This window comes from Acidimicrobiales bacterium (genome assembly GCA_036270875.1).
Classification (GTDB): Bacteria; Actinomycetota; Acidimicrobiia; order Acidimicrobiales; family AC-9; genus AC-9.
In genome coordinates this window covers 1-44,003 of sequence record DATBBR010000096.1, presented here as the reverse complement: position 1 = coordinate 44,003, position 44,003 = coordinate 1, and the positions used below count along the sequence as shown (strand labels likewise).

The following is a 44,003-nucleotide window of genomic DNA, read 5'->3' as shown; positions in this document are numbered from 1 at the left end:
GGAGTATTCAGTACTCCGTGTCTGGCGGTTCGCCGGGAGGACCCGCGCCCGCGGCGCCGGAGGCTGGGCCCGCCGCACAACCGCAGGCGGCGGCGCCGCGCGTGGTGGCGGCGAGCGGGCCGACGCCGACTATCTATCCGGCGGCGGTGCCGTACCTGACCGACAACGGTGGTGGTGGCTTCTGCATCACCGTGCAGGACCGATCGACGAGCAACTCGGATGTCGCGACCGGCATCAACAACGCCTACGAGCACCGCTGGCAGACCCTCGTCGGCAACTACCTCCTCTGTCCTGGTGCGCCCCCGGCGGCGAACACCCCAGGCCCAGCGGCGGCGCCGGCGCTGCCGCCGGCGGCGGTGGCCGGATCCTTCTGGGCCCTGCACGGCACCGACCTGCTCGGGCGTCCGGCGCCGAGCATCGCCCCCGGTTATGCCCTCGCCGGCAAGCTCGGCTACCTCGAGACGCACGCCCCCACCACCCGCCAGTTCTCGAACCCGACCCCCCTGGGCGCGCTCACCATCGCCGCCCGCGGGACGTTCCTCGTCGACTGGGGAGACGGCAGCGGCGCGCAGGGCCCGTACGACACCGCCGGCGCGCCCTGGCCCGACGGGCAGATCACGCATGCCTGGGACAACGTGGGTCGCTATGACGTGACGGTCGTCGAGGTGTGGACCGCCACCTGGTCGCTGGCCGGTGCCCACGGCGACCTCGCCGCCCTGCGCACCCAGGGCACCATCCGCCACTTCGAGGTACGCCAGCTCGAGTCGGTCCGCAACCGCTGACGCGGCTGCGACTCCGGGCTCAGCCCAGGGGTGAAACGGAGTTGCGCCACGCCCTGGCCATCCGGCTGATCGTCCCACCGATCCCGAAGGCCGTTCCCAGGATCACCAGACCCGACAGCATGGTGAGGAGGAAGGTGAGCCAGCCCTGCGACGGCGTGTTGGACGACGCCGGACGGTACTGCAGCGGCGTGGAGCCTCCGCCGCCCGACGCACCCTGACCCGATTGGGGGCTCCCTCCAGGAGCGCCCGGCGCGGTCGGGCTACTGGTCCCAGCCGAGGTGAGACCGGGCGAGCCGGCAGCGGCCAAACCACCGGTGTCGGCGCTCGGCGACGCGCCTCCGACTCCCGCGGACGTGTCGGTCCCCGTGGACGCCGGCGCACCTGGTGCGCCGCTGTCCACTGTCCCGCCACCCGGAGCGACGGTGCTTCCCGAGGAGATCACCGAGCCGAGATCACCTCCGCCGAGGGGCTGGCTCGCACCAACGCTCACGTCGGCGGTCCCGAGGATGAAGGTCTGACCGACGTTGAGCGTCCCCAGCGGACCCGGCAGCGGGTTGCCGATTGTCAACGTCGGGCCGGAGCAGGTGCTCTCGATCTTGTGGTCACCAGGGGAGATCGTCGGTTTGGGAGCGGCCGTCATGGAGATCTTCTGACCAGTGACCTGGCCGAGCTGGGCCAGGAGCGGATCAACCTTCGACAGGTCGACCTGGCCGCCAGGACCGGCTGCCACCGTCTGGCCCAGCGCCGTGATGCTGCCGATCGTGCAGGTGGCGGTGCCGCCGACGACGCCCTGGGAATTGGCCTTGGCGCTGGCGAGGGCCTTGAACCCCGAGACCGCCAACGTCTGGCCTCCTGGCAGGGCAATGGCCACGTCGTGGCCCGCCGCCGAGGCATCCTCGACCACCGAGGCGTCCTGGATCGACTGGTTGCTGGCGCCGGTGAAGACACCGCTCGGGCTGCCTCCGCCACCCGGACCTGTGGCCGTGACGAACGAGCTCCCCTTGGGAGCCGTCGGGTCGATGACCGACACGGCCTGGTCCGGCGACGCCGCCGTGCACGGCGCCGCGACCTTGCTGGTGGGGCTGACGCACTTCTGGATGGTCTGCTGGTTCTGCGGGACGGGATACGAGGCGAAGGCGTAGCCCGGGAAATTGTTCGGATCGGACAGGGGCGTCGGGTCGGTTGCAGCGGCGAAGAGCACCGCTCCGCCCAGGAACCCGGGATCGAAGATCTCGGAGTACTCCGCCGCGTTGACGGGCAGATCGGGCTGACCCTTGTTGAAGAAGCCGTGTACCCAGGCGTACGAGTCGTCCAACTGGAGCGTGGCCTGTGTGGTCGGCACGAGGGCCTGGGCGGAGAACGAGCTGGCGAAGATGGTCGGGTTGGTGTTCGTGGCCGGGGCGGAGGTATCGGCGGCTACCCGGCTCGCCCCTCCGATCCCGAACGGTGTCGTCAGGCCGGCGGCAGCGGTGGCCACCACCAGTCGGCTTACGGCCGACCGAGCCCGGCTGCGCCGTCCGCGGCTCGCCTTCCCCCGGCTCCCCATCACCATCCTCTTCCTCACGCCGCGGCCCCAGCGCCCCCCGGTCGCCCGCCCGCCGCCGGCGTGCTCGACGGGCCCATCTCGCTACGAGTTGGGCAGCATAGACCCTTCTGCCCGGAAGGTACTAGTACCTCCCGGCTCGAACTGGTTGGGTGGTCTACAGTGACCGCCGTCACGCCGACGGCGACCCGGCTGGAGGGTCGCTGTCAAGCCAGATAGGAGCACCTGCGCTGGAGGTCTGGGGAGAAGCCCGGGGAGCCGAAGGGGGCGTTCGCACGTGTACTACGTGAACTTCCTGTTCATCGGCATCGTGGTGGGCAGCATCTACGCCCTCTACGGCCTCGGGCTCACCGTCGTCTACAAGGCCACACGCGTTCCCAACTTCGCCCAGGGGGCCATCGGCACCACGGTGGCCTTCGTCTTCTACAAGGTCTGGGGAGGTAGCGGCGTCCGTCTCGCCGTTCGGGAGCACAGCGGCTTCTACTTCCAGATCCCCTTCCTCGGCGGCCACAGCTGGGCGCACTTCTCCTTCCAGCCTCCGGCCCTGCCCGCGTGGGCGGCCTTCGTGGTGGCAATGGCAGTGGCTGGAGGACTGGGCCTCATCGTCGCTCGCATCATGCGGCCCTTCTCCCGGGCCACGACGGTCTCACTCATGATCGTCTCGTTCGGCATCCTCGCCGTCCTGGAGGGGCTCGACTACAACACCTTCAGCGGCTACTCGACCAACGTGCACCCACTGATCCCGCTGGACAAGAGCACGACCCACATCGTGCACGGGTTCAACTTCAACAACGAGCAGCTGATGATCATCGCGGTGACGCTCGTCCTGACCGTCGCCGTCGCCGCCTTCTTCCGGCGCACCCATCTGGGCGTCGCCATCCGGGCGGTGGCCGACGACCGGCAGGTGAGCCAGCTGCTCGGGATCAACGCCGACACCGTGAGCAGGGTGTCTTGGATACTCGGCTCGATCCTGGCCGGGATCGCCGGGATCCTGATCACCCCCCTGGTCGGCCTCGACCTCGGGGTGCTCACGAACCTCATCGTGTTCGGCTTCATCGCCAGCCTGTTCGGAGGGTTTCGCAGCCTCGTCGGCACGCTTGCCGGCGGGCTGGTCCTCGGAATCGTCGAACAGCTGGTGATCGCATCCCCACTGGGCAAGCTGTCGAGCCTGCCGCCGTTGCAGGACGTCGTCGCCTTCCTTGTGCTCGTCGTCCTTCTCATGCTGCGGCCCAGATGGATCTTCTCGGGGATCCGCGTCGACGAAGAGTCGGGGGTCGGGGGTGCCGGCGTGGCCTTCGGCGGCCGGGCTCCGGCCGAGGACCGGCTGCGAGCCTGGCTCCGAAAGGGGCCGGCGCTGTGGCTGATCCTGCAGGACTGGAAGACGGCTCGCTGGGTGCTCGGCATCGGCGGGATGGCCGCCGTGATGATCATCCCCATCTTCACGAGCGGCTACTGGTCCACCGTTCTCGCCAGCGGGATCATCTTCGCCCTGGTCGGGCTCTCGCTCGTGATCCTCACCGGCTGGGCCGGCCAGGTGTCGCTGGCCCAGTACGCCTTCGTCGGCGTCGGGGCCTATACCGCCGCCATCCTCCAGGGCACCGCCCATCTGCCCTTCTGGCTGGTGGTGCCGCTGACGATCGTCATCTCGGTGCCGTTCTCGCTGCTCATCGGCATCCCCTCGCTGCGCCTCAGGGGGTTCTTCCTGGCCCTCGTGACGTTGGCGTTCGCCGTGGCCCTCGACACCGACCTGTTCCTCTCGAACGCTCTGGAGAACCACAACAGCATCCTGGGATCGACGGCCGGAAGCACCGCCCACCGCCCCTTCTCCTTCACCTCCGAGGTGTTCTACATGGGCCTGGCCGTCGCCTTGGCCTGCTTCTTCGTCGCGTACAACCTGCGCCGCAGCCGCACGGCCCGCGCCTTTCTCGCCATCCGCGACTCCGAGCCCACGGCGATCGCCTTCGGCATCAACCCCACGGCATACAAGCTGCTCGCCTTCTGTATCGGCGGCGGTGTCGCGGCCGCAGCTGGCGCAGTGTTCGCCTACCTGTACGTGAACATGGACCCCACCGAGTTCCTGTTCATCACCGGGGTCACCTTCATCGGCTACGGGATCCTGACCGGCATCGCCGAGCTCTTCGGGGCGGTGTTGGTCGGGTTCCTGTTCGCCGTGCTGCCCCAGATCACGGCGACACCAATCAACGGCGTCAACCAGACTGTCCTGATCCTCCAGGGCGTCCTGCTCGTGCTGACGGTCTACAGCTACCCGAGCGGGCTGGCTGGGTTCATGAAGCGGCTGTTCCGGCCCGACGACGAGACGGCCCAGATCCTCGCCGCTGGCGAGTTCTCGCCGGCACCGACCGCTGAAGCGGCGGCGCAGAGCGGCAACGGCGGCGACAAGTCCGGGCCAGCAGCGGTACCGGCCATGGCCGGAGCGGTTGCGGGCGCCCCCGCGCCAACCTCGGCTGCTGCCGCCACGGCCACGCTCCCGCAGCGAGCCCCGACCAGTCGGGCCCCCCGCCAGGAACAGGCCCAGGAGGAAGCCGCCTGGTCCAGGGTGGCCAATGCAGGAGCTCGGACGACCCCCGCGGAGCCGACTGGTCCGTCACCGCGCCAGCGAGACCCGGCGACCGCGAGGAAGCGCCCCCTCCGACCCCGGCCGGCGAGGGAGCCGGCCGAGCGGGCGTCACGACCGCTGCGCGCTTCCAGGCGACCGCCGCCGCCCGACGAGGACCAGCTGAGATGAGCCGGCTGCCGTCGCTTCCCAAGCTTTCGGCCCTCGCGGGTCTCCGATCGACCCGGTGGCGCCGCCCACCGATCCGTGACTATCCGGCCGCCGACCACCTCGACGAGGGCGTCGAGCTCGCCACTGCCGACGAGCTCGACCCGACGCTGGCCACCGGCGAGATCCCCCAGCCGCACGACGCCGCACCCGCGGTGCTGGCGGTCGATGAGGTGACCCTGCGCTTCGGTGGGCTCGTCGCCCTCGACAACATCTCGCTGAGCGTGCACGAGGGCGAGATCGTCGGCCTCATCGGTCCCAACGGCGCGGGCAAGACGACGCTGTTCGAGTGCATCTCGGGCTTCTACCGTCCCGACCGGGGTCACGTCTACTACCGCGTGCCGGACGGCGCCCCAGGCGTCGAGCCACGTCAGGTGCTCGACCTCCTCGGCGAGCCCTCGCACCGCCGTGCGTGGCTGGGCATCGGCCGGACCTTCCAGAGCTGTCGCATGTTCCAGAACCTGAGCGTGTTCGACGCGCTCCGCATCGCCCAGCACCGGTGGATGACCACGGGTCCCGTGGCAGCCGGGCTGGGCACCAAGCGTTCAGCTGCGGACGAGGACCGAGTGATCGACGCCACCACCGAGCTCTGCCGGATGATGGGCTTGCGTCCCTACCAGAACAAGTTCTGCGCCGAGCTCAGCTACGGGACCCTGCGGCTGGTCGAGCTGGCGGCGATCATGGCCCTCAAGCCCAAGTTCCTCCTCCTCGACGAGCCCAGCTCAGGCATCAGCCAGAAGGAGACCGAGCAGCTCCTTCCCCTCCTGCGCGACGTGCGGGCGGCGACGGGGGCGACGATTCTCATCATCGAGCACGACATGCCGTTGATCATGCAGCTGTCGGACCGGATCTACGCCATGGCGGCCGGCGCTGTCATCGCATCGGGGGAACCCGACGAGGTCCAGGCCGACCCCGCTGTCATCGAGAGCTATCTGGGCACGTCGCGCTACGGGACCGTGGTGGGCAGCAATGCCTGATCGAGCGCTCGTCGAGGAACCGTTCGCCGAGGACGAGCTCAGCGAGGACGCAGGCTGGGACCCCGGTCCGCCCCCGTTGCTCGAGCTGCGGGGCGTCGACGCCGGCTATGGGGCGGTTCAGGTGCTGCGCGGCGTCGACCTTGCCGTTCGGCCCGGCGAGATCATCGCGCTGCTCGGCACCAACGGAGCGGGCAAATCGACGATCCTCAAGGTGGTCTCGGGGCTGATGCACCCGTGGGCGGGCGCGGTCACCTTCGAGGGCGAGGACATCTCGCGCTGGGCCCCCGAGCAGACGGTCCGGAGGGGCATCACCCAGGTGCCGGGCGGTCGAGGCCTGCTGCCCAACCTCACCGTGCTCGAGAACCTGGAGATGGGTGCCCACACGATCCGGCGAGACCGGGCGAGAGTGAAGCGCAACATCGCCCGGGTGTGCGACGTCTTCCCGCGGCTAGGCGAGCGCAGAAAGCAGCTCGCGGGGACGCTGTCAGGGGGCGAAGGGCAGATGCTGGCCCTGGGTCGGGCGTTCGTGCTCGAGCCCAAGCTGATGATGATCGACGAGCTTTCCCTGGGGCTTGCTCCAACCATCGTCCAGGGCCTCGTCGACGTTCTCCACCAGCTCAACGAGGAGGGGGTCGCCTTCATCCTCGTCGAGCAGCACGCCAACCTGGCCCTGTCGGTGACCGACCACGCCTACTTCCTCGAGAAGGGCCAGATTCGCTTCGACGGCCCCAGCCAGGAGCTGCTGGAGCGGGACGACCTGCTCCGGTCGGTGTTCCTCGCCGGGGCAACGGTGGGGGCGTGATCGTTCGTGGAAGCACATCGTCGCCGGAGCGAGAAGCCGACGCGGGATCCAAGCGTCGCCGGCCGTTCGCCATGCAGGGGTGGTGTGACCGTGCCCGCAGTACGACGGGCGCGGCCGGATACGGAGGTGTGATGTGACGTCGCCGACGACGCCGACCAAGAGGACAAGCGACCTGAGCGAGGGCCTCAGGCTGATCATGCGGGGCGGCGGACCCAAGCTGATAGCAGCCGGGGTGTCGCTGGCGCTCATCGTGGGGCTCGCCTTCGTCTCGACGGTCGAAGCCAACAACCGCGCCCACCGTCAGAGCAGCCTGTCGGCCAACGGCTCCTCCGGCGGCTCCGGTGACAACGGCGGCGTCGGAGGAGGAAGCGGATCCGGGGGAGGTGCGAGCGGTGCCAACGGGACCAACGCCGGCGCCAACGGGGCTGCAGGCGGGAGTGGCGGCAGCGGCGGAGGCGGCAGCGGGGCCAAGTCCGGCGGCGGGTTCACCGGTGCCAACACGACCGGAGGCAACTGCCCGGGCAACAATCCCGACATCGGGGTCACGTGCAACCAGATCCTGGTGGGCGGCATCACTGTCCTCTCGGGGCCTCTCGGCATCTACGGCGAGCAGGGCCTCCAGGCCGCCCAGGCCTGGCTCAGCTACTACAACGCGGTGTACGCCCCTGCGCACCACCTGCGTCAGGAGAAGCTCATCTACTACGACGACCACGGCGCTGACCCCAGCCAGGACGCCATCCTGACCCAGAAGCTCATCGAGCAGGACCACGTCTTCTCGATCGGGGGCATGCCCGCGCCTCAGGGGGCCAACCCGTATCTGGTCCAGCACGGCGTTCCGCTCATCGGCGATCTGGGCCTCAACCCGATCAGCTACCAGAGCCCGATGATCTGGCCGACGGCGCCGACGCCCAACACCCAGGTGGGGGCGAACCTGGAGGCCAAGGTCGTCCACACTCTCTACCCGAACGTCAAGCACGTCGGGGCGATCATCTCGCCGCTGCCGGGCCAGGACCCGGGGCCGATCGAGCAGTACGAGGACAACGCGTACCGGCCATACGGCGTGAGCGTGACCTACCAGGTCATGACCACGTCTGAGAGCGACTGCAACAGCCACATGCTCCAGATCAGGAACGCCAACGCAGACTTCCTCCAGCTTCCCCTGCCGTCGACCAACTTCCTGCTCTGCGTGCAGGCGGCCCAGAGCCAGAACTACTACCCGGGTAGCGGGCTCGGCGGCAGCCTGCGGGGCTGGTCTGGCGGCAGCGGAATCCAGGTAGAGATGCAGCAGTGTGGGAGCTTGTGCGCCACCGCCGGTGGCGGGATCGTCACCGGCACCATATTCCTCAACCCCTCCTCGTTCTCCAATCACGATCCCAACTCCGGGATGGATCTGTACAACTCCCTCATGTCCAAGTACGCATCGAATGTGGACAAGACGTCGATCATCTCGATGAACTACTTCGCGTCCGCGGAGATAGGGTCGCTCTTGCTGGCCCAGGCGGCGGCGACACCGCCCTATCTGACCCGACCACATATCATCCAGCTGGCCAACCAGTTCAAGTTCGACACCGGTATGGGCTTGAAGGTCGACTGGGCGGGCCCCCCCAACAGCCCCAACGCCCACATCGGCACCAGCTGCGGCTACGTGTCACGGGCGGTGCAGTCCGGCGGTGGCGCCACCTGGAAGACCGACCCCACCTACTACTGCGGGTAGTGAGGGGCGCGACGTGATCATCACCAGCCTCGTCCTCCTCGTCGCCGCCGTCGGGCTTCTCGTCATCGGTGCCGTCCAAGGCAACCCGACGATGCTCGGGGTGTCGCTCGGCGCCGGCGCCGCCGGTGCGCTCTGTCTCTTCGCCGGCAACGCCTCCGCCCGGCGCGCTGCCGTGGCTCGCGGCGTTCCCATCGAGGCCGTGCTCGCCAGTCGCGTCCACCGGAACCCAGCCGGCCAGACCCCCACGGCCGCCGAGCCCACACCGGACAACCAGCCGACAGCGCCGGCCGAGGGATCACGGCCACCGCCCCCGATCGACGGGTACGACGACATGTCAGGCAGGGAGGTGACGAGGCTGATCACCTCGGGCGCGCTCCCCGACGACGCCTTGTCCGAGATGCTGTTGTACGAGGCGTCTCACCGGAGGCGCCGGGCGGTGCTCACGGCTCTCCTCGACGTGGTCCGACCCGAGCAAGCACCCGCGGCGACATGGAGCCGGCCCCGCCGGGCCGAGGACCGGGTAGAGCCGACCTAGTTCCCCCGCCCCTCCCACAGAGCGAGGAACTGCCACCCCCGGTCCGGAAAGCCGGCGGCGTCGGCCACGCGCGCCGAGGCCGCGTTGTCGAAGGTGTGCAGGTACGTGGGCACCGCTCCGTCGTCGAGGACCCGCCGGGCCGCCTGCGCCACCAGGCGTCGGGCGACCCCCCGGCCCCGCAGCGCCTCCTCGGTCACCACGGCGAGCTCGTGGCCCCACCGGTCGTGCTGTTTGCGACCGACACCGGCGCCGTAGCGCCCGTCGTCGTCCCAGGCGATCAGGACGTCGCCGTTGAAAGGGTGCAGCCATGGCGGCACGCGGGGATCGCTCGTCGACACCCACTCCCCCGCGTCCTCAAGCTCGACGGGCCGCACGGTCCACCGAAAGCACCCCCGCCCCAATCGTCCGCGCCCCTGACCCACCGCCCGGGCGAGCTCGTCGCCCAGCCCACCCTGTCCCTCGGCGGTCACCGACAGCAGTCGCTCGCGGGTCAGGCCCAGCGCCTCCACCCCCGGCTCGGTACCGGGGGGCACGGACAGCACCACCCCCTCCGGGCTGGCGACGCCGGCGAAGGGTCGCGTCCGACCGTCCCAGCCGGGACCGACGCGCAGCGGCGACCCGACCACGACCACCTCACCGGGAGCCGCGGGCCAGAGCCCGAGCCAGTGGCGGAGGTGGGTGTGGAGCCGATGCGCGCCGTCGCCCAGATAGCGGGGGTTGGCGACCTCCAGCTTGGCCTCGACCGTCTCCCGCACCACGGCGGTCACCTCGTCAAGGCGATCGTCCAGGGCGCCCGTGCGGATCGCGGCCGCCAGCTCGGCGTCGCTCGACACGCCCAACCGACCGAGCGCGGCGGCGTGGGCCCGAGCCTGGTCGGGACCGAGCACCAGCTCACGCTCGACCATGGCGAGCACGTTGATCGCCACCCTGGTGTGGAACCGCACCCGCCCGTCGGTGGCGGGGAGCACGTCACGCTCCAGGAACTCCCGGACGGCCTCGGTCAGCCCCGCCGCGCTCGGGTCGTCGTGCGGGTTCACCGCGGTGACGACATCAGGCCAACACCGGCGCGGGGCCCGGTGCCACCAGGGCCAGCAGGTCCCACTCCACCTCGCAGACCCGGCGGCCGATGGCGGCCAGCTCGACCGAGCGCACGACGCCCGAGGTGTGCGTGGCCGCCTGCATGATGCACATGATCCCCCACTTGAGGGTGCCCAGCGTCTCCCACCACCGCAGCGCGGCCCGGTCGACGGGCCGACCGCTCGTCCGCTCGTAGGCGCCGAGGAGCTGCTCGTAGGTGCCGAACCCGCCGACGGGAAGAGGCTCCCCGAAGCGCCAGGACTTCACGCACAGCCAGCCCAGGTCCTCCATCGGATCGCCCACGTGGGCGAGCTCCCAGTCGAGGACGGCGCGGATGCCGTCCGGCCCCACGATGAGGTTGCCGTTGCGAAAGTCGCCGTGCACCACGACCGTGCGCCCCTCGTCGACCCGGTGGGCGTCCAGCCACCGGAAGCCCATCTCGAACGCCGGGTGGGGCTCGCCCAGCTCGCCGAGGATCGTCCGGAAGGCCTCGACCTGGTCCGGATGCTCGAGGCCCGGCACATCGCTCGGCGGGACGCGATGGATCGCGGCCAGGGCCTCGCCGCACTGGGCGGCCAGCATCGGCCGGACGGCGGCGTAGGCGTCGTCGCGCAGGATGCGACGGGGAATCGTCTCGCCCTCGACACGCTCCATCACGATGAACGACGAGCCCAGCACGGCGGGGTCGTCGCTGGTCGCCACGATCCCCGGGACCGGGACGCCGGCTACGGCTGCAGCGGAAAGTAGGCGAGCCTCGCGTCCCATCCCGCTCCCGGGAGCGCCGGGCGGGTCCCGGCGAAGCACCAGACCGGAGGTGGTCCCGTCAGCGCGCCGGGCGTCGAACGACCACGTCTCCCGCGACGCTCCTCCCGACAGCCGCCGCAGCCCCTCCACCTCGACCTCGGGCTCACCGAGAGCTCCCGCCACGACGCCGCCCAGCGCCTCGCTGAGGTCGTCGTGGGCCACGGCCGGCACGGTAGCCGGGATAACGTGCGCGCACCGCTGACACGAGGAGGCCAGGTGCCGAGTCCCGAGCAGGTCCGTGCCGTCGTCGACGACTACCTCGCATCGTTCCCCAAGAAGGACCGAGCCGCCTTCCTCGCCTGCTTCGCCGACGACGCCAAGCAGATCGACCCGGTCCCCTCGCCTCCCAACGTCGGCAAGGCGGCCATCGGTCAGTTCTGGGACAACGTCGCCGGCATGGCCGATTCCATGGAGCCCAAGCTCGATCGGGTGCACGTGTGCGGCGACCAGGCGGCCGTCGTGTTCAGCATGTACGCCCGATCGGGTGAGGGCGGAAGCATCGTCGACATCGTGGACATCTTCGAGGTGAACGACGACGGCAAGATCGCGTCACTGCACGCCTACTGGGACCCGACGCAGATGCGGCCGATCAGCTGACCCCGTCACGTGAGCCGTGACCGCACTGCAGCGCTCACGGCCCCCGCCGACAGCTCGTCCACCGTGACGTAGCGCGCCGCCATCGTCTCAGCCAGCGACCGGGCCAGTCCCAGGCGCACCGGTCCCTCCTCGGCGTCGACGACCACCGAGGCGACACCCCGCCGCCGAACACCCGCCGCCGCATCCTGCGCTGCGGCTACCGGGTCCGAGCCGGCTGGCCCGGCGGTGGCCCGACCGTCCGAGACGACGACCACGAGCGGCCGGTAGGCCCCCGAGCGAGCCCGTTCGGCCACCTGCAGGCCGACCCCGATGCCCGCCGCCAGCGGCGTGCGACCGCCCGTCGGCAACGAGGCCAGGCGGGCCCGCGCCACCTCCACGCTTCCCGTGGGCTGCAGCACGACCTCGGCGGACTCGCCCCGGAACGTCACCAGCGCCACCCGGTCCCGTCGCTGGTAGGCATCGAGGAGGAGGCTGAGCACCGCCCCCTTCGCCGCCTCCATCCGGCGGCCGACCCCCATCGAGCCCGAGGCGTCGACCACCAGCACGACGAGGTTGGCCGTCCGCTGCTCGCGGACAGCCTCCCGCAGGTCCTCGGGCTCCACCAGGACGGCCGGCTCGCCGAGCTCTCCGCGCCCGCCTCCCGGGCCGGCGTCGCCCTCGGAGCCACCCGTGCGCCGGCTGGCGGCGGCCGCGGCCGTGGCCCCGAGGGCCACCGAACGCACCGCGCCGTCCTGGCCCTCCGGGCGCCGGTCTCCCACCAGGCGACCCCTTGGCCCCTCCGAGGGACGACGGCGGCCGCTGGCCTGCCCCGCCGATCGGAACGGCTCGGCGCCGCCGAGCCCCGGGACGGGCCCGGCATCTCCGACCGGGGCGACCCGCTCCTTGTCCGCTCCCGGATCCCCTTCCTCCAGGCGCTCCAGGGCCTCCTCCAGATCGCCGCCGTCGATGCCACCATCGCCCAGCGGGGACCGGCGGCGGTGGGCGAGGGCCAGCGGAGCTACCCGGCGGACGTCCTGGGCGTCGGCCGTCGATCGTCCCTCCCATCGGGCCAGGGCGGCAGCGGCGCGGCAGATGACGAGATCAGCGCGGAGGCCTTCTGCGCCCACGGTGGCGCACAGCTCGCTGACCGACCGCGCCAGCTCGGGTGCCAGGGGCCGGAAGGACGCCGGGCGGGAGAGGGTGGCGAGCTGGCGGCGGAGCGCGTCCTCGTTCCGCTCCCACTCGGCCGCCACCCCGGCTGGATCGGCGTCGAAGGCGATGCGGCGCTCGACGGCCAGGGCCCGTTCGGCCGCATCGGCGCTCGTGCGCACGTCGACGGCCAACCCGAAGCGGTCGAGGAGCTGCGGGCGCAGCTCACCCTCCTCGGGGTTCATCGAGCCGATGAGCACGAAGCGGCTCGGGTGCTCGTGGGAGATCCCTTCCCGCTCCACCCGGTTGACACCGCTGGCGGCGACGTCGAGCAGCAGGTCGACCAGGTGGTCGGGCAGCAGGTTCACCTCGTCCACGTACAGCACGCCGCCGTCGCACGCGCTGAGCAGACCGGGGTGGAAGTGCCGCTCGCCGCTGCTCAGCGCGGCCCGCAGGTCGATGGTGCCGACGAGGCGGTCCTCGGTGGCGCCGATGGGCAGCTCGACGAACGGTCCCGACCCCGGCAGGAGGGCGGCGAGGGCGCGGGCGAGCGTGGTCTTGGCGCTGCCCTTGTGTCCCCGCATGAGCACGCCACCGATGGCGGGGTCCACGGCGTTGAGCAGCAGGGCGACCTTGGCCTCGTCCTGGCCGACCACCGCGGTGAAGGGGAACCTCGCCGTCACCGTGCCTCCTCCCAGCCCTCGGCCTCGAGCAGGGCCGCCCGCAGCGTGTCCAGCGCCGGGTGCGAGGCGTCCCACAAGTCGCGCTCGTCGGCTTCGAGCAGACGCTCGGCGATCGAGCGCAGGGCCCACGGGTTCGACTCCTCGAAGAACTTGCGCACCTCCGGGTCGCCCACGTAGGACTCGGTGACCCGCTCGTACATCCAGTCCTCCACCACCCCGGCCGTGGCGTCGTAGCCGAAGAGATAGTCCACTGTGGCCGCCATCTCGAACGCCCCTTTGTAGCCGTGGCGGCGCATGGCCTCGATCCACTTCGGGTTCACCACCCTGGTGCGGACGACGCGCGCCGCCTCTTCGCTCAGCGGACGCACGCGGGGCCGTGCCGGGTCGGCCGTGTCGCCGAACCAGGCCTTGGGTTGTCTGCCGGTGAGCGCCCGGATCGTCGCCACCATGCCGCCGTGGTCCTGCAGGTAATCGTCCGAGTCGAAGATGTCGTGCTCCCGGTTGTCCTGGTTCTTGGCCGCCACCTCGATGCCGGCGAACCGTCGCCGCATGGCCTCGGGCGCAGCCACTCCCGACCCACCCCGGCCGTAGGAGTAGCCGCCCCACGCCAGGTACACAGCGGCCAGATCCTCGTCGCTGCGCCAGTCACGGGACTCGAGCAGGCTGAGGATGCCCGAGCCGTAGGCGCCGGGCTTGGGCCCGAACACCCGAGGGTCGTCTCCGCCGTGGGCAGCCACGAAGTTCTGGCCGGGGGGCTCGTCCAGCGCCGCAACCAGGTCGACGGCCTCGCCGAGCAACCCGAGCACGTGCGGAAAGGCGTCCCGAAAGAACCCCGAGACCCGCAGGGTCACGTCGACCCGCGGCCGGCCCAGCTCGTCGAGCGGGATGACCTCAAGTCCCGCCACCCGGCCCGTCTCCTCGGCCCACACCGGCCGCACGCCCATCAGGGCCAGCGCCTCGGCGACGTCGTCGCCCGAGGTGCGCATGGCGGCCGTGCCCCACACGACGAGGCCGACCGACTCCGGGTACCGCCCCTCCTCGGCCAGGTGGGCTTCGAGCAGCCGCTCGGCGAGCGTCGAGCCCACCTGCCATGCCATTGGGGACGGTACGGCGCGCGGGTCCAACGAGTAGAAGTTGCGCCCCGTCGGCAGGGCGTGGGCCATCCCTCGGGACGGCGCCCCGCTCGGGCCGGCGGGCACGAAGCGGCCGTCGAGGGCGGCGAGCACCGACGAGATCTCGTCGCTCGTCCGGTCGAGCGCCGGCACCAGCCGCTGGCCGACCCAGGTCAGGGTGGCGTCCGCGACGCCACCCGCGTCCCACTCCCGTGACTGGAGCTCGGCGAGTCGGCGCCGGCACTCGGCCTCGACGCGGTCGACATCGGCCCGCCGCGCTGCCGCCAGGTCGAGGCCGAGCTCGCCCGCCACCGTGCCCCGCAGGGACGGCACCGGGCCCTGGTCGAGCCGGGTGAGGGCCAGCACCAGGTCGAGCTCGGCCTGTCCTTCAGGAGGCCGGCCGAGGGTATGGAGACCACCCCGGATCTGGGCGTCCTTGAGCTCGCACAGGTAGCCGTCGACGTGCAGGATGGCATCGTCGAAGGCGGGGTCCTCGAACCCGTCGTCGCCTCCTGGCGCCTCGGCCATCCCGAGGTCGCGATGGATCTCGGCCCGCACCAGCAGGTCCCACACCTGCCGGCGGATGGCGGGAAGCTTGGCCGGGTCGAGGGCGGCCACCTGGGCGTGGGTGTCCAGGAGCCCCTCCAGCCGGGCCAGGTCGTCGTAGGTGTCCGCTCGGGTGAGCGGGGGCACCAGGTGGTCGACGATCACGGCGTGGGCCCGCCGCTTGGCCTGGGTGCCCTCGCCCGGGTCGTTCATCACGAAGGGGTAGATCACCGGCACGTCGCCGAGCACGGCGTCGGGCCAGCAGCGGGCCGACAGGCCGACGCTCTTGCCCGGCAGCCACTCGAGCGTCCCGTGCTTGCCCACGTGCACGATGGCGTCAGCTCCCCATTCGGCATCGAGCCACCGGTAGAAGGCGAGGTAGTGGTGGGTCGGGGCGAGGTCGGGTGAGTGGTACACGGCGACCGGGTTCTCGCCGAAGCCCCGCGGCGGTTGCACGGTGACGAGCACGCCTCCGAGGTCGAGGCCGGCGAAGACCAGCTCCTCCCGGTCGATGAAGAACTCCCCGGGCGGCGGCCCCCACGCCTCGGTGAGGCCGATCCTGGCCTGCGCCGGCAGCTGCTCGAAATGGTGCTCGTACTCGGCCACACTCCACGACCCGGCACCGTTGTCGCGCCCCACCGGATCGGGCCCGTCGCCCGCATACGGCAGGGCGTCGGCCAGCTCGGCCATGAGCGCATCGCCGTCGGGCGGTATGCGGTCGACCCGGTAGCCAGCGCCGGCGAGGGCATGCAGCAGCTCGATCACCGACGCCGGCGTGTCGAGTCCCACGGCGTTGCCGAGGCGGCTGCGCTTGGTCGGATAGGCGGAGAGCACGAGGGCGACCCGGCGCTCGGGAGGCGGTCTGCGCCGCAGGGACGCCAGTCGGACGGCCAACCCGGCCACCCGCTCGACCCGGTCGGCGACCGTGCGGTACGCGGTCACCGGAGAGCCCAGATCGTCGCCGTCGTCGACGGTCTCCTTGAAGGAGAAGGCAGGGCCGACGATCCTGCCGTCGAGCTCGGGAACGGCGACGGCCATGGCGACGTCGAGCGGTGTCAACCCGCCGGCGCTGTCGGCCCAGGTCTCGCTGGCCGATGTCGCCGCGACCGCCTGGAGCACGGGAACGTCGAGGGCGGCCAGGACGGAGGCATCCCAACCGTCACCGTCGTCACGCGCCGAGCCGGCCGCCAGCACGGTGGTGATGACCGCGTCCACGCCCCGACGGGCCAGCAGCTCGAGCGCGGGAACGGCGCTGCCGGCGCCGTCGGGCCGCAGGGAGTAGCAGTAGACGGGAAGGGCGTTGGCACCTTTTGCCTCGATGTCGGCGCACAGGTCGGTGACGAACTGGGTGTTGCCTGACAACAGGTGAGCCCGGTAGAAGACGACGCCGACAGTAGGGCGGGCGGCGTCGAGCTCCGGCCGGCCGAGCACACCGCACGACGGAACCTCGACCGGGGGGCCGAAGCCGAACGCATGCCCGAGGATCGTGTCGGTCACGAACCGGAGGAGCTGCTCGACGTTGGCCAGACCACCCTGGACCAGGTAGTCGAAGGCCTGGGCGGCCAGGCCGCTGGGCACGCTGGTCGACGCGGCCAGCTCGGCGTCCGGCGTCGCCTCGCCGCCGAAGGCGAGCAGCGGGACGCGGGCGGCCCGGCAGCGTCGGGCCAGCTCGTCGAACGGCGCCTCCCACGCCCGGCGCCCGCCCAGCAGCCGGACCACCACCACCTGCACGCCGTCGAGCGACGGCGCCTCCGTGAGGCTGGCCGGGTTGGCGGCCCGGACGGCCGGGAAACCGGGGGGCAGGCCCTCGGCCACGGCGCGCAGGGCCAGGATCTCGGTGTCGGCGTTGGTGAGGACGAGGATCACGGCCGTCCTCCCGCGATAAGCGCCTCGACGGCGCCCATGTCGACGTTGCTCTCCACCAGGTCGGCCAGGCGCTCCAGCTGGACCTGGCGGGCGCCGGCGAACGAGACCCCTGCGGCCACGAACCGTCGTCCCCGCCGGGTCGCCACGGCGGCAAGGAACGCAGCCCGAAAGCCGTCGTCTTCCATCAGCCCGTGCAGGTTGGTGCCGAGGACGCTCCCGTCGGCGTTGGCCGCCCCTTCGTCCTCCGACCCGTACACGTCGTCGAGCTCGATCCACGGACGAGCCCCGTTGCCGACCCGGCTCCGGCCGTGGTGGATCTCATAGCCGGAGATTCGCTGGCCCCACGCCCGCCCCCGGCGCTGGCGCGTGACCTTGTCCTCGCCGAAGGTGGTCGAGGTGTCCAGCCAACCCAAGCCCTCTACGCGACCTCGCCCCGATTCGACATGGTCCACGATCTCCCGGCCCAGCATCTGGTAGCCGCCGCACACCCCGAGGAGGATGGCGCCGCCGGCGACGGCCGCGGCCAGGGCCCGGTCGAGGCCCCGCCCACGCAGCCACTCGAGGTCGGCCACGGTCGACTTCGAACCGGGGAGCACCACGAGGTCGGGCTGGCCGATGACCGCGGACGAGTCGATCAGTCGCACACCCACACCGGGCTCGATGGCGAGGGCGTCGAGGTCGGTGAAGTTGGCCAGCCGGGGCAGCCGGATGGCGGCCACGTCGAGCCCGTCGGCAACGGCGGAGCCGGCCGCCGCCGGACGAGGGCCGGACAGGGCGAGTGAGTCCTCGGCGTCGAGGGCGATGTCGTGCACGTACGGAAGGACGCCGATGACGGGGACGCCGCAGCGCCGCTCGAGCTCGGCGGGCCCATCGCCGAGGAGGGCTGGATCGCCGCGAAGCTTGTTGATGACGAAGCCGCCGACGAGGTCACGGTGAGCCGCGGGCAGCAGGGCGACCGTCCCGTACAGCGCCGCGAAGACACCGCCGCGGTCGATGTCGCCCACGACGATCGCCCGCATCCCGGCTTCGGCGGCGACCCGCAGGTTCACGATGTCGCGGTCGAGCAGGTTGATCTCGGCCGGGTTGCCCGCGCCCTCGCAGATGACGATGTCGTATCGGCTCCGCAGGCTGTCGAGGGCGTCGAGCACCACGCCGAGCAGCTGCGGCTTGTGGTCGTGGTAGGCGGCGGCGTCCATGTGCGCCACGGGCCGACCCATGACGACCACCTGGCTGGTGCGCTCACCGGTGGGCTTCAGCAGGATCGGGTTCATGGCGACGTCCGGCTCGACCCCGGCGGCCAGCGCCTGTACCCCCTGGGCGCGACCGATCTCGTGCCCACCGGCGGTGACGAACGAGTTGAGGGCCATGTTCTGGGCCTTGAAGGGTGCGACCTTCAACCCCCGGCGGGCCAGCAGCCGGCACAGCCCGCTCACCACGTGGCTCTTGCCCGCGTCGCTAGTCGTGCCGCAGACCATCAGGGCGCCGCTCACGGGGTCGTCCTCTCGAGGGCAGTGCGCAGTCGGTCGAGGCCGCCGGCGTCGGGCACGGCGATGCGGACGTGGTCGGGCAACCCGAAGCTGGCGCAGTCGCGCACGACCACGCCCTGCTGCGCCAGTCGCTGCCGCAGCCCGGCGGCGCCGCCGACAAGCACGTAGTTGGCCGCCGAGGGGGCGGGCCGCAGGCCGTGTGGCTGGAGCACAGCCACGAGCTCGCGTCGCAGGTCGGTGATCGACGATGCCCAGGCAGGGAGGTCGACCGGCGCCAGGAGGGCCGGGAGCGCCTCGGCCGCCAGCCCGTTGACCGACCACGCCGGCTGTCGGCGCGCCAGCCGCTCGACCAGGTCGCCGTCCGGGGCCAGGAGATAGCCCAGCCGCAGCCCCGGGCAGGCCAGCACCTTGGTGAGCGATCCGACGACGATCGCGCCCCGATCGGCGTCACCGCGGGTCCAGCGGCCCGTGGCCAGCGGGTAGAACGCCTCGTCCCACACGGCGGCGCCGTCATCCGGCGCGGCCAGGACACCCGTCGGGTTGTTTGGGTTGGACCGAAATCTCGGCCCGCCCCCGTCGAGGATCTCCAGGTGACGCCGGTAGAGGCTGAAGTCGGGCTCTTCCACCCATCCCCGGCGCACCTCGGCCGCCACCAGGGCGATGGCCTCGGACCCTCCGTTGGTCAGCAGCACCCGTCGCCGGTCGACCCCCAGGACGTCGGCCAGCGCCGCCGTGGCCGGCCGAGGATCGGGGTAGTGACGCGTGGCGTGCAGGTGGCGGGCGAGCACCGGCACCGGGTCAGGGGCGACGGGGTTCATGCTTGCGGAGAGGTCCAGGATCGTCGCAGGGTCGAGCCCCAGGGCCGCGGCCACTCGCCCCCCGTCGCCGCCGTGCTCCTCGGCGGGAGGCACCACGCTCGCCAGCTCGGTCGCTCTCACAGGCGCCACCGGCGCCACCGGGCGACCGTGGCGGTGCCAAAGAGCAGCACCGCCAAGGCGGCGCCGACGTCCGAGGAGAGCCGCACCGCGGCGGCCACGTCGTCCACCTCGGGCGGGCGTCCAGTCCCCAGGGGCGGGCGGACCTCGACGCGATCGCCGTAGCGGTTCTCCCCGCCGAGCCTGAGCCCGAGGGCGGCGGCGAAGGCCGCTTCGGCCACCCCGGCGTTGGGCGACGGATGCCCGGGAGCGTCGTGGTGCACCGCACGCCACACGGCGCCAGCGGCGCTCGGACGCACGGCGACGACCGCGGCGGCGGTGACGCGTGCTGGCACCCACGCGGCGAGGTCGTCCAGGCGCGCGCCGGCCCAGCCGTAGCGGCAGTAGCGGGGACTGCGCTGCCCGACCATGGCGTCGACGGTGTTCACGGCCCGGTAGCCGAGGACGCCCGGAGCGCCCGCAGCCACCGCCCAGAGCATCGGGGCGACGACGGCGTCGACGGTGTTCTCGGCCACTGACTCGACGACGGCCCGGACGATCTCCTTCTCGTCGAGTGCCGTCGGGTCGCGGCCCACGAGCGAGCGCAGCAGCTCGCGAGCGGCGTCGACATCGCCGGCGCCCAGCGCGGCAGCGACGTCGGTCGCGGCCTCTCCGAGGCGGCGCCCGGCGACGGCAACGTAGGTGGCGGCCAGCGTCGACGGCAGCCCCGCGCCGAGGCCGGCTCGCACCGCGGCGCCGGCGAGCACGCCCAGTCCCGTCCCTCCGCCGGCGTGGAGCGTGCCGGCGAGGCGGCTGTCTCGCCACGCCCAGCGTTCGAAGGTGGCCATGGCCGAACCAAACGCCGCCACGGGGTGGGGCCGAACGCCCGGCTCACCCAGGAGCCTGTCCGCGAGCCAGCCTCCCGCGGCGCCGATCGCCCTGCCGTTCAGCATCGGGCGCTCACCATCGGGCGCTCACCATCGGGCGGCCGCCACCAAGAGCCCGACCGTCTCCCCGACCAGACCCGTCGCCCCGAGCACGTCGCCGGTGAAGCCGCCGAGCCGCCGCCACGCCAGGAGAAGGACGCCGCCTGCAGCCAGCGTCGCCGAGGCCAGGGATGCGGCTCCCGCTACGGGGTGCCACGCCAGCAGCAGGGCGCACGAGCCGGCCAGCCCCATCGCACCCACCATCGCCGGCCGGCCGGGCCCCTCGAGGAAGGCCGATGCCAGGCCCCCCTCGGGTCGTGCGTACGGCAGGGCGCGCGCGCCCACCGCCATCCACGTCCGCGACGCGCACCAGAGCCCGCCCAGCAACAGCCAGGACGGGCGCAACCCGGCCAGCGCCGCGAAGCGCACCAGCAGCACCGCTCCGACCACCCCGACCCCGAACGCCCCGACACCCGGATCGGCCATGACCGCCAGCCGCCGCTCACGCGGCAGGTGCCCCAGGAGGCCGTCGGCGGAGTCGGCCAGCCCGTCGAGGTGGAGCAGGCCGGTGAGCGCCAGGTCCGCGGCCACCACCACCGCCGCCGCGACCGGCGCGCTCCATGCCCGCGCCGCCGCCCACCAGACCCCGCCCAGGGCCAGTCCCAGCGCGGCCCCGACCAACGGGAACCACAGCAGCGCGCTGCCAGTGGGCCGGCTGGCCCCTCCGAGGGGGGTGAGGAACGAGAGAGCCCGTCGCATCGGCCTCAGACCTTCACACCCGCTCGAGCGGTAGGACCCGTCCGGCCACCACCAGAAGGACCTCGTCGGCAGCCGCGGCCACCAGCTGGTTGAGCGCGCCGAGCTCGTCACGAAACTGGCGTCCCATCTCGCTGCTCGGATGCACCCCGAGGCCGACCTCGTCAGTGACCACGACCGTGTCGCCGGGGCGTGCCGCGATGTCAGAGCAGAGCCGGTCGCCGTCCACTGCGAACGACGCCGCACCCGCCAGCCAGGCACCCAGCGAGTCGACCAGGGCCGTGCCCGAGAGGCGACGCAGCACGGCCCCGAGGTCCTCGCCCTGGCCGACCTCGACGGTGGACCACCCCGCCGGCCGGCGGGCCCGGTGCGCGGCGACGCGCTCGGCCATCTCGGCGTCTGCGGCCACCGTCGTGGCCACGTAGGTGACCGACGACGACAGGCCGGCCGCCAGCGTCTCGCCCACCCGCGACTTGCCCGACCGTGCTCCCCCGAGCACGAGAGTGATCACCCTTCTCGCTCCCACACCCCGCGACGCACGCCAGCGTGGACGGCGCGCGCCAGGCGCGACCCCCACGTGGAGCGCGGTCCGCCGAAGGCGAACGGCCGCCCCTCCGCGGGGCAGAGCACGCAGACGGCGTCAGTAGCCGTGCCCGTGGCGTCGATGCCCATGTCGGAGAGGGCCTGCACCTTGGCCTCGGTCGCGGTGGAGACCGCGTTGACGAGGGCCGAGTCGGTCAGCCGCTCGGGCACGCTGACCACGATGTTGATCGTGCCCACGAGCGGTTGGCGGGCACCGTCAGGAGCCGCGGCCAGCACCGGATGGGTGAGGCCGACGGTCGCCACCACGCCCACACCGCCGTCGGTGGCGACGCCATATTGACGCACGTCGGCGGCGGTGAGCATCCCGACGCCCCGGCCGGGCAGACCGAGCGACACCCCGAGCTTGCCCAGGTGGTGGTCGGGATCGCGCCGCGCATAGGACGGGGGCACCTGGGCGTTCACGACCCACCGTCTGATCCCGAGCCCGCCGCCGTGCGGCGCCGAGGCGATGGCGCGCAACGGTGAGGGCGACCGCCACACGAGCACTGGGAGGTCTCGCCCGCTCTCCCGGCGAGACCGGATCTGCAGCTGCACGACGTCCACGCGTCCCTCCGCAACCCTGCCGATAATGGGTCCGGGCAGGCAGGTCTCCTGGCTCCCGGATCGACGCTCCCCTCGGCCTTCCCGCCCTACGGGCCGTGGCCTGGTGGTGAGGATCGCTCCCCGGTCACAGTTGCGGGACAGCCCCGGACTCCCACCGGGTTCCCTGCGCTGCGGCGCCGACACTACCGTGCCGGGCATGGCACGCGCCGATTCCATCGTCCTGGTGAACACGGGACACGGCAAGGGGAAGTCGTCAGCCGCCTTCGGCGTGATGGGGCGGGCCTGGGCGCGAGGCTGGCGCGTCGGCGTCGTGCAGTTCGTGAAGGGCGGGAAGTGGAAGGTCGGTGAGCGCAAGCTCGCCGACCACCTGGGCGTGGAATGGCACACCCTCGGCGACGGCTTCACGTGGGAGTCCACCGACCTCGACGAGACAGCCGCCAAGGGCCGCCACGCCTGGGAGGTGGCCAGGGCGAAGCTGTGCTCGGGCGACTACGACCTGCTCATCCTCGACGAGGTGACGTACGCCGTCAGCTACGGCTGGGTGACCGTGGACGACGTGGTGTCGGGCATCCGCGATCGGGCCCCGCGCACGAACGTCGTGGTCACCGGCCGGGACGCCGCTCCCGAGCTGGTCGAGCTGGCCGACACCGTGACGGAGATGCGCAAGGTCAAGCACGCCTACGACCGGGGCATCACGGCCAAGAAGGGCATCGAGTACTGACGTGGCCTACCTCGGCCCCCGACTGGTGGTGGCCGGCACCCACTCAGGGGTGGGGAAGACGACCGTGGCCACCGGGCTCATGTCGGCCGTGGCGAGCCGGGGCATGGCCGTCGCCAGCGCCAAGGTCGGGCCCGACTTCATCGACCCCGGCTACCACGCCCTGGCGACGGGACGGCCCGCCCGCAACCTCGACGCCTGGATCTGCGGCGCGTCGGCGGTGGCGCCGCTGGCCGCCCGGGCCGCCGAGTCGGCCGAGGTGCTTGTCGTCGAGGGAGTGATGGGCCTCTTCGACGGGGCAGCGTTGGCGAAAGAGGACACGCCGGGCCCGGCGTCCCGGCCCGCGGCCAGCACGGCCGAGGCGGCCGCCCTCCTCGACGCCCCTGTCGTCCTGGTCGTGGACGCCTCCGCCATGAGCACGTCGGTCGCTGCCCTGGTCCACGGCTATGCCTCCTTCGACCGAGGTGTCCAGGTCGCCGGGGTCGTGCTCAACCGGGTGGGCAGCCCGGGCCACGAGGTCCTGCTGCGCGAGGCCCTCGAGCCCCTCGGCCTGCCCGTGTACGGCGCCCTTCCCCGCGACGACGCCCTGCAGTGGCGGGAGCGCCACCTCGGCCTGGTCCCCGTCGTCGAACACCGCCGCCAGGTCGGTGCGTCACTGGCGGCCCTGGCGGCTGCGATCGAGCGCCACTGCGACGTGCCCGGGCTGGTGGCCCTGGCCCGGTCCGCGCCTACCCGCCGAGTTGGTCGACTCGACTCCGCTCGGCCGTCGGGAGCGGCGCGCGTCGCCGTGGCCGGCGGCCCCGCCTTCAGCTTCTGCTACCCCGACAACCTCGAACGGCTCGAGGAGGCGGGCGCCGAGGTGGTGCCGTTCGACCCCGCGGGCGACGAGGCGCTGCCGGATCGTGTCCACGCCATGTACGCCGGGGGCGGGTTCCCCGAGGTCTTCCTGGAAGCGCTGGCCGCGAACACTCCCCTGCTCGCCGACGTGCGGCGCCGGGTCACGAGCGGCTTGGTCACCTGGGCCGAGTGCGGCGGGCTGCTGTGGCTGTCCCGCTCGCTCGACGGTCGGCCGCTCTCGGGTGTCGTGCCCGCCATCGGCCACATGACCGACGGCCTCACCCTCGGCTATCGCCGGGCCCGCGCCCGGGTGGCCTCGCCACTGGCGGAACCGGGCGCGGAGCTACGCGGGCACGAGTTCCACTATTCCGTACTGGATCCGGCGGGCGACGCGCTCGACCTCGAAGGGCGCTTCGGCGCCGGTACGGCAGGGTTTGCCACGCCCAGCCTCCTCGCGTCCTACCTCCACCTCCACCTCGGCGCCGACCCGGGTCCCGCCGAGCGGCTGGTCGCCACTGCGAGCCGACAGGACGGCCGCGACGCAGCTACGGCCCCGTCGCGGGCTGCTCGGCTCGGGCCGACTCGGCCCGCTTGAGCGCCTGGCGCCGCAGACGCGCCTTCTTGCGCCGGACGCGGTCGTTGTGCCAGCGAACCCTCGGTCGCGCTCCTCTGCCCATCTCCCCACCCTAGATCGCAACCAGTAGGATCGTCGCCCGTCGCCAAGCGCGGGAAGCCGGTGGGAGACCGGCGCGAGCGAGATCCACTGTGACCGGGGAGCGACCCCCAAGACCGGGGCGAGCCGGGATCCGGAAGCCAGACACCGGCCGCGACGAGGATCAGCGTGCACGCGGAGGCGAACCATGGCCACGGCCGCATCCGAGCCCCGCGGCCGCCTGGTCGGGGTCGGCGTCGGGCCGGGCGACCCGGAGCTGGTCACCCGACAGGCGCTCCGGGTCCTCGGCGAGTCGGACCGGGTCGTGGCGCCGTCGAGCGCGGTCGACGCCGTCGGGCGGGCCGAGGCCATCGTCCGTCAGGCCGACCCCGAGGTCCGCATGGAGCGACTGGTCTTCGACATGACTGCCGATGGCGCCCACGGTGGGCGGGCGGCACGCGAGGCCTCTCATCTGGCGGCCGCGCACGCGCTCCTCCCGTGGCTCGACGATGGCGAGCAGGTCGCCTTCGTCACCCTCGGCGACCCCAACATCTACAGCACGTTCTCATCGCTGACCGCCGCCGTGCGCTGCCTTCGACCGGCGGTCGACATTGGCACCGTGCCCGGGATCATGGCCTTCCAGGCCCTGGCCGCCGAGGCCGGCGCCGTGCTGCTCGACGACACCGAGTCGCTCTCGCTCGTGACCGCGCTCGACGGGCCCGAGGCGCTCGACGCTGCCATCGACGACCCGACCCGGGCGGTGGTCGTCTACAAGGGCGGGCGCCACGTCCCTGAGATCGCGGCCAGCCTCTCGCGCGCCGGTCGGCTCGACGGCGCTGTCATCGGCGAGCTGCTGGGTCTTCCCGGCGAGCGCATCGGGCCGCTGGCCCACCTCGCCACCGGTCCGGCCACCTACCTGGCCACCGTCATCGTCCCGCCGCGCGCCCGTCGAGGGAGCGGGGCCGGCCCGAGAGGCCGACCCACGGAACAGGAGCAGCCGTGATCAGCTTCGTGGGCGCCGGCCCGGGCGCCGCCGACCTCATCACCTTGCGGGGTGCCCAGCGGCTCGGCCGGGCCGACGTGGTCGTGTGGGCGTCCTCGCTGGTGCCCGAGGCCCTCCTCACCCACACCCGGCCCGACGCCGTCGTCCACGACTCGGCCGCCATGACGCTCGAGGACGTCTTCCGCGTGTACGCCGACCACCCCGACGCAGCGATCGTGCGACTCCACTCCGGCGACCCTGCGCTGTATGGCGCCATCCAGGAGCAGATGGCGTGGTGCATCGACAACGGGCGCGAGTTCGAGATCGTGCCGGGGGTGAGCTCTCTCGGCGCGGCCGCTGCTGCCGCCGGACGGGAGCTGACGGTGCCCGCCCTGGCCCAGAGCGTGGTCATGACCAGGCTGGCCGGGCGGACGGCGGCTTCGATGCCGGCGCGCGAATCGGTGGCCGCCTTCGCGGCGCACGGCGCCACGATGGCGGTCTTCTTGTCCGGCGCCCGGCCGCGCCAGCTCCAGGACGAGCTGCTGGCCGAGGGCAGCGGCTACCACGCCGACACGCCGGCCGTCATCGTGATCCGCGCGTCGTGGCCGGACGAAGCGGTGGTGCGCACGACGGTCGGCCGCCTGGCGGAGGATCTGCTGACGACGGGAGCCCGGACCACGGTGCTGGTCCTGGTGGGACCGGCGCTCTCCGGCGCCGCCGGGGGCGAGGCGGCCCGGAGCCACCTCTACTCGCCGGCGTTCTCGCACCAGTTCCGACGCCGTTCCCTGCGGGGATCGACGGCGTGGCGCACGTCCGGCCCGACAGCCCGGCCAGGACGGGCCGCCCGCAAGGGGGCGCGGTGAGATCGGCGGAGCCGGCCGCCGTCTCGCCGACCGGTCAGCGCGGCCTGCGCACGGGCTGGACGACGGGTACCTGCGCGTCGGCCGCGGCCAAGGCGGCGGTCCTCGGTCTCGTTACGGGCGTGGTCCCGGCTGTGATCGACGTCGCCCTCCCCGACGGGCGTCGAGTCGACTTCGCGGTCGAGCCGGGTGGCGCTCCCACCCGGGCCGTCGTGGTGAAGGACGCCGGCGACGACCCCGACTGCACCGACGGGGCCCGGATCACGGCCGAGGTCGCCTGGGGCGCGGCCTCGGAGGCGAGCCCGGAGCTGCGAGCCGGCCCTGGCGTGGGGACGATCACCAAGCCGGGCCTCGGGCTCGCCGTGGGCCAACCCGCCGTCAATCCCGTCCCCCGCCGCATGATCAGCATCGCCACCGCCGAGGTGACCGATCAGCCGCTGGTGGTCACCCTCTCGGTCCCGGGCGGCGCGGACATGGCGGCCAGGACCACCAACGACCGTCTCGGCATCGTCGGCGGCATCTCCATCCTCGGGACGACCGGCGTGGTCCGACCCTTCTCGACCGCGGCCTACCGGGCGTCGGTCGTCCAGCAGGTGGACGTCGCCGCCGCTCAGGGCGAGACGATGATGGTGCTGGCGACGGGCAGCCGTTCGGAGCAGGCCGCCTTGCACCTGCTCCCCCGCCTTGACCCGGTCTGCGTCGTGGAGGTCGGAGACTTCACCGGCATCGCCCTGCGACGCGCCGCGGCCGCCGGCATCCGCCGGGCCGTGCTGGTCGCCATGGCCGGGAAGATCACCAAGCTGGCCGCCGGGGTGATGATGACGCACTTCCACCGGTCGAAGGTCGACAACGACCTCATGGAACGGGTCGCCCGGGAGACCTCGGCGCCACCGCCCGTCATCGACGCCGCCACGGCCACGGCGACCGCTCGGCACTTCTTCGAGGCCTGTCGGGCCGCGGCACACGCCGCCCCGCTCGAGGCGTTGTGTCGCGAGGCCCGCGCTGCCTGCGAGGCCCACGTCGGCCGGCAGCTGTCGGTCGAGGTCTGGATGGTCGATTTCGACGGGGCCGAGGTGGTCGCCCGTGGCTGAACGCATCGCCGTGATCGGCCTCGGTGCCGAGGGACTGTGCGGGGTGGGCAACCAGGCTCGGTCCGCCATCGAGCGAGCCGCACTTGTCGTGGGCGGACGGCGCCACCTCGCCGCGCTGGCGCTGTCGGGCCCGGTGCGCACCGTGCCGCTCACCGCCGACCTGGATGCCGCCCTCGACGAGATCGAGTCCGAGGCGGGACCGGTCTGCGTGCTGGCGTCCGGGGACCCGGGGTTCTTCGGCGTCGTGCGGCCGCTCGCAGCGCGCTTCGGGACGGAGCGGCTGGAGGTGCACCCGTCTCCCTCTTTTGTGGCCCTGGCGTTCGCCCGGCTTGGACTGGCGTGGGACGACGCCGCCGTGGTCTCCGCCCACGGACGCCCGCTGGCAGCCGCCGCCCGCGCCGCGTCCTCCCACCCCAAGGTGGCGGTGCTCGTCTCGCCCGAGTCGCCGCCCGAGGCGCTCGGTCGGGCCCTCCTCGAGCTGGGCACAACGGACCGACGGATAGCGGTGTGCGCCCGGATGGGGACTCCGACGGAGCGGGTCGATCTCGTGGACCTGCAGGGCCTGGCTGCAGGAACGTGGGACCCCCTCTCCGTGGTGGTCCTGCTGGCCGAGCCCGCCCCGCCGTCCACCACGGGCCTCGCCTGGGGACTGCCCGACCGGAGCTTCGAGCACCGCGACGGGATGATCACCCGGGCCGAGGTGAGGGCGGTCGCCCTCGGAAAGCTGTGGTTGCCGTCCCGTGGGGTCCTATGGGACGTGGGCGCCGGCAGCGGCAGCGTCGCCATCGAGTGCTCCCGGCTGCGCCCCGCGTTGCGGGTCCTGGCTGTCGAGGAGAACGCCGCCGACGCCCGGCGCATCTCCCACAACGCCGACCGCCATGGGGTCGCCGTGGAGGTCGTGCCCGGCCGGGCGCCCGCGGCCCTCGACGGGCTCCCCGATCCCGACCGGGTGTTCGTCGGCGGCGGCGGGCACGCGGTCCTGTCGGCGGTGCTCGAACGCCTGCGTCCGGGCGGACGCGTGGTTGCGACCTACGCGGCCGTCGACCGGGCCGTCGCCGCCGCCGAGCGGTTGGGCGCCATGGTGCAGGTCGCCGTCTCGCGGGGGCGGCGTCTTCCCGACGGGGCCCTGCGCCTGGCGGCCGAGAACCCGGTCTTCGTGGTGTGGGGGCCGCCGGGTCCCGGCGACGAGGGGACCGAGCTCGGGGAGCCCTCGCCGTGAGGGTCCTGGCCATCAGCGTCACCGAGCGCGGGCGCCTGCTGGCGACGCGGCTGCCGTTCGAGCACGCCCACGGCGATGCCGGCGCCACCGTGCGGGCCCGGTGGCGCCAGGTCGACGCCTTCGTGCTGCTACTGGCGACCGGCGCCGCCGTGCGGATCGTGGCCCCCCTCCTGGAGGACAAGCGGCTCGATCCCGCCGTGGTGTGCCTGGACGAGGCCGGGCGCTTCGCGGTGGCACTGTGCGGGGGCCACCTCGGCGGAGCCAACACGCTCGCCCGGCAGGTGGCCTCCCTCGTCGGGGCCGAGCCCGTTGTCACCACCGCCACCGACGCCACCGGCACGTGCCCCCTCGACGCGCTTCCGGGGTTTCTGGCGAGCGGAGACGTCGCCGGGGTGACCGCTGCCATCCTCGACGGCCGCCCCCCGGCGGTCGACAACGTCGTGTCGTGGCCGCTGCCGTCGACGCTGCCGGTCGGGGCGGGACCCGAGCGATTGGTGATCACCGACCGGGTCGTGGAGAACGGTCGGGGCGTGGCCGTCCTGCGACCCCCGACGCTGGTCGCCGGGATCGGCACGTCGACCGGGGCTCCGCCCGAGGAGGTGGCGGCGTTGGTGACCACGAGCCTGGCCGAAGCGGGGCTGGATGCCGCCTGTCTGGCGGAGGTTGCCACCATCGACCGCCGGGCCGATGAGCCCGCCATCCACGCGCTCGGCCGTCCCCTGCGAGTGTTCCCGGCCGAGACGCTGCGCAGCGTGAGCGTGCCCACGCCCAGCTCCACGGTGCAGTCCGCGGTCGGCACGCCGAGCGTCGCCGAGGCCGCCGCGCTCCTCGCCGCTGGCCCCGGCGCCGAGCTGGTCGTCACCAAGCGCACGTCCGCCCACGCCGCGCTGGCAGTGGCGCGGAGGCAGCGCCCGCGTGGGTACCTGGCCGTCGTCGGCCTCGGGCCTGGCGACCGTCGGCACCGGACGCCCGCGGCGGAGACCGCCGTCCGCCACTGCGACATCGTGGTCGGCTACGGCCCGTACGTGGACCAGTGCGAGGACCTCATCGGTCCGCACCACGAGATCGTCCGCTCTCCCATCGGCAGCGAGGAGGACCGGGGCCGCCTGGCGGTGGAGGAGGCCAGGGTCGGTCGCCGGGTGGCCCTGGTGTGCTCGGGCGACGCGGGGGTCTACGCCATGGCGTCGGTCGCCCTCGAGCAGGCGGCGGCGAGCGACGGAGCGGCTTGGCCGTTCGACCTCGACATCGTGCCCGGGATCACCGCCGCCACCGCTGCCGCCGCCGCCCTTGGAGCCCCGCTGGGTCACGACCACGCCGCCATCAGCCTCTCCGACCTCCTGACGCCGTGGGCCACGATCGAGTCCCGGCTCGAGGCGGTGGCCGGCGCAGATATGGTCCTCTCGCTGTACAACCCGCGCTCTCGGGGACGCCCCTGGCAGCTCGGCGCGGCGCGCCGGATCCTGCTCGCGTACCGAGCACCCTCCACGCCCGTCGGGGTGGCGACCGATCTCGCTCGCGGTGGCGAGCGCGTCCGCCTCACCACCCTGGCCGAGCTCGACGTCGAGGATGTCGGCATGACGACGTGCCTCATCGTGGGCTCGTCCGCGACCCACGTCGCCAACGGCAGGATGGTCACGCCGCGGGGTTACCGGCGGTGAAGCGCGCCGGCGGCGTCTCCAGATCCACGGTGACGATCGACACCCGCTGCACCGCGTGCGGGGCGTGCATCGTGACCTGCCCCGAGACGGCCTTGCTGGCGGCACCGCGACGCCCGCTCGTGGTGAGCGATCGCTGCACCGGCTGCCTGGCCTGTGTCGAGGTGTGCCCGGCCGGAGCCGTGTCAGAGGGTTGGCACTGATGACTCCTCATCCCATCGAGATCGAGAGCTACCGCCTGCTCGACCAGCGCGTCGACCTGTCGCACCTCGCGCCCCCAGTGCGCGCCGTGGTCGCCCGGGTGATCCACGCCAGCGCCGACACCGAGTACGCCCGCACCATGGTCCTGGACGAACCTGCGGTGCTCGCCGGCGTCGAGGCCGTGCGTGCTGGCGCTCCCGTCGTCACCGACGTCGAGATGGTCCGCCACGGGATCACCGGTGCCGAGGCGGTCTGCTATCTCGACGAGATCGCCGCGACGCCGGCCACCGGAACGACCCGCAGCGCCCGGGCCATGGCGCTGGCCGCTCGCCGCCACCCCACAGGGGCGGTGCTGGCGGTCGGCTGCGCGCCGACAGCCCTCCTCGAGGCGGTGCGGATGGCGACGGAGGAGGAGTTCATGCCAGCGCTCGTCGTCGGCCTGCCGGTCGGCTTCGTGGGGGCCGCCGACGCCAAGGCGGCGGCCAGGGCCAGCGGGCTGCCCACGATCACCAACGTGGGCGAACACGGGGGCTCGGCCGTGGCCGCCGCTGCGGTCAACGCCATCATCCGGCTGGCACGAGCTCCCGGTCTCGGTGAGGACCGTGGCTGAGCCAGAGCCCGCCCTGCTCCTCATCGGGCACGGCAGCCGCTCTACCGCAGGTGTCGACCAGTACTGGATGCTCGCCGATGTGGTTCGACGGTTGCGGCCCCGTCTCACGATGGGGTGCGGCTTCATCGAGCTGGCCCGACCCGACCTCGACGCCGCCGTCGACGACATCGTCGGCCGCGGAGTGACGTCGGTGATCGGCGTGCCGTTGGTGCTGCTCGGCGCCGGACACCTCAAGAGTGACGGCCCCGCCGCTCTCTCCCGGGCCCGGTCCCGCCATCCCGACGTCGACTTCACCTACGCCCGCGACCTCGGCATCCACCCCGCGATCCTCACCGTGGCCGAAGACCGCATCCGAGCGGCCGCGACCGGCTTCCCGGGCGGCGACGAAGCCGCCGGTGATCGAGCCGTCGTGCTGGTGGGCCGGGGGTCGAGCGACCCTGACGCCAACGCCGACCTCTACAAGGTCGGACGCCTGCTCGACGGCTCGGGGGAGCTCGGCCTGCTCGAGCCGGCCTTCGTCTCCCTTGCGCGTCCGTCGGTCACCGACGCCCTCGACCGCTGCCGGCGACTCGGCGCCCGCCGCGTCGCCGTCGTCCCCTATTTCCTCTTCACCGGGCTCCTGGTCGACCGCATCGGGCGACAGGCCCGGGCCTGGGCCGATCGTTATCCCGAAGTCGACGTCGTGATGGGCAGCGAGCTCGGCCCCGACGAGGGCGTGGGCCGACTCGTCCTCGAGCGCTTCGACGAGGCGAGGACCGGCGGCGCGGTCATGAACTGCGACTGCTGCATCTATCGCACGGCGCTGCCGGGCTACGAGCAGCGAGTCAGCGCCCCCGCGGCCGGCGCCGCTCACACCCACTGAGTCGCGCCTGTCCGGGGCTTTTGTCCAGGGACGGGCCATTTGCAGGTCAGCAGGTCGCTCGAGGCGAAGGAGACGCCATGCGCCAGACCCTCAGCAGGCCGCCCTTCCGATCAACGGCCGCCATCGGTGTCGCCGTCCTCGCCAGCGTCCTCACCGTGGCGACGTCGGCCGGGCCCGCCACGGCGGCCACGGGCCTCGAGGGCATCCCCGCCTACTCCCACATCGTCACCATCGTCCTCGAGAACGAGGGCTTCGACTCCACCTATGGTCCGGCGAGCCCCGCCACCTACCTCAAGTCGCTGGTTCCTCAGGGCGTGCTGGCGACGAACTACTACGCCACCGGGCACGTCAGCCTGGACAACTACATCGCCATGACCAGCGGCCAGCCGGACCAACCGCTCACCGGGTCCGACTGCGCCACGGTCAACCTCTACACCTGCGTCCAGGGCCAGCAGGCCATGTCGAACGGCGCCAACGTCGGGGACCAGCTGGAGGCGGCCGGGCTCGGCTGGAAGCAGTACACCGACGGCATCAGCACGAGCTGCCTGCACGCCTCCTACAGTCCCGCGGCTGGTACCGACCCCTACCAGGGAGCGGGGGCGAGTCCATCGCCCGCCGGCCCCAACTACGCCGACCGGCACGTGCCGTTCCTCTACTACAACGACATCGTCGGCAACGACGCCCGCTGCCAGGCCCACGACGTTCCCTACTCCCAGCTGAGCACCGACATCACCAACAACACGGTCCCCGCCTACTCGTTCGTGACGCCCGACACCTGCAACGATGGGCACGACAATCCCTGTGCAGGCACGACAACCGGCGGCTTGGCGGCCGCCGACGCCTGGCTCTCGGCGAACGTCCCGCCCCTTCTCAGCTACCTCCAGGCCCACAATGGTCTGCTGGTCATCACGACCGACGAGTCTTCGACCAGCGACACGACCGGCTGTTGTCACGGTGGTCCAGGGGGCAACCCGGGCGTCGGCGGCCGTGTCGGGTTGTTGGCGCTCGGTCCGGGGGTCAAGGCCGGACAGAGCATCACGACTGCGTATGACCACGCGTCACTGCTGCGCACCCTGGAGGACTCCTTCGGCATCAGCAGCTATCTGAACAACGCCTCGGTCTCCGTCGCCATGCGCGACCTCTTCGGCTGATCCGGCGCCGGCGCCATCAGCGTCGAAACAGTTGTCTTGTTCCACCTTGCGTCGAAAGCTGGCGGGTCGGCCGTAGGCGGGTCGGCCGCTTTCGACCAAAGGTGAAACAGGAGGACTATCGGCGACGTGCCTCTTACAGCTGGAGGGACTTCACCTCCAGGTACTCCTCCAGGCCGAAGTGGCCGAGCTCCCGGCCGTTCCCGGACTGCTTGTAGCCACCGAACGGCGCCAGGGGGTTGAAGCTGCCCCCGTTGACCTCGACCTGACCCGTCCGAAGCCGGCGGGCGACCTCCTTGGCCCGTTCGGCGTCGCCCGCCCAGACACCGCCTGCCAACCCGTAGACGCTGTCGTTGGCGATATTGACGGCCTCCTCCTCGGTGTCGTAGGGGAGGATGGCGAGGACCGGCCCGAAGATCTCCTCCTGGGCGATCGTCATGCCTGGACGCACGTCGGAGAAGACCGTCGGCCGAACGAAGTAGCCGTGCTCCTGGCCCTCGGGGGGCTCGGCGCCGCCGGTGAGGAGTCGGGCCCCCTCGTCGATACCTTTCTGGATGTACCCACGGACTCGCTCCCGCTGCGTACCGGACACGAGCGGCCCGAGGCGCGAACCGTCGGCGAACGGGTCGCCCGGCGTGTAAGTCTCGGCCGCCTGCACCGCCAGCTCCTCCACCTCGCCCAGCCGCGAACGGGGGACGATCATCCGGGTGAGAGCGCTGCAGGTCTGCCCCGAGTTGAGGAAGCAGGCGCCCACGCCGGCGGGGACGGCACGCTGCAGATCGGCGTCGTCGAGGATCACGTTCGGCGACTTCCCGCCCAGCTCGAGCGCGATCCGCTTCACGGTGCCGGAGGCCAGCTCGCTGACCCGCTTGCCCGCCCGGGTCGATCCCGTGAACGAGACCATGTCGACATCAGGATGCGACGCGATCGCCTCGCCGACCACCGGCCCGGCGCCGCTCACGAGATTGAACACGCCGGCGGGGAGACCGACCTCGTCGATGATCTCCGCCAGGATGAAGGCGTTGAGAGGAGCGACCTCGCTGGGCTTGAGGACGATGGTGCACCCGGCCGCCAACGCCGGAGCGACCTTGGCCGCGATCTGGTGAAGCGGATAGTTCCACGGGGTGATGGCCCCCACCACCCCGACGGGCTCACGGACGACGAGCGAGTTGCCGATCTGCTCCTCGAAGGGGAACTCGGTGGCGAGCTGGGCCATCGACCCAAAGCTCATCGTCGGCAAACCGGCCTGGATGATCATCGACAGGTTGATCGGCATGCCGACCTCGCTGGCGATGGTGTTGGCGATATCGGCCATGCGGGCCTGCAGGCCCTCCTGGATCCGCGACAGGTACTTCGAGCGCTCCTCCGCCGAGGTCTGTGACCACGACGGGAACGCGGCCTTCGCCGCCTTGGCGGCGCGGTCCACGTCCTCGGGCGTTCCCTCGGGGACCGTGCCCATGACCTCCTCGGTGGTCGAGTTGGTCACGTCGATCGTTCCCTTGCCGGCAGAGGGCACCCACGCCCCGTCGACATAGATCTTGTCCCGGATCTGCATGGTGCCTCCCTGGGCCCGCGGCCCCTCATCGACCGGCAATCGACTGCCGACCACCTTAGGCCGGCTCCCGGCTCTCCGGCAGCGGGCAAGCCGGGGGCTCAAGCCAGGGCGGCCTGGCCCCGAGAGCTGCACACGACGGTCAGGCACGACTGCCCAGGCTGGGGGCTGGACCCCGGCGGCGGCCGGGAGCCGCCCCCCGACGGCGGCGACGACGGAGCGGAGCTCCCCGAGGTGCTCGAGCTCGCCGCGAAGAACAGGGGGATCAGCTGCTTCAACTGGTCGGGCGATGGTCGCGGAGCGAGCTGGCTGTAGTCGGCGTCGGGGCCCACCTGCCAGAAGGAGAAGGTCTCGGCGTAGTCCCCTGCCGGCGACGAGAAGTCGTCGCAGCCGTCGCAGCCGAACCAGGGGCCGGATGTCGGCGCGCCGCGCAGCTGCAGCCACTGTTGGCGGCGCTCGGGCGTGTTGTAGGCCACGTCGGCGGCGTGGCCGATCTCGTGGGCGATGACGTGGGCGATCATCAGCTTCGACTCCCCATTCCGCAGGTAGACCTCGATGCGGTGCTGGTCGAAGATCGTCTGGCCCATCAGATCCGGACGCGGCCCGAGGAAGACGATCTGGTAGCCGAGCTGCTGCCAGGGGTACGAGATCTGCGACAGCGCGGCAGCGCCGATCGGCGGCGGAGGCGGCGTGGGCGGAGGAGAAGGAACGGGGGCCGCGGCGGGCGATGGAGGCGGTGCGGGCGTCGGCGAGGGGCTGGGGTCCTGCGCCATGACGATCGGGCCGCCGGGATCGACGCTGACCGCCGTCTGACCGAGCGCGTGCCCGGTCCTCGCCGAGGCGGCGTGAGCTGGCGGGTGCCCGATCGACAGCAACGCGCCAGCAGTCCCCCCACCGAGCGCCGCGCTGGCCGCCACCGTGGCGACGAGGACCCGCCGCGTCAGGCGAGGCACGTGCAGCCGAGCCTTGGCCAGGCGCCCTTTCCCCATCGCTTCACCTCCCCAGCTGCCGCCGCCCACCCTGCGTCGGTGGTCTGTGCCTCCTGGGACGGCCGACCCCGACAGGCTAGCCCAACAGGGTCGTCGACAGGCGCCGTCCTCCCTGCTCAGTGGCGCCGCACCGGCGGCCCGCCGTCGCCCCGCCTGTTTATCCGCCGGACGCCCGGAGGGCCCGGCGGTAGAGCCGAGGGGCGAGAACGCGCGCCACCGGCGCCAGCCTGGCCACACGGGTGACGTCGATCTCGAAGCGCGACCCGCCGGCGCCGGCAAGCACGGCGCGGGATACCTGCTCCTCGGTGCGTCGCACGGACCGCGGCGGCATCGGCATGCCCGCGTCCACCGCGGCCTGCCCCATGGCGGTGGGCACCCAACCCGGGTACAGCACGTGGAGGTGGACTCCCCTGGCTTCGGCCTCGTACGACAGGCCTTCGCTGAAGGCGCTGAGCGCCGCCTTGGAGGCGGAGTAGGCGGGCTCGCCAGGTGACGGCGCCCGGGCGGCGTCGGACGAGACGTTGACGATCGACCCGTGCCCGCGCTCCAGCATGCCTGGCAGCACGGCCAGGCTGCCGGCCACGGCGGCGAAGTAGTTGGTCTCCATCAGCCGGCGGTGCCTCTCGAGCGGCTCCCCATCGGTCTCCTGCTCTCCGACCCCGGCGTTGTTCACGAGCAGGTCGATCCGACCGTGGCGCTGCTCCACATCGGCCAGGAGGGCGACGTACCCGGGCGCATCGCTCACGTCGCAGACTCGGAAGGCGGACTCGGGCGAGCTGCGCTGCATCTCGGCCGCCACGGCCCGCAGCGGCTCCTCCCGCCGGGCCACGGCGGTCACGACCGCGCCCGCCGCCGCCAGGTCGAGCGCGATCCTGCGCCCGAGGCCGGCAGAGGCTCCGGTCACCACGGCGATGGACCCAGGGCTGATCGGCATCCCCGTTTCATTGCCGATCGGCGCCCCGCTTGTCAATCCAGCACCCTGGGGCGCCGCACCCCGCCGCCGGCCGTTAGCGTCGGCGGGCATGAAATGGGCGGTCCGGCTGGCCTACCAGCTGATGCGGCTGACGTGGCTCATCCGGCGGCCGGTGACGCTGGGGGTCAAGGCCATGCTGGTGTCTGACGACGACGTCGTCCTCGTCCGGCACACCTACCAGCCAGGGTGGCTCCTGCCCGGCGGCGGCATCCGCAGGGGCGAGACCCCAGAGGAGGCGGTGCGGCGGGAATGCGCGGAAGAGCTCGGTGCCACCATTGGCCCCCTCGAGCTGTTCTGCGTGTGCAGTCGCTTTCGCGACGGCAAGAGCGATCACATCACCGTCTTCGTCTGCCGCTCGTTCACTCTGGGCAAGAAGCGCGACTTGGAGATCGAGGACTGTCAGCGCTTTCCGCTCGCCGCCCTTCCGCCCGACGCGTCGGCGGGCACCCGCCGGCGCGTGCGCGAGCTGATGGACGGGGACGGGTGCGGCGCCCGTATCTGGTAGGCGTCGGTGTCCGGACCGCGCCCGAGCGCCCCTCCCGGCGACAAGCCCGACGATCTCGTCGCCGTCGTGCTGGCTGCCGGCGCCGGCCGTCGCTTGCGGCCGCTGAGCGATGTGCGGCCGAAGGCACTGTGCCCGGTGAACAACGTCGCCCTCGTGGACCTCGCGCTCGCGCCAGCCGAAGCCATCGCCACCGACATCGCGGTCAACGTGCACCACGGCCGCGAGCTGATGGAGCAGCACCTGACCGGGCGGGCCCACCTCTCGGTCGAAGAGCCTGAGGCCCTCGGCACCGCGGGCGCGCTCGGGTTGCTCCGGAGCTGGATCGACGGTCGCCCCGTGCTCGTCCTCAACTCAGACGTCTGGCCGCGCCATGACCTCTCCGAGCTCGTCGAGGGCTGGGACCGGACCCGCACCCGGCTCCTGATGGTGGAGGGCGCCGACGGGCGGGGCTTCGGCCCTCTCACCTACGCCGGCGCTGCCTTGATGCCCTGGTCGGTGGTGGCTGGGCTGGAGCCCAGGCCGTCGGGCCTCTACGAGGTGTCGTGGAGGCCGCTCGCCGCTGGCGGCCAGCTCGATCTGGTCACCACCTCACGCCCCTTCTTCGACTGTGGCACGCCGGGCGAGTACCTGGCCGCCAACCTGGCCGCCTCGGGCGGATCGAGCGTCATCGGGCCCGGCGCGATGGTGGACGGCGAGGTCGTCCGCTCGGTCGTGTGGCCTGGCGGCATCGTGCGCTCGGGTGAACGCCTGATCGACTCGATCAGGGTGGGCGCGGACATGACGGTCACGCCGAACGCGCCCTGAGTTGCCCGTACGCCGTGGGTCGGGGGGGTCGACTCTCCCGGGGGTCCCGCGACCTGGATGCATGCCCAACAGTGCTCAGCCCGGCTACGGTGCGGGCCTTAGGGTATATGGCGAACGTGTTACGACCCTCCGCGATTCCGCGCGCCCCTGCTGAGCGCCGCCTGTGGGCTCCTTCGGCGCGCTCGCGCTCGCGTTCGGCGTTCCGGGCGCTGCCGGCCTCGGCACGGCGCCTGTCGCGGCATCAACTGGCGGCGCCGGCGACGGTGGGCTTCCTCGGCAGTTTCCTGGCGTCGATCGCGGCCACCCACCCCGGAGGGGTGTTCCTGGCCCGGTCGGACCCCTGGTTCTTCCGGATCCCGCCGTTCTCAGGCGCCTCACAGAATCCCTCGTTGGTCGCCTTCTACGTCGGTGTCGTCCTCCTCGTGGGGGCGTGGCTCGCCGTGGTCCGCGCCACCCGATCGCCGGACGGGCCGACCACCGGCCCCGTTGTCTTGGTGATGGCGATCTGGGCCCTCCCGCTGCTCGTCGGGCCGCCCCTGTTCAGCGGCGACGTGTTCGTCTACGCCGCCGACGGCCAGCTCGTGAACCATGGCCTGAACCCGTACGCCACTACGGCGTACGCCTTGGGGCCGAGCCCATTCCGGAGCGCCGCCCACGGCGTGTGGCTGCACACCGTGTCGCCCTACGGCCCACTTTTCCTCCGCCTGGCCGGCGTGGCTGCCACGATCGGCGGACACACGGTCGTTGGCACCGTGATCGTCTTCCGGCTCCTCGCGTGCGCCGGCCTGGGCCTGGCTGGGGTCTCCCTCACCGCCATCGCCCGCCGCCACGGCCAGCGGCCAGCGCACGTGCTGGCGCTGGCCCTGCTGAGCCCGCTCACCCTCCTGCATCTGATCAGCGCCGGCCACAACGACGCCATCATGCTGGGCCTCTTGGCCGCGGGTGTCGCCCTCGCCAGCTCCGGACGGCCCGTGGCCGGCATCGTGCTGTGCAGCCTGGCCGCCGCCGTCAAGCTGCCGGCGGCCGTTGCCATCCTCTTCATCGTGTGGGGGATGGTCCGGGACAGTCCGTCGCTGCGGGCCCAGGCGCGCGCCGTCGCCCGGGGCGGCGTCGCAGCCCTGGGCACCACTGCCGTGGTGACCGCCGCTTCCGGCCTGAGCTGGGGATGGCTGGGTGCGCTTGGTGTACCGGGGACGGCCATACCGCGTCTGGCAGTGGTGAACGACATGGCGTTCGGCTTCGATCACTACCTCGGTCTCTCGTTCACGACCGCACTGCACATCTGGCGAGACATCGGCATGGTGGTCGCCCTCGCCGCCGTCATCTACCTCCTGTTCCGGAGTCCACGGGCCCGATGGATCCCCGCGCTCGGCGGCGCCTTGATCGTGGTCGCCGTCCTCGGACCGACCTTCTATCCCTGGTACCTCACCTGGGGGCTCATGCTCATCGCCGCAACCGCCGCCGACCGATGGGAGCGGGCGATCGTCTGGGCGAGCGTCGTGCCAACGTTCGCCGTGGCTCCCGGCGGTGAGGGCTGGTTGGACCAGCTGTCCAAGATCGCCCGCACCTGGGTGGCCCGGTCCGTCGTCGGTGCGGTCGTCGCTGTCGCCGCCCTGACGGCCTACCGGCCCGCGTGGATCCCCACCTTCTTCCGAACAGATCGGCACGACCCGCGTGAGGAAGAGGCCCTCGGCGAGGACGCAGCCCGCCGCCTCGGCTCCGCGCCGCTGTCGGCGGCCTCGGACGGCGCCACTGGCAACGGGCTCCCGGCCCCAGCCCCACCGGCCACCGCCGACGCGACCGGAGCCTCCAACGGACCCAGCAGGCGCGACGCGAGCGAAGAGGTCGTGTCCTAGCGGCTTGCGGGCAGGATCAGGTGGAGGTCGCCGAGCTCGTGCCACAGATACCCGCTGTCGAGCGCGGTCTGGTAAGCGGATTCCAAGGCGAAGGGCTCGGCGATGGCCTGCAGGATGAGCAAATGGCTGGCGCGTGGCTCGTGCCAGCCCGTGAGCAGGCCGTCGACAGCGCGTACCGGCCTGTCCGGCGTCACGACCGTCTCCGTCCACCCGACGCCCTCGCGCACGAGGCCTTCGTCGTCGACGACCGTCTCGAGGGCACGCACGACGGTCGTGCCCACGGCCACCACCCGGCCACCGGCGGCGCGGGTGTCGTTCACGCGACGGGCGGTAGCTACCGGGACCTGGTACCACTCGGGCGGAGGTGGCTCGCCGACCTCGAGTGATGACACCCCGGCGTGGAGCACGAGGGGGCTCACCGAGATGCCCCTGGCCACGAGCCCGGTGATGATGTCGGACGTGAAGGCTCGCCCGGCGCTCGGCATCTCGGCGCTACCTGGCTCAATGGCATACACGGTCTGGTAGGTCGCGAGCGGCCAGTCGTTGGGCACGTGACCGTACCGGATTGGGCGGCCGTGGGCCTGCAAGAACGCCAGCTCGCTCACGGGCAGATCCATGGCGACGACCCATAGACGGGCAGAGCCACGCCAGCGGGTCACGAGCCGTGCCAATCCCCCGCCAGGCAGCGACACGACGTCGCCCTTCTGGCCCCCGGGCTCGGGAAGGCTCGCCGGCCGAGCCGGTCGACGCAGCTCGGCGAGCCAATCACCGCCCTGCAGCCGCCCGGAGAGGTGCAGCTCGACGTCGCTGCCGTCGAGTCGTCCGGCCAGCGCCGCCGGCAGCGTGGCCGAGGTGTTGATCACCAGGAGGTCGCCGGCCTCGAGCAGCGTGGGCAGGTCCCTGAAGCAGGCGTGCGCCGGCTCGGCCGCGCCCCTCGATACGAGCAGCCGCACGTCGTCCCGCCCCCGCCCCCGGCTCTCTGGCGGCACGCGGGCCTCGAGCTCCTGGGGAAGCTCGAAGTCCAACGGCGCCGTCGCCGTCGTCATGTGACCACCAACTCGCTCGGTGCCACCGCCTCCTCGCTGACATCCTCGACGCGGTAACGGCCGCTGGGCGTCTCCCGGCCCAACAGGGCGAGGAGACCCGGAACGCTCGCTTCCGGGGGCGGGCGGTCGGAGATGTCCTCACCTGGAAACGCCGCTTGATGAAGGTCTGTCCGCATGTCTCCCGGGTCGACCCACAGGACCTGCAGCGTGGGATGCTCGGCCGCGAGCACGTTGCTGAGCTGCTCGAGGGCGGCCTTCGACGATCCGTAGCCTCCCCATCCGGCGTAGGGCTCCCGGGCGGCATCGGAGGTCACGTTGACGACGCGACCGCCCGCCGCTTCGAGCAGTGGCAGGGCCAGCTGCACCAGTCGGAGAGGGGCGACGACGTTGACCTCGTAGACGTGCCTGAGCTCAGCCAACGGGTAGTCGGCCAGCGCCGGCTGCGGGGTCGGTCCGAGCACGCTGGCGTTGTTCACCAGCAGGTCCACCCGGCCGAGTCGAGCAGCCTCGGCCACCAGGCGGACCCGGTGATCCTCGTCGGCCACGTCGCCGGTGACGGTAGCCACCGTCGTGCGCCGTCTCAGCTCGGCACCGGCCCGAGCCAGCGACTCCTCGCCCCTGGCGTCGAGCGCGAGGCGCCAGCCCTGGGCGGCCAGCTCGCGCGCGAGCGCCAGGCCCAGCCCTCTCGAGGAACCAGTGATGATGGCGACCCGTTCGCCCTGAGATGTCGTCGTGTTGGTCATGACGCCGAACCTACGGATAGGAAGGCTCCGCGTCATCGGCCGCCAGTCGTAGCCGCGACTGGCAATTGGTCCTAGGACCATGGGCTGAGCACCGGCTTGGCGCCCGCCCTCCTACGATCGAGATCCCCCGGACGACCCACCGCCGGGATCGACCAGGCCGACCCGGACCGCGTACAGCGCCGCCTGCGTCCGATCGGCCACCCCGAGTTTGCTCAGGACGTGGCTGACATGCGTCTTCACCGTCTTCTCGGCGATCGACAGCTCCCGGGCGATCTGCTTGTTGGCCATCCCCCGACCGACGAGGATCAGGACTTCGCGCTCGCGCCCGGTGAGGGCCACAGGGTTGGCACCCGATCCTCCGTGGGCGTAGTCGCGTAGCAAGCGAGCCGCCGGCCGCGAGCTCAAGGCGGCTTCACCCCGCGCCACGGCGCGAACGGCCTCGGCGAGCTCGGCCGGCGCCACGTCCTTCAGGAGATAGCCCGCGGCGCCCGCCTGGACCGCCGCCAGCAGCTTGTCGTCGTCGGGGAAGCTGGTAAGCACGAGGACCTTGGTGTCCGGGCTCTCCTCGATCAGGCGGGCAATGGCAGCGACGCCGTCGATGCCGGGCATGACCAGGTCGAGCAGGACCACGTCGGGCGCCACCGACCGAACCGTCGCCAGCGCCTCGCCCCCGTCGCCAGCCTCCCCGACCACGGTGATCCCTTCCTGCACCGCCAGGAAGGTGCGAAGGCCCTGCCGGACCACCGGGTGGTCGTCGACGATCACCACCCGGACCTCAGGCGTCAATCGGCACCTCGACCCGAATGGTCGACCCCTCCCCGGGGGCAGACTCCACCACCAGGGTCCCGCCCAACGCCCTGGCCCGCTCCTCCATCGAGGTGAGCCCGAGGTGGCGGGCCCGGAGACCGGATGAGGACGGCTCGAAGCCCACGCCGTCATCGCTCACGACGACCACCAGCCGCCTGGCGGTCATCTCGACGCTGACATCCACGGCGGTCGGATGGGCGTGGCGCACGGCGTTGCCGAGGGCTTCCTGCGCGATCCGGAACACCTCCCGCTCCGTGCGGGGTCGTATCCGACGCTCGCCGGTCGCCGCGACCCGAATGGGGACCTGGTGCACGCGCCGCAGGATCTCGACGTGCGTGTTGAGAGCCGGCACGAGCCCGTCGCTGGCGAGCTCGGGGGGACGCAGCTCGAAGATCATCGACCGCATCTCCTCGAGCGCCTGGCGGGCCAGCTCCTGGGAACGACGCAGCTGCGCCGCGGCCTCGGCGTGCTCGCCGCCCAGCAGGGTGAGCCCCGTCTCGGACAACAGAACGGATGTGAACAGCGTCTGGGTCACGGAGTCGTGCAGCTCCCGGGCCAGGCGGTTGCGCTCCTCGACCACACCGAGCTCCAGCCGCTCCTCGTGGAGGCGGACGTTCTCCAGTGCCAGCGCGACGCGCGCCCCGAACGCCTCGATCAGCTCCTGGTCGACGTCGTCGAAACACCCACCGTCGATCTTGTCGGCCAGATAGAAAGCCCCGATGACCCGTCCCTCGACCTCAACGGGGACGCCGAGGAACGTGCCCATGCGGGGATGGGCGGCTGGCCACCACACGAAGCGCGGGTCGGACTGGATCTCGTCGCTGCGATAGGCCTTGCCGTCCTGCAGGATGGCGCCCAGCAGCCCGTGGGTTCTCGGGAGCGGCCCGATGGCGGCCACCGCCTCGTCGCTCAGGCCCGAGGTCACGAACTGGGCGAACTCCCCTTCGTCGTCGGGGATGCCGACTGCGGCGTACCGCGCACCGACGAGTCCTCGCGCTGCCGTCGCCAACCGCTCCAACCGACCCTCGGCGCCGAGGTCGACTCCGAGCGAGAGCACGGCCTCGTCGACGGACCGCGATTGGGAGTCCCCCCGCACGCGTCGCTACCCGGTCATCCGAGCCGGTAGAGCTCGGCCACGTTGTCGTGCAGGATGCGGCTCCTGTCCCGATCAGGCAACCCCTCAGTGTGCTCGGCCAGCATCTCCTGCGACCAGGGCCACGTCGAATCGCTGTGCGGGAAGTCGTTCGCCCACATCAGCCGCTCGACGTTGACCATCTCTGTCATCCGGAACGCCACCCAGTCATCCTGGAAGGTCGTGTAGACGTTGTCCCGAAAGTACTCGCTCGGCAGCCGCGACAACGCCCCCGCCGGCAGCCAGTGACGGTGGCGCTTGAAGGCGTGGTCCGCCCGGTACATCCAGTGCGGCACCCATCCGGCATCGGCCTCCACGCAGACCACGCGCAGCTCGGGATGTCGCTCGAACACCCCGGAGAAGATGAGCGTGCCGATGACGTCCTGGTTGGCGCGGATGATGCTCATGAACCCGTTGAGCCTGGGCCCGCGCACTGGCGAGGTCTCACGGGTGGTGAGGACGTGGAAGGACAGCGGCAGGCCCGTCTCCACCGCGACCTCCCAGAACGGGTCGTAGATCTCGCTGTCGTAGTCGGCCTCGCCCGGCTGCCCCGGCATCATCACGCCACGCAACCCGAGCGCGGC

40 protein-coding genes and 1 riboswitch are annotated in these 44,003 nt (G+C 72.2%); of the genes, 20 read left to right on the top strand and 20 right to left on the bottom strand.

The features are described 5' to 3' along the window. The coding region (locus tag VH112_10815) for a hypothetical protein (protein HEX4540726.1) at positions 1-782 on the top strand (782 nt) is incomplete at its 5' end. A 19-nt stretch (positions 783-801) separates the two neighbouring features. Here VH112_10815 and VH112_10810 read toward each other — a convergent pair. Beyond that, positions 802-2,259, bottom strand: coding sequence for a hypothetical protein (locus tag VH112_10810; GenBank protein ID HEX4540725.1), 1,458 nt, complete (start codon positions 2,257-2,259; stop codon positions 802-804). Between the two features lie 343 nt (positions 2,260-2,602). On the opposite strand from VH112_10810, the gene VH112_10805 reads away from it, so the two are divergent. From VH112_10805 to VH112_10785, 5 genes are all read left to right on the top strand, one after another. Further along, on the top strand, positions 2,603-5,071 hold the full coding sequence (locus VH112_10805) for a hypothetical protein (GenBank protein ID HEX4540724.1): 2,469 nt from the start codon (positions 2,603-2,605) through the stop codon (positions 5,069-5,071). Then, a complete protein-coding gene (locus VH112_10800) occupies positions 5,068-6,084 on the top strand; it encodes an ABC transporter ATP-binding protein (protein ID HEX4540723.1) in 1,017 nt (338 codons plus the stop codon). The genes VH112_10805 and VH112_10800 overlap by 4 nt, the downstream gene beginning before the upstream one ends. After that, entirely contained in the window at positions 6,077-6,886 is an 810-nt protein-coding gene (locus VH112_10795) for an ABC transporter ATP-binding protein (GenBank protein ID HEX4540722.1), read from the top strand. The genes VH112_10800 and VH112_10795 overlap by 8 nt, the downstream gene beginning before the upstream one ends. 133 nt (positions 6,887-7,019) lie before the next feature. Further along, complete coding sequence (locus tag VH112_10790; protein HEX4540721.1) at positions 7,020-8,600, top strand: ABC transporter substrate-binding protein; 1,581 nt, start codon at positions 7,020-7,022, stop codon at positions 8,598-8,600. Between the two features lie 13 nt (positions 8,601-8,613). Then, positions 8,614-9,135 (top strand): hypothetical protein, encoded by a 522-nt coding sequence (locus tag VH112_10785; protein ID HEX4540720.1) that lies wholly within the window; start codon positions 8,614-8,616, stop codon positions 9,133-9,135. Here the strand turns inward: VH112_10785 and VH112_10780 are convergent. Both VH112_10780 and VH112_10775 read right to left on the bottom strand, forming a co-directional pair. Next, positions 9,132-10,172 (bottom strand): GNAT family N-acetyltransferase, encoded by a 1,041-nt coding sequence (locus tag VH112_10780; protein HEX4540719.1) that lies wholly within the window; start codon positions 10,170-10,172, stop codon positions 9,132-9,134. The two genes, VH112_10785 and VH112_10780, sit on opposite strands and share 4 nt — an antisense overlap. A 13-nt stretch (positions 10,173-10,185) precedes the next feature. After that, entirely contained in the window at positions 10,186-11,178 is a 993-nt protein-coding gene (locus VH112_10775; GenBank protein ID HEX4540718.1) for a phosphotransferase family protein, read from the bottom strand. Positions 11,179-11,232: 54 nt separating this feature from the next. On the opposite strand from VH112_10775, the gene VH112_10770 reads away from it, so the two are divergent. Then, positions 11,233-11,613, top strand: coding sequence for a nuclear transport factor 2 family protein (locus tag VH112_10770; GenBank protein HEX4540717.1), 381 nt, complete (start codon positions 11,233-11,235; stop codon positions 11,611-11,613). Between the two features lie 5 nt (positions 11,614-11,618). Here the strand turns inward: VH112_10770 and VH112_10765 are convergent, their stop codons facing one another. Genes VH112_10765 through VH112_10730 form a run of 8 tightly spaced genes read right to left on the bottom strand, consistent with a single transcriptional unit; the run spans position 11,619 to position 22,177 of the window. Then, positions 11,619-13,424: a VWA domain-containing protein gene (locus VH112_10765; protein ID HEX4540716.1), complete on the bottom strand. Its 1,806-nt coding sequence runs from the start codon at positions 13,422-13,424 to the stop codon at positions 11,619-11,621. Continuing rightward, entirely contained in the window at positions 13,421-16,948 is a 3,528-nt protein-coding gene (locus VH112_10760) for a cobaltochelatase subunit CobN (protein ID HEX4540715.1), read from the bottom strand. The genes VH112_10765 and VH112_10760 overlap by 4 nt, the downstream gene beginning before the upstream one ends. Next, complete coding sequence (locus VH112_10755; protein HEX4540714.1) at positions 16,945-18,438, bottom strand: cobyric acid synthase; 1,494 nt, start codon at positions 18,436-18,438, stop codon at positions 16,945-16,947. Before VH112_10755 ends, VH112_10760 begins: the two co-directional genes overlap by 4 nt. Continuing rightward, on the bottom strand, positions 18,435-19,373 hold the full coding sequence (locus VH112_10750) for an aminotransferase class I/II-fold pyridoxal phosphate-dependent enzyme (protein ID HEX4540713.1): 939 nt from the start codon (positions 19,371-19,373) through the stop codon (positions 18,435-18,437). Before VH112_10750 ends, VH112_10755 begins: the two co-directional genes overlap by 4 nt. Beyond that, a complete protein-coding gene (gene cbiB / locus VH112_10745) occupies positions 19,370-20,302 on the bottom strand; it encodes an adenosylcobinamide-phosphate synthase CbiB (GenBank protein ID HEX4540712.1) in 933 nt (310 codons plus the stop codon). Before cbiB ends, VH112_10750 begins: the two co-directional genes overlap by 4 nt. Before the next feature lie 21 nt (positions 20,303-20,323). Further along, entirely contained in the window at positions 20,324-21,034 is a 711-nt protein-coding gene (locus VH112_10740) for an adenosylcobinamide-GDP ribazoletransferase (protein HEX4540711.1), read from the bottom strand. A gap of 13 nt (positions 21,035-21,047) precedes the next feature. Continuing rightward, entirely contained in the window at positions 21,048-21,542 is a 495-nt protein-coding gene (locus VH112_10735; GenBank protein HEX4540710.1) for a bifunctional adenosylcobinamide kinase/adenosylcobinamide-phosphate guanylyltransferase, read from the bottom strand. Then, complete coding sequence (locus VH112_10730; protein ID HEX4540709.1) at positions 21,539-22,177, bottom strand: adenosylcobinamide amidohydrolase; 639 nt, start codon at positions 22,175-22,177, stop codon at positions 21,539-21,541. Before VH112_10730 ends, VH112_10735 begins: the two co-directional genes overlap by 4 nt. A 41-nt stretch (positions 22,178-22,218) precedes the next feature. Beyond that, a riboswitch (cobalamin riboswitch) is annotated at positions 22,219-22,342 on the bottom strand. Between the two features lie 22 nt (positions 22,343-22,364). On the opposite strand from VH112_10730, the gene cobO reads away from it, so the two are divergent. The 7 genes from cobO (at position 22,365) to cobJ (ending at position 30,194) form a co-directional block, all read left to right on the top strand. Continuing rightward, positions 22,365-22,898: a cob(I)yrinic acid a,c-diamide adenosyltransferase gene (cobO, locus tag VH112_10725; GenBank protein HEX4540708.1), complete on the top strand. Its 534-nt coding sequence runs from the start codon at positions 22,365-22,367 to the stop codon at positions 22,896-22,898. A gap of 1 nt (position 22,899) precedes the next feature. Continuing rightward, complete coding sequence (locus VH112_10720; protein HEX4540707.1) at positions 22,900-24,327, top strand: cobyrinate a,c-diamide synthase; 1,428 nt, start codon at positions 22,900-22,902, stop codon at positions 24,325-24,327. 265 nt (positions 24,328-24,592) lie between these two features. Next, on the top strand, positions 24,593-25,387 hold the full coding sequence (gene cobI / locus VH112_10715; protein ID HEX4540706.1) for a precorrin-2 C(20)-methyltransferase: 795 nt from the start codon (positions 24,593-24,595) through the stop codon (positions 25,385-25,387). Next, entirely contained in the window at positions 25,384-26,229 is an 846-nt protein-coding gene (gene cobM / locus VH112_10710; GenBank protein HEX4540705.1) for a precorrin-4 C(11)-methyltransferase, read from the top strand. Before cobI ends, cobM begins: the two co-directional genes overlap by 4 nt. Then, complete coding sequence (locus VH112_10705; protein HEX4540704.1) at positions 26,226-27,317, top strand: cobalt-precorrin-5B (C(1))-methyltransferase; 1,092 nt, start codon at positions 26,226-26,228, stop codon at positions 27,315-27,317. Before cobM ends, VH112_10705 begins: the two co-directional genes overlap by 4 nt. Further along, positions 27,310-28,536 carry a precorrin-6y C5,15-methyltransferase (decarboxylating) subunit CbiE gene (gene cbiE / locus VH112_10700; protein HEX4540703.1) on the top strand — a complete coding sequence of 409 codons (1,227 nt, stop codon included), beginning with the start codon at positions 27,310-27,312 and terminating at the stop codon, positions 28,534-28,536. Before VH112_10705 ends, cbiE begins: the two co-directional genes overlap by 8 nt. After that, the gene (cobJ, locus tag VH112_10695; GenBank protein HEX4540702.1) at positions 28,533-30,194 is read left to right on the top strand and encodes a precorrin-3B C(17)-methyltransferase; all 1,662 of its coding nucleotides are present in this window, start codon (positions 28,533-28,535) and stop codon (positions 30,192-30,194) included. Before cbiE ends, cobJ begins: the two co-directional genes overlap by 4 nt. Here the strand turns inward: cobJ and VH112_10690 are convergent. Next, positions 30,169-30,333 (bottom strand): hypothetical protein, encoded by a 165-nt coding sequence (locus VH112_10690; protein HEX4540701.1) that lies wholly within the window; start codon positions 30,331-30,333, stop codon positions 30,169-30,171. The genes cobJ and VH112_10690 overlap by 26 nt on opposite strands. Positions 30,334-30,393: 60 nt before the next feature. On the opposite strand from VH112_10690, the gene VH112_10685 reads away from it, so the two are divergent. The 3 genes from VH112_10685 to VH112_10675 all read left to right on the top strand — a co-directional run bounded on the left by VH112_10685 (position 30,394) and on the right by VH112_10675 (position 33,015). After that, positions 30,394-31,002 carry a precorrin-8X methylmutase gene (locus tag VH112_10685; GenBank protein ID HEX4540700.1) on the top strand — a complete coding sequence of 203 codons (609 nt, stop codon included), beginning with the start codon at positions 30,394-30,396 and terminating at the stop codon, positions 31,000-31,002. After that, complete coding sequence (locus VH112_10680; protein HEX4540699.1) at positions 30,995-31,864, top strand: sirohydrochlorin chelatase; 870 nt, start codon at positions 30,995-30,997, stop codon at positions 31,862-31,864. The genes VH112_10685 and VH112_10680 overlap by 8 nt, the downstream gene beginning before the upstream one ends. A 77-nt stretch (positions 31,865-31,941) precedes the next feature. After that, the gene (locus tag VH112_10675; protein ID HEX4540698.1) at positions 31,942-33,015 is read left to right on the top strand and encodes an alkaline phosphatase family protein; all 1,074 of its coding nucleotides are present in this window, start codon (positions 31,942-31,944) and stop codon (positions 33,013-33,015) included. Between the two features lie 133 nt (positions 33,016-33,148). Here the strand turns inward: VH112_10675 and VH112_10670 are convergent, their stop codons facing one another. The 3 genes from VH112_10670 to VH112_10660 all read right to left on the bottom strand — a co-directional run bounded on the left by VH112_10670 (position 33,149) and on the right by VH112_10660 (position 36,487). Beyond that, positions 33,149-34,567: an aldehyde dehydrogenase family protein gene (locus VH112_10670; GenBank protein HEX4540697.1), complete on the bottom strand. Its 1,419-nt coding sequence runs from the start codon at positions 34,565-34,567 to the stop codon at positions 33,149-33,151. A 98-nt stretch (positions 34,568-34,665) separates the two neighbouring features. Next, positions 34,666-35,553: a hypothetical protein gene (locus VH112_10665; GenBank protein ID HEX4540696.1), complete on the bottom strand. Its 888-nt coding sequence runs from the start codon at positions 35,551-35,553 to the stop codon at positions 34,666-34,668. A 157-nt stretch (positions 35,554-35,710) separates the two neighbouring features. Continuing rightward, on the bottom strand, positions 35,711-36,487 hold the full coding sequence (locus VH112_10660) for an SDR family NAD(P)-dependent oxidoreductase (GenBank protein HEX4540695.1): 777 nt from the start codon (positions 36,485-36,487) through the stop codon (positions 35,711-35,713). An 88-nt stretch (positions 36,488-36,575) separates the two neighbouring features. On the opposite strand from VH112_10660, the gene VH112_10655 reads away from it, so the two are divergent. The 3 genes from VH112_10655 (at position 36,576) to mptB (ending at position 39,691) form a co-directional block, all read left to right on the top strand. Then, positions 36,576-37,031, top strand: coding sequence for an NUDIX domain-containing protein (locus tag VH112_10655; protein ID HEX4540694.1), 456 nt, complete (start codon positions 36,576-36,578; stop codon positions 37,029-37,031). A gap of 6 nt (positions 37,032-37,037) precedes the next feature. After that, positions 37,038-37,835 carry a sugar phosphate nucleotidyltransferase gene (locus VH112_10650; protein HEX4540693.1) on the top strand — a complete coding sequence of 266 codons (798 nt, stop codon included), beginning with the start codon at positions 37,038-37,040 and terminating at the stop codon, positions 37,833-37,835. A gap of 107 nt (positions 37,836-37,942) precedes the next feature. Further along, a complete protein-coding gene (gene mptB / locus VH112_10645; protein HEX4540692.1) occupies positions 37,943-39,691 on the top strand; it encodes a polyprenol phosphomannose-dependent alpha 1,6 mannosyltransferase MptB in 1,749 nt (582 codons plus the stop codon). Here the strand turns inward: mptB and VH112_10640 are convergent. From VH112_10640 to VH112_10620, 5 genes are all read right to left on the bottom strand, one after another. After that, positions 39,688-40,737, bottom strand: a complete 1,050-nt coding sequence (locus tag VH112_10640) for an S-adenosylmethionine:tRNA ribosyltransferase-isomerase (GenBank protein HEX4540691.1) — start codon at positions 40,735-40,737, stop codon at positions 39,688-39,690. The two genes, mptB and VH112_10640, sit on opposite strands and share 4 nt — an antisense overlap. Next, complete coding sequence (locus VH112_10635) at positions 40,734-41,480, bottom strand: SDR family oxidoreductase (GenBank protein HEX4540690.1); 747 nt, start codon at positions 41,478-41,480, stop codon at positions 40,734-40,736. Before VH112_10635 ends, VH112_10640 begins: the two co-directional genes overlap by 4 nt. Positions 41,481-41,591: 111 nt before the next feature. After that, entirely contained in the window at positions 41,592-42,266 is a 675-nt protein-coding gene (locus VH112_10630; GenBank protein HEX4540689.1) for a response regulator transcription factor, read from the bottom strand. After that, positions 42,256-43,383, bottom strand: coding sequence for a GAF domain-containing sensor histidine kinase (locus VH112_10625; GenBank protein ID HEX4540688.1), 1,128 nt, complete (start codon positions 43,381-43,383; stop codon positions 42,256-42,258). Before VH112_10625 ends, VH112_10630 begins: the two co-directional genes overlap by 11 nt. A 14-nt stretch (positions 43,384-43,397) precedes the next feature. Beyond that, positions 43,398-44,003: amidohydrolase family protein (locus VH112_10620; GenBank protein ID HEX4540687.1), on the bottom strand; the 606-nt coding region annotated here is incomplete at its 5' end.

Excerpts from the sequence above, each read along its gene's own strand:
- cobI (HEX4540706.1), top strand. The coding sequence starts at position 24,593 with ATGGCCACGGCCGCATCCGAGCCCCGCGGCCGCCTGGTCGGGGTCGGC.
- VH112_10685 (HEX4540700.1), top strand. The coding sequence starts at position 30,394 with ATGACTCCTCATCCCATCGAGATCGAGAGCTACCGCCTGCTCGACCAG.
- VH112_10660 (HEX4540695.1), bottom strand. The coding sequence starts at position 36,487 with ATGCCGATCAGCCCTGGGTCCATCGCCGTGGTGACCGGAGCCTCTGCC.
- VH112_10740 (HEX4540711.1), bottom strand. The coding sequence starts at position 21,034 with ATGCGACGGGCTCTCTCGTTCCTCACCCCCCTCGGAGGGGCCAGCCGG.
- VH112_10665 (HEX4540696.1), bottom strand. The coding sequence starts at position 35,553 with ATGGGGAAAGGGCGCCTGGCCAAGGCTCGGCTGCACGTGCCTCGCCTG.
- VH112_10640 (HEX4540691.1), bottom strand. The coding sequence starts at position 40,737 with ATGACGACGGCGACGGCGCCGTTGGACTTCGAGCTTCCCCAGGAGCTC.
- VH112_10635 (HEX4540690.1), bottom strand. The coding sequence starts at position 41,480 with ATGACCAACACGACGACATCTCAGGGCGAACGGGTCGCCATCATCACT.
- VH112_10795 (HEX4540722.1), top strand. The coding sequence starts at position 6,077 with ATGCCTGATCGAGCGCTCGTCGAGGAACCGTTCGCCGAGGACGAGCTC.
- VH112_10675 (HEX4540698.1), top strand. The coding sequence starts at position 31,942 with ATGCGCCAGACCCTCAGCAGGCCGCCCTTCCGATCAACGGCCGCCATC.
- VH112_10655 (HEX4540694.1), top strand. The coding sequence starts at position 36,576 with ATGAAATGGGCGGTCCGGCTGGCCTACCAGCTGATGCGGCTGACGTGG.
- VH112_10800 (HEX4540723.1), top strand. The coding sequence starts at position 5,068 with ATGAGCCGGCTGCCGTCGCTTCCCAAGCTTTCGGCCCTCGCGGGTCTC.
- cbiB (HEX4540712.1), bottom strand. The coding sequence starts at position 20,302 with ATGCTGAACGGCAGGGCGATCGGCGCCGCGGGAGGCTGGCTCGCGGAC.
- VH112_10670 (HEX4540697.1), bottom strand. The coding sequence starts at position 34,567 with ATGCAGATCCGGGACAAGATCTATGTCGACGGGGCGTGGGTGCCCTCT.
- mptB (HEX4540692.1), top strand. The coding sequence starts at position 37,943 with ATGGCGAACGTGTTACGACCCTCCGCGATTCCGCGCGCCCCTGCTGAG.